The organism is Streptomyces sp. NPDC048417 (genome assembly GCF_040651615.1).
Taxonomy (GTDB): Bacteria; Actinomycetota; Actinomycetes; order Streptomycetales; family Streptomycetaceae; genus Streptomyces.
On sequence record NZ_JBEZKI010000008.1, the window covers coordinates 1 to 57,671 of the forward strand.

Consider the following 57,671-nt stretch of genomic DNA (forward strand, 5'->3'; position numbering starts at 1 on the left):
GGGCCAGCGTGCTGTGGGCGCTGCTGCGTGACGGACGGGTCTTCACCTCCGCCCCACCGGTCACGCAGGCGGCTTGACTTCGTCATTGAGACTCCTGAGCGAGGCGCGGAGGGAAGAGGCGGGGCGCGGACGACAGACGGCGGCCGATTCGGCGGGATGGCCGATAAAGTTAAGGAGCCTTACTAGATGCGTCAAGTATGCGTCAGGAATCGGTGAGAATGGTGTGATGGCCGCCAGCGACGTCGTAGAGCAGCAGGAACAGCCCTGGAGCCGGCAGCGACTGCGCAGCACCAACGAGCGGCTGCTGCTGGACCGGCTGCGCCGGCTCGGGTCCGCCTCCCGCGCCCAACTCGCCCGCGAGACCGGCCTGTCGAAGCCGACGGTGTCCAGCGCGCTCGCGGCGCTGGAGTCGGCGGGCCTGGCCCACGAGGTCGGCACCCACGCTCCGGAGCGCGGCCGCACCGCCGTGCTGTACGCGCCCGACCCGGCGGCCGGGTACGCGCTCGGCGTCGACGTGGGCCGCGGCTGGCTGCGGGTGGCGGTCGCCGACCTGGACGGCACCCTGGTCGCCCGCTCCGACGTGCGCAACCGGGCCCGCGGCTCGGGCGCGATGGCCGACCTGCTGGTCACCACCGCACGGCAGGTCGTCGCCAACTCCGGGGTCGATCCGGCCGAGGTGGTGCACGGGGTGGTGGGCACCCCCGGCGTGTACGACGAGCGGCAGCGGCGGGTGCGGTACGCGATGCATCTGCCGGGCTGGGGGCGCGCCGGGCTGTTCGACCGGATGCACAAGGAGTTGGGCGTCCCGCTGGAGGTGCACAACGACGCCAATCTCGCGGCGCTCGGCGAGTACACGTACGGCGTCGGGGCGGGCAGCCGGCTGTTCGCGTACATCATGATCGGCACCGGTCTGGGGATGGGCGTCGTCAGCGAGGGGCGGCTGTTCACGGGGGCGCACGGACTCGCCGGGGAGATCGGCTTCCTGCCCTGGCCCGGACAGCAGCGCAGGCCGGAGCGGCTGGAGGACGCGGTGTCCGGGGTGGCCGTGGTCGAGGCGGCGCGCCGGTTCGGGATGACCGGGCAGCTCACCGCGAAGTCCGTGTTCGACGCGGCCCGGCAGGGCGATCAGGCGGCTGTCGAGGCGGTACGTCTCGAGGGCGAGCGCATCGCCCACACGGTGGCGGCGGCCGCGGCCGTACTCGACCCGGACCTGGTGGTGCTGGGCGGCGGTGTCGGCCACAGCGTCGACCTGCTGCTGCGCCCGGTACGGGAGCACCTGCGCACGCTCACCCCGCTGCGCCCGAAGCTCGCGCCCAGCCGGCTCGGCGAGGACGCGGTGCTGCTCGGCGCGGTGGCCACGGCCCTCGACACCGCCCGTGACCTGGTCTTCGAGCGCAGGTCGGGCACCGCCTGAAGCCGCCGCCGCCACCTCGCCCGGGCGCCACGGTGATTGACACCGCCTTCTCGGGACCCTAGCTTGAGCCGGGTTAGTAAAGTTTCCTAACTTTACGAGCCTGGAGACCACCGTGTTCCCTCGCCGCGACCCCGGACACCGCCTCGCCACGGCCGCCGTGGCCCTGGGCCTGCTCTGTTCACTCAACACCAGCGCCTGGGCCGGGGCCCGCGACCGGGCCCACGGGCACGCCCGGATCACCCGTGTGCCGTCCACCGCCGGGTCCCTGACCCCGCTGACCGGCTACGCGATCCGGTCGACGGCCGACGTGAGCGAATCGGCGGCGGCGGTCTCCTCCCCCGGCTATCCGGCCAAGGACTGGTATCCGGCGAGCCCCCGCTCCACGGTGCTGGCCGCACTCCTCGCCGACGGCGTGTACGAGGACCCGTTCGTCTCCACCAACCTGCAGAAGATCCCCAAGTCGCCCTTCCAGGTGCCCTGGTGGTATCGCAGCGACTTCACCGTGGCGGACCCCTCCCAGCGCACCTATCTGGACTTCAGCGGGGTGATCTCGGCGGCCGACGTGTACGTCAACGGCCACCGGGTCGCGACGACCGCCGACGTCACCGGCGCCTACACGCACCACGAGCTGGACGTCACCTCGCTGGTCGGGGCCGGGACCAACACGGTCGCCTTCCGTATCCAGCCCAACGACCCGGACAAGAACCTCACCATGGGCTGGATCGACTGGCTCCAGCCGCCGCCCGACCAGAACATGGGCATCGTCCGTGACGTCCTGGTCCGGCGCGGCGGCCCGGTCGCGCTGCGGGACGCGCACGTGATGACGCAGCTCGCGGTGCCGTCCCTCGCGACGGCCGACCTGACGGTGAAGGCGCAGGCCCGCAACGACTCCGACACGCCGGTCACCGCCGAGGTCTCCGGCACGGTCGCCGGAGTGGCGGTCACCAGGTCGGTCGCCCTCGCCGCCCACCAGACCAAGACCGTCACCTTCACCCCCGCCGACGTCCCCGGCCTGCACCTCACCTCCCCGAAGGTGTGGTGGCCGGCCGGCATGGGCGGCCAGCCGCTCTACGACCTCGATCTCACCGCGTCGGTCGCCGGCACGGCGTCGGACACCGCGCACGAGAGCTTCGGCATCCGTGACGTCCGGGCACCGCTGAACTCCGACGGCGCCCGCCAGTACTCGATCAACGGCCGCAGGCTGCTGATCAAGGGCGGCGGCTGGTCACCGGACGAGTTCCTGCGCTGGGACCGGACCTATGTCGAGGACCGCCTGAAGTACGCGCTCGACCTCGGCCTCAACGCCATCCGCCTGGAAGGCCACATCGAGCCCGACGAGTTCTTCGACATCGCCGACCGGTACGGCATCCTCACCCTGCCCGGCTGGGAGTGCTGCGACAAGTGGGAGGGCCAGGTCAACGGCGACGGCGAGCGGGGCGAGAAGTGGACGGCCGCCGACTATCCGGTCGCCCAGGCCTCGATGGCCGCCGAGGCCGCCCGGCTGCGGGACCACCCGAGCGTCGTCTCCTTCCTGATCGGCAGCGACTTCGCACCCGACGCGAAGATCGAGAAGACCTACCTGGACGCCCTGAAGGCGGCCGACTGGGCCGCCCCGGTGGTCTCCGCCGCCTCCGACAACTCCACTCCCCAGCTGGGCAGTTCGGGCATGAAGATGACCGGCCCCTACGACTGGATCCCGCCGGGCTACTGGTACGCCAAGCGGGAGGGCGGCGCCACCGGCTTCAACTCCGAGACCAGCGCGGGCCCGGACATCCCCACCCTCGACACCCTGCGCCGCATGATGACCCCGGCCGAGCTGGACACGCTCTGGAAGAACCCGGACCTCAAGCAGTACCACCGCTCCCCGTCCCCGGTCTTCGGCACCCTCAAGATCTACGACGCGGCCCTCACCGGCCGCTACGGCGCCCCGAAGAGCCTCACCGACTACGTCCGCAAGGCGCAGCTCGCCCAGTACGAGAACGTCCGCGCCCAGTACGAGGCGTACGGGCGCAACCAGACCGACGCCTCCAAGCCGTCCACGGGGGTCGTCTACTGGATGTTCAACAGCGGCTGGACGTCCTTGCACTGGCAGCTGATGGACCGTTACCTCGACCAGGGCGGCGCCTACTTCGGCGCGAAGAAGGCCAACGAGCCGCTGCACGTCCAGTACTCGTACGACGACCGCTCGGTGACCGTGGTGAACAACCGGCACGCCGACGCGTCCCAGCTCACCGCGCGGGCGACGCTCTTCGACCCGGACGGCACGCAGAGGTACGACCGGACTGTCACGGGCCTCTCGGTCAAGGGCGACGGCGCGCACACCACCGCGCTCACCCTGCCGGCGTCGGTGAGCGGACTGCCGTCCACGTACCTGGTACGGCTGGTCCTGACCGACGCGGCCGGCCAGGAGGTGAGCCGCAACGTCTACTGGCTCTCCACCAAGGCGGACGCCCTCGACTGGGCGAAGACCGACTGGTGGCACACGCCGACGACGAGCTACGCGGATCTGAAGGGGCTCACGTCGATGACCCAGGTGCCGGTCACGGCCACGGCGTCGACCACGGCCGCGGACGGCATGTCGACCACCACGGTGACGGTCCGCAACGCGGGCACGGACAAGACTCCGGCCCTGCTGACGGACGTCCATCTCGTCGACGCGAACGGCAGGCCGGTACTGCCGGTGCGCTGGTCGGACAACGCGGTGAGCCTGTGGCCGGGCGAGTCGGCGACCCTCACGGCCACCTACCGGACCGCCGATCTGCACGGCTCGGAGCCCCGGGTGCGGGTCTCCGGCTGGAACGCGGCGGAGCGGACGGTTCCGGCTACCGCGCCGGAACCGTCCGCCCGGCTCAGCTCACGTTGAGCGCGGTGTCGTCGATGACGAAGGACGTCTGGAGGGTCGACCCCTCGACGCCGGTGAACTTGATGGTGGCCGTGGTGCCGGCCAGGGAGGAGACGTCGAAGCTCTTCAGCACGTACCCGGAGGCCGCGTTGAGGTTGGAGTACGTGGCCAGGGTGGTGGATCCGGCGGTCACCGTAAGCTTGTCGTAGGCGGTGCTGGTGGTGGTCTCCGCGGTGTCCACGTGCAGGTAGAAGCTGAGGGTCGCGGAGCAGCCGGACGGGATGGTCACCGACTGGGACAGCGTGTCGGTGTGGGCCGATCCGTAGCCGTCGAGCCAGGCCTTGTACGAGCCGGTGCGGGCGGCCTCGCTGCTGGAGGTGGTGATGATGCCGCTGCTGGCGGTCCAGGTGGTGTTGCCGGACTCGAAGCCGGGGTTGCCGAGCAGCTGGGCGGCGGTGCAGGTGCCGCCACCGCCACCACCGCCGCCGCCTCCGTCGCCGCTGCCGCCCCCGGCGAGCCAGGCGGTGGCGTTGAGGGCGAGGGCGGCGTTGGTGGCGCCGCTGTCGTTCCAGCCGTCGTACAGGGTGTTGCCGGACTGGCCGGTGCCGTCGTCGATCGGGGAGCTGTCGCCCCAGAAGGCGACCCGGCCGCTGCCGAAGGTGCTGGTGGCGAAGAAGGCGCCGGTGTTGCCGGAGTAGCCGCTGCGGTAGAGGAGGCCCTTGACGGCGGAGTTGTCCGACGGCTTCAGCGTCGCCGTCGTACCGTCGGCGATCAGGCTCTTGGTGACGGTCCCGAACGAGCCGTGCAGCACCGGGTCGGTGCTGTCGCTGATCGCGGCCGGGTAGCCGGAGCTGACGTCGAGGGTGTCGACGGAGAAGCCGAACGGGTCGGTCGAGTCGACACTGTTGTTCGTCATGAGGTCGTTGAAGATCTCGACGGCGTCCTCGCCGTCGTTGTTGCGGTCGGCGCCGGTGTGGTCGGAGACCATGAACAGGCCGCCGCCGTTCTTCACGAAGTTCATGATGGCCGTCTTCTCGGCGGTCGTGAACAGCGTGTTCGGCTCGGGCAGCACCAGCGCGTCGAAGTTCGACAGGTCGGTCGTCGACGAACCACCGTACGTCAGCGCGCTGGTGGCGGTCTTGAGGCTGTAGCTGCCGGTCTTCTGGAGGGCCACACCCCATGACGACAGCGCGCCGGTCCAGTCCGTCTCGGAGGACGGGGAGGAGTCCTGAGAGAGCGGGTCGGGCTTGCTGGTGGAGATGATCCAGTCCGCGTTGCCGGCCTCCTCGGCGTGGCCGTCGTCGAACAGGACGCGGTAGGTGGTGGCCGCGTGAGCGGGGGCGGCCGCGGTGCCGACCTGGAGGGCGGCTCCCGCGGCGAACAGGGCGAACCCGGCCAGGGCGGTGGTGATTCTGTGGCGGGATCTGCTGGATCCAAGCATCCGGCGAACCTCCATGAGGGGGTGGGGTAGAGGCGGTGGGGGCGCCAACTCTTCGCGCGTAGAACCTGGTTGAGATTTCTACACGCGTCGACTCATTGAAAGGTACATGGCATGTCGGATCGATGAACAGAAAACCGCTGTAACAACCGGAGGGGACTGCCCGCGAATTCAGCGGGCAGATTGGACTTCAGCGGAGTACAGACGAAGAGGGGCGGACATGGAGATCTCGGGCATCATCAGTGCCATCATCATCGGTATCATCATCGGTGTGCTGGGGCGCCTGGTCGTTCCCGGCCGCCAGCACATCGGCATTCTGCTGACCATCGTCGTCGGCATCGTGGCGGCGCTGCTGGGCTCGGCGATCGCGGCCGGCTTCGGCGTGGCGGACACGAAGGGGCCGGACTGGATCGAGTGGTTCATCCAGATCGCGCTGGCGGCACTGGGAGTGGCGGCACTCGACCGGACCAGGGCACGCCGGTAGCCGAAACGCGCCGATCACATCGCGTAGATGTACGGCGTGGTCGTGCTCAGCGCGTGGAAACCCAGTCGCTCGAGGATCGGGCGGCTCATGGGGGACGCGTCCACCTGCAGATAGCGATAGCCGTGAGCCGCGGCGGCACGGGCCCGATGGGCCACGAGGGCGCGATACACACCGCGTCCCCGCCACTCTTCCACCGTGCCGCCGCCCCACAAACCGGCGAATCGCGTTCCCGGCACCAGCTCCATACGGGCGGCACTCACCGGCTCGTCCCCGGCCAGGGCGACGACCGCGACCACGGTGTCGGGCTGCTGGGCGAGCCGCGTCAGCAACTGGTGCCGCAGCTGCGAACCGTCCGTGCCGAACGCCTTCTCATGGACGTCCACCACGAGATCGACGCCCGCCGCGTCCAGGGCGGGCACCACCCGGACGCCGTCGGGAAGTTCGGCGTCGACAGTCAGCCCGGCACCCTCGGCGATCATCAGCGTCTCCTCCGGCTCGGGCCGGAATCCGGCCTCGACAAGTCTCGCCCCGAGGTCCGACGGGAGGTCATGGCTGTAGAGCTTCCACTCGAAGTCGTGGCCCAGCTCCCGGAAGCGGTCGATCTGCTCGGCGATCGCACGATCCGCGGTCGTCTCGTTCAGGGCCGACCAGACAACGCCGTTCCATCCCTCGCTGTCCGCCACCTGACGCACCACGCCGCCGGCGCGCTCGATGCGCGCGCCGGGGCCGTCGGGCCGGGCGCCCTCGCGCATGTCACGGTCGTACAGAGCGAGCACCGCTTGATGATCCATCCGAGCAGTCCACCATCCGCCCGCCACCGCGGCAACGCAATTACCCGCTCCAGCGCTCCCGCACGGCCGCCAGGTACGCGGCGAGCCGGTCCCGGTTGCGGGCCAGGCAGTCGATGCGGGGCCTGGTGCGCTCGACGAGACCGCTGAGCGGCGCGGCCGTCTCCGGGTCGCGCACTCGCGCGGCGGATGGATCTGCTCGGGTCCGGAGAGATACGGCAGGATCGCGCGGATCAGCTCCGTGGTCAGCCCGGAGTCGAGCAGGCCACGGATCTGCTGGACGTCCTGGACGGCGGCCTCGCCGCAGGACCCATAGCCGTCGTCGGCGCGGTCGGGGCGGAGCAGGTCCTGTTCCTCGTAGTAGCGCTGCACCGGGTGGGCACGCCGGTGCGGCGGGAGAGTTCACCGATCCTCATCGCAGCCTCCGCGGCGCATGAACGACCGGTACGGCACGGGACGCGACCGCTCGTCCGGTCAGCCGAGTTCGAGCGTCGTCACCCCGAAGACCCGCTCCAGGGCGTGGTCGCGGACCGGGCCCGTGTACATCCGGGCGGTCTCGAACGAGGGGGTGAATCCGGCCTCTTCGGCGAGGGCGACGCCCGCCGTGCTGGGCCCGGGCACGTCGACGGCGACCTGGCGGCCGGCCGCCTCGGCCAGGAGAGCGGTGAACAGGGCGCGGGCGTCCTCAGCGGTGTCGGCGAACAGGGGGCCGATGCGCAGGCAGTCGTGGCCGGGCCGGATCACACCGTAGCCGGTGAGGCGGTCGCCGTCGTGGCGGACGAAGGCCCGGTGGCCGGCGCCGGTCAGCCAGGCGGCCACGAACCGCGGCCGGTCGGCCGGGCAGCAGGCGCTGTCGTACGCCGTGACGGCGGGCAGGTCGGCGGCGCGTGCCGGGCGGACGCCCGCGGGGATCCCGGCGGCCGGGGCGGAACCCACGAACCGGGCGGTGCGGTAGGCCAGTTCGAAGCCGGACTGGCGGTAGTTGTCCTGCTGGGCCACCACACCGTCGAGGCCGACCGTACGGGTGCCCGCGTGGGCCAGTGCGGTCTTCCAGGTGGCGAGGCCGTGGCCGTGGCCGCGCAGGTCGGGGCGGACCAGGTACCAGCCCAGGAAGGCGTAGTCGGCGCCGAAGTTGACGACGGAGACGGCCGACACCGGTGCCCCGTCGACCCGTCCGATGAAGAACCCTTCGGGGTCCTGGGCGAAGAAGGCGGGGACGTCCGACAGCCCGGGATTCCAGCCCTCGTCCACGGCCCAGCCGCGGACCACCGGCCAGTCGTCGGGCGTGGCCTGGGTGACGACGAGGTCCTGGGGGGCCGGAGAGGTCATCGATGCGCTCCATTCAGCGGCTGGTCAGGGCGGCCTGGGCCGCCCCACGGTGCGGTCGGACAGCGCGGCGGGCGGCGCCGCGTCCGCAGCATCCTTCCCGATCACCGGGCACCGCACCACGACGGGATCAAGCCGTCGGCATGCGCGACAGGCCGCTCCGGCGGGCTGGTCGACCGGGGCGGCTCGCCGGGACACGCGCACGGCACAGGCCCCACCGGTCGGGGTCCGGTGGGGCCTGCAGGGACGTTTCTCGGCGCGCCTCCTCGGCGGCGCGCCGGACGGTCAGCGCATACGGCCCGGCCGGAAGCGCCGGTGCAGGACGGTCCCGGCGAGCAGCAGCGCCGCACTGCCCGCGGCGGCGGTACCCGTGAGGTCCGTCCCGGTGTGGGCGAGCGTGGTCGTCGCGGCCGGCGGCGGGGCGGGGTGGACCGTCCTGGGACCGGGGTGGGTCTTGACCGGGGCCGGAGGCTCCGGGGACGGGGGCGGAGTCTCCGGCGTGCTCGGGTGGTCGCCGGAGGTGTTCACCGAGGTGTTGCCGGTGGCCGGATTGAGTGCCCCGACCACGTTCACACTGTTGCCGCTCACGTTCACCGGGAGGTCGACCGGCAACTGGATGCCGTTGCCGGAGATCACCCCGGGCGAGTCCTCCTCGGTGCCCTGGGCGGACGCGCCGCCGGTCGCCGGCGAGCCGCCGGACTTGCCGTCACCGGCTCCGCCGCCCTCGTTCACGCAGGTGTTGCCGGCCGCCGGATTCAGGAGCCCCACCACGTTGACGGTGTTCCCGCACACACTCACCGGGATGTGCACCGGCAGCTGAATGCCGTTGCCGGAGATCACGCCGGGCGAACCGGCCGCGACGCCGTCCGCGCCCGAGTCGGCCCAGGACGGGGCCGCCATGGCCATCGCACCGGAGGCGGCGGCGACGGCGATCACACCGTTTCGGGTAACCCGTTTCATAGGTTCCCTGCCTTCCAGACATAGTTGCGGGCGCTCGCCCGCACCGGTTAAACCGTGAACGAGCCATGTGAGTTATGGCTTATCCGCATTTCACCCCATCGAGTGACATCGATATCGAACCCGGGGCAAAACCGTGTATGGGGCCTGAAGCCGGTGATCGCGGCAGGGTACGGCACCCCGGTCCGGCCCGCTCGCCGGGAGGCGTGCCCACCGGGACCCGCTTATGGTGATCGAAAGCCCTGTTCTCGGTCCGCCACGGAGCGTCCCTGGAGGCCCTCGATGCCGGCCTTGCCCCGTAACCGGCCCGCCGTGCGTCGTTGTGCCGGCGCCGGAGCCGTCGCGCTGGCCCTGCTCGGCGCGGGGCTGCCCGTGGCCGCGGCGACGACGAGCACCAAGGAGCCGGACCTGAGCCGCTTCTACCGGCAGAAGGCCCACTGGACGGCGTGCAAGGACGTGGAGCTGCCCAAGGACATGCAGTGCGCCAAGGTGACCGTGCCGCTCGACTACGCGAAACCGGCCAAGGGCACCATCGACCTGGCGTTGTCCCGTTACCGGGCGACCGGGAAGTCGCGGGGCTCGGTGCTGCTGAACTTCGGCGGGCCCGGCGGCTCGGGCGTCAGCGGGCTCGGGCAGGCCGGCAAGGACTTCATGAGCCTGACCAACGGCTATGACGTGGTCGGCTTCGATCCGCGCGGGGTCGGCCGCTCCTCCCCCGTCAGCTGCGGCGACGCCCTCGACGAGCCCTCGGACGACGCGAGCATCGACAAGGTCCCCGATGTCGCCCATCCGCAGGCCCTGATGAAGATCCTGAAGCAGCTGACGGTCCGGTGCACCGAGCACTCCGGGCCCGTGCTGTCCCACATAGGCACCGTGAACGCCTCCCGGGACCTGGACGTCATCCGCCAGGCGCTCGGCGACAACAAGCTGAACTACCTGGGCTTCTCCTACGGCACCAAGCTCGGCGCGGTGTACGCGGCGCAGTTCCCGCACAAGGTGGGCCGAATGGCCCTGGACGGTGTGGACACGCTGACCGAGTCGCTGGCCGAGCAGGGGGTGGCAGGCGCCCAGGGGCAGCAGACGGCGCTGGACGACTTCCTCGACTGGTGCGTCACCGACCTGGGCTGTCCGTTCGGGCAGGACCGGCGCAAGGCGGGCGAAGCGGTCACGGAGCTGGTGCGCTCGCTGGACGAGAACCCGGTGCCGTCCGACTTCGGCGGCCCCTTCTCCGGTCAGGACCTGGTGGGCGCCATCGGGCAAGGGCTGTACAGCAGGGACCTGTGGCCCCTGCTGGAGCGGGGGCTGGCCTCCCTGATCGAGGACGGTGACACCCGGGGCGTGCAGAACATCGCGTCCGGCGGCTACGCCCTGCCCGTCGGGCAGCGGCGCGGCAGCGGACTGGTGGACAGCGCCGACATCCCCGTGGACAACCTGTCGGCCGCCCTGATGGCGATCAACTGCGCCGACGACCCCGACCGGCCGAGCGCCCAGCGGCTCACCCGGGACGTCGACCGGCTCGACAAGGAGTACCAGCAGGCGTCCCCCGTCTTCGGCCGGTTCCGGCTCACCCAGGTGCTGCTCTGCTACGGCCGGCCGCGCGGCACGGACTTCATCCGCGACGAGGTGAAGGACGTGCCGTCCGCCCCGATCCTGCTGGTGGGCACGCGCGGCGACCCGGCGACGCCGTACCGCTGGGCGATCGAGACGGCGAAGCGGCTCGGGTCGTCGGCCGTGGTGCTGGACAACCGGGGCGACGGCCACACCGGGTACACGTCCTCCAAGTGCGTGCACGGCAAGGTCGACGACTTCCTGCTGTACGGCACGCTGCCGGCCGACGGCAGCTCCTGCCCGGCCGACGCCGCCGATCGCGGCGCCGGTTCCGACTCGTCGGGCTGAGGCTCAGGCCAGGGTCAGCTCGGGGGTGTAGATGTCGAGCCAGTGCGCCAGGTCCAGGGCGCGTTCCAGGCCGCGCCGGGCGGCGTGGCTGCTCAGCCCGGTCCGGTGGGCCGCGCCGTCCAGCCTCTCGCGGTCGACGAGGTCGAAGACCCGGTGGTCGGGCCGGGCCAGCAGGTCCTTGACCTGGTCCTGGAGGGCCCGCCCGTACTCCGGGTCCTGGGTGGACGGGTAGGGGCTCTTGACCCGGTCGTACACGGACTGCGGGAGAACGTCCCGGGTGGCCTCCCGGAGCAGGGTCTTCTCGCGGCCGTCGAAGGACTTCAGGGCCCAGGGCGCGTTGTAGACGTACTCGACCAGCCGGTGGTCGCAGAACGGCACCCGGACCTCCAGGCCGACGGCCATGCTCATCCGGTCCTTGCGGTCGAGCAGCATGCGTACGAAGCGGGTGAGGTGCAGATAGCTCATCCGGCGCATCCGGAACTCGAAGTCGCTCTCCCCGTCGAGGCGCTGGACACCGGTGACGGCGGAGCGGTAACCGTCGGCGATGTACGACTCCAGGTCGAGGGACTTGGTGAGGTCGGTGCGCAGGACGTCGGTGTCGTCGCCGAAGTGCCGGCCGGCCAGGTACAGCCAGGGGAAGGTGTCGGCGGTGCGTGCGTCCTCGTCGAAGAACTGCAGGTACCCGCCGAACACCTCGTCGGCGGACTCCCCCGACAGCGCGACGGTGGACTGGTCACGGACGGCCCGGAAGAGCAGCAGGAGCGAGGCGTCCATGTCACCGAACGCGGCCGGCAGGTCGCGGGCCCGGATCACCCGCTCGCGGACGGCGGGGTCGGCGAGGCTGTTCACGTCCAGGACGATGTCCTGGTGGTCGGTGCGGGCGAGCCGGGCCACGTCGTGCACGAAGGGCGTGTCGGGGGTGGAGCGCAGTTCGTCGGCGACGAAGTTGTCCGTCTGGCCGACGAAGTCGACGGCGAAGCTGCGGACCTTCTCGCCCCGCACGGCGAGCTGCTGGGCGGCCAGCGCGGTCATGGCGGAGGAGTCGAGGCCGCCGGAGAGCAGGGTGCAGCGGGGTACGTCGGCGACCAGCTGGCGGCGCACGATGTCGTCGAGGAGCTCGCGGACGGTCGCCACGGTGGTGTCGCGGTCGTCGGCGTGCGGGCGGGTCTCCAGCCGCCAGTAGGTCCGGGTGCGCAGTCCGTGGCGGTCGACGGTGACGACGGTGCCGGGTTCGACCTCGTGCATGCCCTCCCACACGGCGTGCCCGGGGGTCTTGACCATGGTGAACAGCTCACGCAGCCCGTCCAGGCCGACCCGGGGCCGGACCAGCGGGTTCGCCAGGATCGCCTTCGGCTCGGAGCCGAACAGGACGCCGTCCGGGGTGGGGTACAGGTAGAACGGCTTGATGCCCATACGGTCGCGGATCATCACGAGCTTGTCGTGGCGGCCGTCCCAGACGGCGAAGGCGTACATGCCGTTCAGCCGCTCGGCGACCGTGTCGCCCCACTCCACATAGCCGCGGAGCACGACCTCGGTGTCGGAGTCGGTGATGAACTCGTGGCCGCGGTCGGCGAGTTCGCGGCGCAGCTCGGTGAAGTTGTAGGCCTCGCCGGAGTAGACCATCGCGACGGTGCCGTCCGGGGTGCGGACGGTCATGGGCTGGCGGCCGCCGGGCAGGTCGATGATCGCGAGCCGGCGGTGACCCAGGGCGGCGGGGCCCTCGATCCAGGTACCGCGGTCGTCGGGACCGCGGCAGGCCATGGTCTCCGTCATTGCATCCAATGCGCGCGTCTCGGTGGTGAGGTCACGGTCGAAGGAGACCCAGCCGGTGATGCCACACATGCGTTACCTCCTGCTGCCGGTCTGCCGGACAACACCCGCCACCTGCGGTTCCACGGCGGAGGCGATTGCCCGAGCGAACCACTTGTATTCAGCACCTATATAACGAGCGTGCGCCCGGGACCCGAGCCGGTCAACCTGGGCGTAACACGGACGGCCGCCCCGCCTCACTCTTTCGGCCGCGCTTTGCCCGCGCGAGGCCCGCGAACCCGGCCCGCACCGGGCTCCGCCCGCCCGGAACAGGCCAACCGCAAAAAGTTCCCCAAGCGGAACCGGCGCCGCGGTTTCACCGGACGCCGGTCACCTGACGCTGTCGCGTCCTCGCGCTACGCGTCCTCGCGTGCCGGCGCCGCCGTCACGAAACGGTCCAGCGCCGCCGTCAGCTCGGCCGGCCGCTCCACGGGCAGCTCATGGCCCGCGTCGATGATCCGCACCACGGCGTCCGGGTAGGCCTTGGCCATCCTCAGCATCTGCCCCACCGGCAGCTGGATGTCGTGGTAGCCGTGCACCATCAGGGTGGGCGCGGCGATCTCCCCGGCCCGGTCGAGGACATCGAAGGCCCGCATGGCCCCGTACAGCGTCATGACGACCTCGCGCGGGGTGCCCGCGGAGGCGCGGACGTACGCGCGTATCTCCTCACGGGGATGACCGGGGGCGAAGGCGCGCTGGACGTTGGCGGCGACGAACAGCCGGAACGGCACCAGCGTGGAGGCCGCCATCAGCAGGCCGCGGCCGCGGCTGTACGACATCTTGCCGATGGAGTTGACCAGCACCATCCTCGCGACCCGCTCGGGGTGGGTGAGCGCGAGGGTCTGGGAGACCATGCCGCCCATGGAGTGACCGACGGGGACGAAACGATCCACCTCGAGATGGTCGAGAAGGGCGACGACGTCCTGGGAGAGTTCGGCGATCGTCTTCACACCGGCCCCGGTGCTCTCGCCGTGACCGCGCAGGTCGAGGCGGATCACCCGGCGGCGCTCGGCGAAGTGCGCCATCTGGTGGTCCCAGCGGTGCCGGTCGGCGGTCCAGCCGTGGATGAACACCAGGGGCGCGGCGGCGCCGTCCCGGGGGCCCTCGTCGTCGTACGTCAGCGCCGCTCCGTCGACTTCGAGCTGCGGCATGGGGGCCTCCTGGGGCGCGATCCGGTTACTGCCGGGTACGGTAACCGGCCGCTCCGCCCACCGTCACCGGACACCCGGCCTCAACACGGTTACAGCGTGCGCCTGATGGCCGCTACGGCCGCCTCCGCGTCGTCCGCGGACACCGCGAGCCGGGCGAAGGGCGCGGACGGCTTCAGGTCGACCAGGACGACCGGGCCGTGTCCGTGGACGGCGACGAAGTCCCGCCCGCGCGGATGCTGCCAGGCGCCGACACAGAACCGGTCGGGCAGGAAGTGGCCGGGGTGCGGTTCCCCGCGCAGCACCCGCCACCAGTCGGGCTCCACCGAGGCCGCGCGCACCTGCGCGAGCGGCACCCTGACCCGGCGGTGGTGGGCGAGCAGCCGCTCCCGTCCGCCCAGGCGGACGACGACCTCGTCGCCGTCGACGGTCAGCCGGGCCATCGCGCCCGCCTCCGCCGCACACCGGGTGAATCCCGCCGCGTCAGTCCCATGGATCCCATGAAAGAGAATTACCCCAAATGCCCCAATCACGAATCGGCCCTATGGTGCTGATATGGAGCACGCACTCAGTCCTTCGACCCTCGCCGAGCTGCGCCGCCCGCGCCCCTACCCCGCCGTCTCCGTGCTGACACCGACGCACCGCCGCGAGCCCGACAACGCCCAGGATCCCGTCCGGCTGCGCAATGTCGTGGCCGAGGCGAAGAAGCAGCTGGAAACCGACCCCGGGGTCACCCGGGAGCGCCGCAGCGACGTCTTCGACCAACTCGACCGGGCCCTCGCCGAGATCGATCTGGCGCATGCCGAGGACGGTCTGGCGATCTTCGCCGCGCCGGGTGAGCACCAGGTGTGGTCGCTGGCCCGCAGCGTGCCCGAGCGCGTGGTGCTCTCGGACACCTTCCTCACCCGCAACCTGGTCTCGGCCCAGGCCTCCGAGCGGCCGTTCTGGGTACTGTCGATCTCGGCCGACCGCGTCACGCTGTGGAACGGCGGGGTCGACCGGGTCGCCGAGAGCCAGGCCGGCGGCTTCCCGATGACCCGCAGCCAGGAGAACTTCGACGCCGAGCGGCTCCAGCGCATCGGCGACATGCCCAGCACCTTCCGCGACGAGGACACCAAGCGCTTCCTGCGGGACGCGGACACCGTGATGGCCGCGCTGCTGCGCGAGGAGCCGCGGCGCCTCTACGTCACCGGCGAGCAGGCCGCTCTCTCCCTGTGGGAGGAGTTCGGCAACGTCGCCAGGAACAGCATCCCCGTACAGCACGGCGGCCTCACGCACGCCGGTCCGGAGGCCGTGTGGCAGGTGATCCGGCCGCTGCTGGAGGCGGACTCCCGCCGCAACACCGCGTCGGTGACCCGGGAGCTGGAATCCGCGCGCGGTCACAGGACGTTCGCGGCCGGTGTCGACGAGGTCTGGCAGAGCGCCCGCGAGGGCCGCGTCCGGCTCCTGGCCGTCGAGGAGAACTACCGCACCGCCGTCCGTGACGACGGCGACCACCTGGTCCCGGCCGCGAGCGGCGACCTCGACGCCCGCGACGACATCGTGGACGAGATCGTCGAGCAGTGCCTGGAGACCGGCGCCGACGTCCGCTTCGTCCCGGACGGCACGCTGGGCGACGCGAACGGCATCGCCGGGGTGCTGCGCTACTGACCAAACCGCTCGCCCGGCCGACGTCTAGGCTCTGGGACGTGATCGTCGGCTGAGAGGGAGTGTGGGCGTGGCTGAGCTGCTGGGCGTCGCGGTACTGGGTGCCGGACACATGGGTGCCGACCACATACGACGGCTCGACCAAGTGGTGAGCGGAGCGAGGGTGGCGGCTGTCGCCGACCCGGACCCGGACCGCGCCAAGGAGGCGGCGGCCGGCCTTGACGGGGTCACCGTCCACGCGGATCCGCTGGCCGCCCTGGACGCGCCCGGTGTCGAGGCCGTGCTGATCGCCTCCCCGGGCCCGGCGCACGAGGAGCCACTGCTCGCGGCCTTCACCCGCGGGCTGCCGGTGCTGTGCGAGAAGCCCATGGTGCCGGACTCCACAGGTGCGCTCCGGGTCGTGGAGGCCGAAGCCCGGCTCGGCCGCAGGCTGGCCCAGATCGGGTTCATGCGCCGCTACGACGCCGAGTACCGACGCCTGAAGTCCCTGCTGGACGGCGGTCGCCTGGGCCGGCCGCTGATGTTGCACTGCACCCACCGCAATGTGTCCTCGCCGCCCGGCTTCACCAGCGCCATGCTGATCAACAGCTCGGTGTCGCACGAGATCGACGCGGCCCGCTGGCTGCTCGGCCAGGAGCTGACCGCGGTGACCGTGCTGCGGCCACAGCCCTCCTCGGGTGCCCCTCAGGGGCTGCTCGATCCGCAGCTGGTGCTCTTCGAGACCGACGGCGGCGCCCTCGTGGACGTCGAGGTCTTCGTCAACTGCGGCTTCGGCTACCAGGTGCGCTGCGAGGCGGTCTGCGAGCGGGGCAGCGCCCGGATCGGCGAGGACCACACCATGCTGGTCACCTCGGCGGGCGCCGCCCGCGAGGAGGTGCCCCAGGACTATCTGGTGCGGTTCGCCGACGCCTACGACCGCGAGGTGCAGTCCTGGGTGGACGCCACCCGGCAGGGCCGGGTCACCGGACCGAGCGTCTGGGACGGATACGCGTCCTCCGTCGTCGCCGAGGCCGGGGTCCGGGCGCTGGAGTCCGGCGGCCGTACGACCGTCGAACTCGCCCCGCGCCCGGACCTGTACGCCTGGGACGTCAGCCACTGACGCTCGCGGAGCCCGTCTCCAGGTGGCCGGTGAACCGGCGCGACCAGGTCGCGTCGGAGTCCACCGTGATCGTGAAGTCGTACCAACCGCCCTGGTGGGCGACGGCGTTGAAGTAGTCCTCGACCGAGGTACCGGCGGCGGCCTGATAGGTCCAGGGGCCGTCGGTGCGGTAGTTGTTCGAAGTGATGGTGAACTTCACCGGCGCCGAGCCCGAGTTGGTCAACTTGAACCAGACGGCGAGCTTGCCGGTGCCGGGCTCCACGGTGTAAAGGGTGCTTACCTCCGCCGACTTGCCGGCCTGGGTGGCGTCGCCCTGGAAGCGGCGCAGGAAGCGGTTGGGGCCGACCATGCTCACGTCGTACTTGCCGCCGCCGTACCCCGTCCCGATGTTGAAGTAGTCGGAGGCGGTGCCGCCCGCGTCCACCGTGTACTGCCAGGGCGTGGTGTCCCGGTAGGCGTTCGGGTGGAGGGAGAAGTGCGCCGCCCGGGTCGCCGGGGTGCCCTGGTTGGCCATGGTGAACCAGGCGCGGATCGTGCCGGACGTCCCGAACTCCATGCGGTCCAGGTACCCGTTGGGCTGGTAGGGCAGCGCACGGGCCGGGCGGGTGCCGGACTCCTGGGCGGGCAGGGCGTTGGTGGTGGGCACCGGGTTGGGCAGCGGGCCGCAGGTGGAGAAGCCGATGACGCTGGTCGCGGGCAGGGAGACGGCACCGTGGACCGGGTTGGCGAAGTCGAAGACGCCGGTCAGGTCGCCGCTCACCGAGCGTCGCCAGGCGCTGATGTTGGGGCAGTCCGCGGGTTTGCCGAGGGCCGTGGTCCAGGTCTCCAGGAAGCGCAGCACCGAGGTGTGCTCGAAGACCTCGGAGGAGACCCAGCCGCCGCGTGTCCAGGGCGAGATGACGATCATCGGGACGCGGAACCCGAAGCCGTACGGCACGCCGTTCAGGAACTCGCCGGCCGTGCCGGCGGGCGGCGCCGGGGGCGGGACGTGGTCGAAGTAGCCGTCGTTCTCGTCATAGTTGAGGAACAGGACGGTGGAGTTGAGGACGTCCTCGTCGGCGGCGAGGGCCTGGTAGACCAGGTTGACGAAGTGGGCGCCGTCACCGGGCGGGGCGTAGGGGTGCTGCCCGCCGCCACGGAAGCGCCCAGTCCCACGAAGCCTCTTCGGCTGATCGGTGTCATTCGCCCCGTCCTCGTCACGGGTGTGCTCGTGTGGCACACCGCGCGCAAGGGTGCACGGGGCGTTCATCAGGGTCCGGACCGGAGCGGTGAGACGGAGTGAACAGAAGTCAAAGTACGCGTCGGGCGCCCCGGATCCCCCTCACACACCCCCGAACAACGTGCTCAGGCCCCGCTCCACGACCGCCTCGACGTCCTCCTCCCCCGGCGCCACCACCTCGTGGGTGCGCTGCAGGAAACGGACGAGTGCCTGGGTGTCGAACTGGAGCAGGGCGAGCCCGTGCGGCGAGTGGAACTCCACGGCCGTACGACCCCGGCCGCAGGGCCAGATGTGCACGTCCCCGCGTCCGGCGGGGACATCGAGCCCCTGGTCCAGCAGCGAGCGCGCGAACGTCCAGGTGACCTCCTCCCCGCCGAGGGTGACCTCGGCGGGGAAGTCGACGAACACGGCCAGCGGATCACCGGAGGTGTACCGGAGCGTGGCGGGCACCGGGACCTCCTGGTCCTCGGCGGTGATCAGCCGGGCGCGGGCAGGCTGCTCGAAAGTGATGTCCATGCCTGTAGGACTCCATAGGCGGCCCTCGCATGACGCGAAATCCGGACAGAGTTGCCGCCCTTGGCCGAGACCGCGACACTGCGAACACAGACACGTCGAACAGTCGCCCGAGCGCGACACGAGCGCTCCTGAAAATAGGTCAAGTCGCGTAGTCCGCCTACGACTTGCCCCACTAGGCCGCGTACGTCTTTCATAGCGGTCCACCAGCCCGTGAAGACTCTGGCATATGCCAGAAGCACCACCGTATCGTGTGTTGCCAAATCCCTTACGGGGCGTCGCAGGCTGTGCAACAGTCGTAACCGGTCCCCCGCCCGTCCTGGCCGTACCGTCCCCGCATCGGAGTGCGTCATGCCGTCCCATGTCTCCGCGGACCGCCCCGCCGCCCAGCCGCCCGGGCGCGGCTCGGTCGAGGCGTTGATATCGCAGACGCGGCGGCTCAAGGGCGATGTGGACGCCGTACGACGGGACACCCGGAGCGACGGTTCCGACCCCCGGGACCGCTGGCAGCGCGCGCTGTACGACCTGGCACTGCATCAGCTCAACGATCTGGACGAGCACTTGGCGCAGCTGCGGGACGGCCCCGCGCCGCTGCCGCCCGGCCCGGACGCCGAGCAGGCGCGTCCCTCGGCACCGGCCGACATCCCGCCCGGTTCGCTGCTCAGCCGGGTAGGCAGCGCAGAGTGGAACCTCCTGACGGACGAGGCCAGTTGGTCCGGCGAGCTCTACCAGATCCTCGGCCGCGACCCGGCCGCGCCCGCGCTCACCCTCGACGAACTGCCCGCCCTCGTCCTGGAGGAGGACCGGCCCGGACTGACCACGATGGTCACCGACTGCCTGGTCGACGCCAAGCCGATCGACGGCGAGTTCCGCGTCCTGCGGCCCGACGGGAACGTGCGGACCGTACACATGATGGGCGAGCCCGTACTCGGCGGCGACGGCAGCACCGCCTCGATGTGGGCCGTGCTGCGGGACGTCAGCGAACTGCGGCGCAGCCAGCGTACGGTGCGCGAGACCCGCGACTCGATGCGGTACCGGCACCGGCGGGACCAGACCGAGCGGCGGCTCGCGGCCGAACTGCAGGAAGCCGCGGTGCCGCCGGGGCGCGGCGCGCTGCGGCTGCCACGTCGCGGCCCGGGCACCCTTGATGCCGCCGCCCACTACCTGCCGTCCGGGGCCAGCGCCCTGCTCGGCGGCGACTGGTACGACGCGCTGGAGCTGCCCGACGGCGACACCCTGCTCAGCGTCGGCGACCTCACCGGGCACGGAGTCGCCGTCACCTCGGGCATGGCGATGCTGCTCGGCGCCGTACGCGGCATGGCGATGGCCGGCGCCCAGCCGGGGCAACTCATGTCCCTGCTGAACCAGTTGCTCGACGCGACCGTGCAGCCCGCGCTGGGTAGCGCCGTCTGCTGCCGCTACCGCCCCGCGACCCGCACCCTGACCTGGGCGCAGGCAGGGCACCCCGCCCCGCTGCTGTTCCGCGACGGGACGGGGTGCGTGCTGAGCGCGCCGGACGGCGTCCTGCTCGGCGCCACCTCGGGAGCCGGTTACGGGCAGGCCGAAGTGACCCTGGAACCGGGTGACCTGCTCCTGCTGCACACCGACGGGCTGTTGCCCGGGCACAGCGCGGCGGACTCCCTGGACCGGCTCCTTGGCCTGTCCCCACGGTTCGGGGCGGCACGCACAGCCCAGGCCTGTGTCAGGGCCGTGATCGAGGAGTTCGGCGAGACCGAGCGCGAGGACGAGGCCTGCGTGCTCATCGCCAAGGTGAGTGAATAAGGGCGGCTGCCGCCACCCGGATCAACCGGTGCGCTGGGATGCGCACAGGCTCTCTATGCCTGTGCGCTGTTGTTCGTCCCCCTGCTCCTGGCCTTGGGCAGGGCGAGCTTGATCTCGTCCCGCAGTTCCTGGATCCTCGGGTAGCCGGCGTACTCGGCGGTGAGCCGGTACATCTGGCGCAGCCGGTCCCAGGTGCGGTGGGAGGAGTTCGATCCCATCGACACCAGGGCCAACCGCGCGTAGTGACCCGCCTGTTCGGGGTCGTCCGCGATGAAGCAGGCGGAGGCCATGGAGAGGAAGTCGAAGATCTTCGACCGCTCCTGCTTGCCGTCGGCCCTGAGCGTCAGGGCCTTCTCCGCATAGTGCCGGGCATGCACGGCCGCGCTCGGGTCATGGTCGGCCAGCGTGCGGTAGGCCAGGGCCTGCATGCCGTACAGATCCGCCTCGTTGAACATCTGCATCCAGCTCGGCGGCGGCACATCGCTGCGGTCCGAGACGAAGAGGCTCTCCGCCTGACCGAGGGTACGGCGCATCGCCTGGCCCTTGCCCATCGACGCCTGCGCCCACGCCTCGATGGTGTGGAACATCGCCTGGGTGCGGGGCAGCACCTCGTGGCCCGAGCCGGACTGGGCGAGCTTCATCAGGTCGAGTGCCTCGTCGGGCCGGCCGATGTGCACCATCTGGCGAGCCGCTCTGGAGAGCGCCTCCCCGGCACGCGGCCGGTCACCGCCCTCACGGGCCGCGTGGGCGGCGATGACGAAGTACTTCTGGGCCGTGGGCTCCAGGCCGATGTCGTGCGACATCCAGCCCGCGAGCACGGCGAGGTTGGCGGCGACGCCCCACAGGCGCCGCTGCAGATGGTCGGGGTGACGGTAGGCGAGCATGCCGCCCACCTCGTTGAGCTGTCCCACCACGGCCTTGCGCTGCAGCCCGCCGCCGCGGGCCGCGTCCCAGGCGCGGAACACCTCGACGGAGCGCTCCAGTTCCTCGATCTCCTCGGACCCGATGGGGGCGGCCTCGTAGCGGTCGAACCCGGCGGGGTCGGCGTGCAGAGGGTCGTCGAGGACGGGGGCGTCGGCCTTCAGGGTGGGGTCGGTGTGCAGCCAGTCGTACATGGCGCTGCTGAGTACGGATCCCGCGGTGAGCGCGGCACCCGCGCCCACCAAGCCGCGTCGGTTGAGCATGAGGTCCATTCCCGTGAATTCGGTGAGGACCGCGGCGGTTCGTTCGGGCGCCCACGGCATGCCGTCGGGATGTTCCACGTTCCCGTCGTCCGGCCGTTTTCCCGTACGCCCGTGCCGTACCAGACCGAGGTCCTCGATGGTCACGACACGGCCGAGACGCTCGGTGAACAGGGCCGCCAGCACCCGCGGCACCGGATCGCGCGGGATCTCTCCCGTGTCGATCCACCGCCGCACCCGGGAGGTGTCGGTCGCCAGCTGGGGGTGGCCCATGGCCGCCGCCTGCCGGTTGACCAGCCTCGCGAGTTCGCCCTTGGACCAGCCGGCCAGGCCGAACAGGTCCGAGAGGCGGGTGTTGGATTGTCCGCTCACGTCAAGCCCCCAGGTTCTCGGCTGAGTTGACAGTAGCCCCGTGACGATTGCCGGGCGACTATTCGCCACGGTTCGCCAGGGTGCGCCAGATGGTGTGCCACTGGGCAACGGGTGTCAGGTAGGAACGCGCCACCCCGACCCGGTCGCCACTCGACGGGCACACTCCCCAGGGTGTGTCCGGGCGGCCGGGACGGGTTGGGCGCGAGAACCCCTCACAGGACTTCTCAGGCAGGCACCGCAGGTACACGAAGGGATCTGTATCGCCCATGTACGCAGCATCGTCCTCCGTGTCCGCTCCGCCCCGGTCACTGCGCCCCCGCCCGGCGGGCAGCGGACCCTATCTCGACCCCGCACGTACCGGGGCCGCCGTACCGGTCGTGGGCCGGCCACGGCGCGCCGCGGGCCCGGGCGCCCAACCGCTCAGCGGGAGACTCGACTTGTCCGGCCCCCAGGGCGCACAGCTGCGCACCGCGATCGCGTCGGTGCACCGGATCTGCCCGGAGTTCGCTCCGGTGCAGGTGCTGCGGCGCTCCGGGCGGTCCGTGATCCTCGTCGGGACGACGGGGCGCAGCACAGCCGTGGCCAAGTGTCTACTGGACCACTCCCCCGCCTGGGCGGAGCGGATCCGCCACGAAATAGCGGCATACCGCTCGTTCGTCCGGCACCGGCCGCCGATCCGGGTGCCGAGGCTGATCGCAGCGGACCCGGACAACTGCACGCTGGTGATCGAGCGGATGCCCGGCCGGGTGGCGGCGGTACAGCGCCACCCGGCGGAGGCTCCGCCCCGGGCGGACATCCGGGCCGCCCTGGGCGCGATCTGCCGGCTGAACGCCTGGCGGCCCCCGGCGGGCACCTTCGACGCGCCGGTGGACTATGCGGCCCGTATCTCCCGGTACCACGAGCTGGGTCTGCTCACCGACCGGGACATGGGTGACCTGCAGAAGCTGCTGCACGGCATCGCGGTCGCGGCGGGCCGGCAAGGGATGGGCCAGTTCTGCCACGGCGACGCCCTGCTCTCGAACATCCTGCTGTCCCCGGCCGGTCCAGTGCTGGTGGACTGGGAGCACGCGGGCTGGTACCTGCCGGGATACGACCTGGCGACGCTCTGGTCGGTTCTCGCGGACGCCCCGGTGGCGCGTCGTCAGATCAGCCAGATCGCCCAGTCGGCGGGACCCGCGTCCCGGGACGCCTTCCTGGTGAACCTGATGCTGGTCCTCACCCGGGAGATCCGGACCTACGAGACCGCCGTGCAGCGTTCGATGCACGACGCGGCCCCGGCGGCACAGCTCACAGCCCACCCCGGTGCCGCGCCGACCGGCGAGGAACAGCGGCTGCTGCTCCGGCGGATGCACGACGACTGCCAGCTGGCCCGCCGGGCCGTGCGCGCGGCGGTCGGCACTCGCTGACGGGGACGAGAAATCCGCGGTGCGCTCGGGCAACCGAGCACCGCGGATTTCCCGGGTGGCCGTACCGCTCACTGGTGTACGCCACTGACGCCGCGCAGGCCGGGAGCCTCCGCCGCGAAACTCCCACGATCATCGTATGACATGGGAATTCTCCCTCCTCTGGGCATGATTGACGGATCGTCGGCAAGCCGGTACCACTGAGCCACGCTCAGCCCCGCACGCCCCGCCGCGCTCGATCGCCCCAGGAGGCCGCATTGCGAGGATCCGTCACCGAGCCAGCGCCCACTCGCGGCGGCAGACATATGCGGAGGGCGACGGCCGCCGCCGTCGGCTCCGCGGCACTGCTCTTGCCGTTGCTGGGCGCCGCCCCGCCGCCCGGCGGGACCGCGTCGTCCGCCGGACTGCTCCAGCGTGCGTTCGCGTCCGCCGCGACCGAGTACCACGTGCCGCAGAGCGTTCTGCTGGCCGTCTCCTATCTCCAGTCCCGCTGGGACACCCATGACGGCGCGCCGAGCGTGACGGGCGGCTACGGCCCGATGCACCTCACCGACGCGCACACCGCGCTGGCCACCGCCACCGAGCACTTCGCCGACGGCACCGAGGACGCCCGTGGCGACAGTGCCCGCCCGGTCCTGCACCCCGGCGTCAAGGTGCCGGCGGACTCCGCGCTCCCGGCCCGTCTCAAGACCCTCCCCCGGGCGGCCCGGCTGACCGGTATCCCGGCGAAGGAGCTGCGCACCGATCCGGCGTCGAACGTGGCCGGCGGCGCCGCCCTGCTCGCGGCCGCCCAGCGGTCCCTGCACCAGCCACTCAGCGCCGACCCGGCCGACTGGTACGGCGCGGTCGCCCGCTTCTCCGGCGCCGACGACTCGGCGACCGCGGCGGCGTACGCGAACGACGTGTTCGACGTCCTCCACACGGGCCAGGAGCGCACCACGGACGAGGGAGAGCTCGTCGCCCTCGCCGCCCAGCCCGATCTGAAGGCCGACACCGCGCAGCTGAAGCTGACCGGGCTGCGCACGGTGGCGGCGGACGAGACGGAATGCCCGACAACGGTGTCGTGCGAATGGATCCCGGCGCCCTACGAGGAGTTCGGGGACAACGACTACGGCAACCACGACGTCGGCGACCGGCCGGCCTCGCAGAGCATCAAGTACATCGTCATCCATGACACGGAGGGCGCCTGGGACGGGACCATCAACCTGGTCCAGGACCCGACCTATGTGTCCTGGAACTACACCATCCGTTCCACCGACGGTCTGATCGCCCAGCACGTCAAGGCGAAGGACGTGGCCTGGCACGCGGGCAACTGGTACATCAACGCCAAGTCGATCGGCATCGAGCACGAGGGTTTCCTCGCCGCGCCGGACGCCTGGTACACGGAGGCGATGTACCGGTCGTCGGCCCGGCTGGTGAAGTACCTGACCACCAAGTACGGCATCCCGCTGGACCGGCAGCACATCCTCGGCCACGACACCGTGCCGGGGCCGACCACCTCGACGATCCCCGGGATGCACACCGACCCCGGCCCGTACTGGGACTGGCGGCACTACTTCGAGCTGCTGGAGCACCCCTTCAAGCGCACGGCGGGCAAGAAGGGCGGTCTGGTGACGATCCTGCCGGACTACGCCACGAACCAGCCGACGTACACCGGCTGCGTCACCAGCGGCCAGCCGTGCGCCGCACACGGTTCCAGCGAGGTACGGCTGTACTCCGACCACGACGAGAGTTCGGCCCTGATCAAGGACATCGGCCTCGGCAGGGCGCCGACGGCCGACGTGAACGATCTCTCCTCGCGGGTCTCCACCGGCCAGCAGTACGCGGTGGCGGACACCTGGGGAGACTGGACGGCGATCTGGTACCTGGGGCAGAAGGCCTGGTTCAGGAATCCGGCGAAGGCGCCGACGGCGGTGACCGCCGCGGGGCTGGTGGTGACGCCGAAGGCGGGCCTGACCAGCATCCCGGTGTACGGCCGTGCCTATCCGGAGGCGGCCGCGTACCCCTCCGGGGTACCCGCGCAGGCGGTGTCGGCGCTGCCGTACACCATCCCCGCGGGCCAGGAGTACGTGGTCGGTGACGTGGTGCCGGGCGAGTACTACTACGCGGTCACCTTCGACACCGCCTCGCACCGGGTCGTGGTCGGCAAGGACCTGTACTTCGAGATCCAGTACGGCCACCGGGTCGAGTTCGTCCGCGCGGCCGACGTGACGGTGGCGCCGGCCAGCCGGTGGACGCGGCGGTAGCCGTCGTCAGCCCTGCTGGAACAACTCCGCCGGGAGCGGTTTCAGCAGGGCGTACAGGTCGTCCGTGATCGGGCGGTCCCAGGCGGCGATGGTCACGAGGACGCCGTCGCTGCGGTCGAACTGGACGCAGGAGATCCGGCTCTCGGAGAGCTTGAGGCGGCGCACGATCAGCAGGTTGTCGCCCTGCAGGACCGGCATGTCCTCGGTGCCTACGACGGTGACGTCCTCGTCGTTCTCCAGCGCGAGCAGGAGCTGGCCGACCTCGAAGGGGACCTCGTCCTCCGCGACCTCGCGGGCGGGGGAGCCCTCGGGGAGGTTGCCGATGATCATCGCGGGGCCGCGGCCGCCGAAGAGGTCGTAGCGCAGGAAGACGCCCTGGCAGGTGCCGTCGGGGGCGGGCAGCAGCCCGGCGCCGAGGTTGCCGGGCCAGTCGCCCGGGTCCATGGCCAGTACGTCGAAGTCGGGGCCGGCGGGAGTGGCGCTGCGGCGACGGAGGAACGACATGCGGTCCATGGTACGGGTCGGCGGCGCCGGGCCGGGCCGAAGGCGCCGGGCAGGTGGCGGTGGTGCGGTGGGGGCGGCGCCGGGGCAGGTGGCGGTGGTGGGGCGGTGCGGCGCCGTTGTGGCTGTTCGCGCCGTTCCCCGCACCCCTTGGCATGCCGGCCCGGCGTCTGCTACAAAGCCGCCGCCTCCGTTGCCACCAGCTTGGCCCGCGCCTCGTCCGCCAAGCCGTCCGCCCCGCACCGCTCGGCCGTCTCCAGGCCCCTGCGGAGGTGGCTGGGGTCGTGCAGCTCTGTGCCCAGGGCCACCAGCGCGCATGCCAGTTCGTAGGCTGCCGGGGAACGCTCCAGGTGGGTCACCGCCTCCTTCAGGTAGGTCATGCGGGCCGGGCCCGTCGTGACCTCCGCCGCCGTGCGCAGGGCCTGGCCGATCGCCGACGGGGCGCCGAACTGGCGGGCGCGGCCGACCGCTTCCAGGGCCGTGGCCAGGGCACGGTCGGGTGTGTCGTGGCTCTCGGCGCGGGCCAGGTGGAGCTGCCAGGGGCACCACGCGGGGTTGCGGATACCGCGTGGTTCCAGGCGGCGGCCCGCGGCCGCGAGCTCGGCCGCCGCGTCCTGGGTGAGGCCGCGGGCGAGGAGCAGTTCGCCGTAGACGGTCTGGGCGTCGGGGAAGACCACGGCCGCCGGGAAGGGCTCGTGGAAGGAGTGGTCCTCGGCGACCTGGGTGGCCTCGTCGGTGCGGCCGCGGGCGAGCAGGGTCTGGACGAGGGTGCCGACCGCGTACCAGTGGGCGGGGGTGCCGGGGCCGACCCGTTCGGCGAGGCGCAGTCCGGAGCGGACCAGGTCCTCGGCCTCGGCGAGGTGTCCGCGCCGGTAGCGGACGTAACCGTGGAGGGTGTACGCGAAGGAGAGGTGCGCGCCGCGCCAGCCCTGGCGTTCGAAGTCGGCGGTGCCGGTGGCGAAGAGTTCCTCGGTGCGGTCGGGCCGGTCGGCGTACATGAAGGCGAGGGCGACCAGGACGGGCACCTCGAAACCGCGGTCCGACTCGGCCCAGCCGAGGCCGCCGGCGAGGGCGCGTTCGGCGTGGTCGAGCGCGACCTGGGCGGGTTCGCCGCGCTGGACCGCGTCCCAGGTGCGCAGGCCGATGATGTACCGCTCGGTGAGGTCGCGGCCCTGGAGCCGGTCGGCGAGCCGGGCCAGCCGGCGGGAGCGGGAGGGGTGGTCGGGTTCGTCGGCGCGGAAGGCGTCCCACATGAACTGTTCGGAGAGCATCCGCAGCCGGACCCGGGCGTCGCCGGTCACCCGGATCTCCCGGGCGAGGGTCTCGGAGGCCTCGGCGAGCCGGTCGCTGTGGGCGAGCACCTGGGAGAGGCGGTAGACGATGTTCTGGCGCAGCTCGGGCTCGGCGATGGGTTCCGCGAGGGCCGCGCGCAGGTGGTTGACGGTGGTGGCGGGTTCGGTGAGCAGGGAGGCGCTGCCGAGTTCGTAGAGGACGGCGGCGCGGTCCTTGGCCGGTGGCGGCTCGCGCAGGGCCCGGGCGAGGTAGCGGCAGGCGGCGTCGGGGGCGCCGGCCCGCAGGGTCTCGCCGGCGGCGGCGCGCAGCCGCCGGACGACCCAGGGGTCGCCCTCGGGGTGGGTCTCCAGGAGGTGGCGGGCGGCGGTGGCGGCGGCCTGGCCGTCATCGGTGACGCACCAGGCGGCCTGGCCGTGCAGGGCGACCCGGACGCCGGGCGGGATGGCCCGGTAGACGGCGGTGGCGATCAGCGGGTGGACGAACTCCAGGGTCTCGGCGCCGGTGAGGACGCGGACGCCGCGCAGGGCGTCGGCGGCGTCGGCGGCCTCCTCGTGGCCGAGGCCGGCGACGGCGGCGGCGAGCGCGGGATGGATCTCGGTGCCGAGGACGGCACAGGCCCAGGCGAACCGGACGGTGGAGGGGCCGAGGCGTTCCAGCCGGGCGATCAGCCCGCTGCCCTTGACGGCGGCGGCGAGGTCGCGCAGCAGGGGTGCGCCGGCCTCGGTGGGGTCGAGGCCCCGGTCGTGGACCTTGGCGGTCAGTTCGACGGTCTCGAAGGGGTTGCCGGCGGTGACGGCCCAGCACTCGTGGCAGAACGTGTCGTCGGCGTGCGCGCCGAGGCTCTCACGGACCAGGCCGGCGACGGCGTCGGCGCTGAGCGGTTCCAGGTCGTGCGGGCGGCCGCCGGCCCGGCCGGGCAGTCCGCGCAACGCCTCGGCGTGGTCCGGGAGTTCGTCGGGCCGGTAGGCGACGACGACGAGCAGCGGGAGTTGCTCGGCGCGGGGTGCGAACGCGGCGAGCCAGCCCAGGGATTCGGGGTCGGCCCAGTGCGCGTCGTCGAGGACGAGGACCATCGGCGCCTGGCGCACCACGAGGTGGGTGAGCACCCAGTCGAGGCCGTCGCGCAGGCCCTGCTGGTCGGGCGGGGCGCCCTCGGTGGGGGCGCACAGGCCCAGGGCGGGGCCGACGATGTCGTACCAACTGCCCAGTGAGGCGCGGAGTTCGGCCTCCGGTGCGCCGGCGAGGCGGGGTTGCAGGAGCTGGCGGGCGACGTGGAAGGCTACGCGCTGTTCCTGGTCGCCGCCGCGGGCGGAGAGCACCGTGCAGCCCTGGGCGGCGGCGCGTCGGCGGACCTCGGCGAGGAGCGTGGTCTTGCCGATGCCGGCGCGGCCGGCGAACGTGAGCAGCGCGCCGAGCGGCCGGTCGGCCGGTGCCGCGCCGTCCGCGCTCAGGCCCGTGAGTTCGGCCAACGCCTCGTCGACGGCGGCGAGTTCACTCTCACGTTCGTAGAGCGTCCGTCGGTTCCGCAGGACCCGCTGTCCCATGACCACCCCCTGCCACGGTGATGCGCGAGCGCGGGGAGCGGGCGCGCACCGTGGCTTGCAGGCAGCTCAGAGTACGCCCGATGAGCGTGATCCGCTCCCTACTGACGGTTACCGAGCCGGGGGGCTTGACAGGACACTTCAGGACTCTTCGGACGGTGACGGCGGGATCACCGCGATCGGGCTCGCCGCGTGCAGCAGGACGGCCTGGGTGACCGAGCCCATCATGCGGGCCGGGGCGAGCAGGCGCCGTCGATGCCGCCCGACGACGACCAGTTCGGCGTCCTTGGAGGCGGCGACCAGGGCGCCGGCCGCGTCTCCGGGCAGCGCGAGGGCCTCGGCGGGCACGTTCGGGTGCTCCTTGAGGTGCGGGGCGAGGAAGCCCTCGGCGAGGGTGCGGGTCTCCTGCTCGACCTCGTCCTGGTCGACGGTCGGCGGGGCGAGCTCTCCGGCCGTGGCCCAGAACTGGACCGGCCACGGGTAGGCGGCGATCACCTGGAGTCGGGCGCCGCGCCGGGCGGCCTCCGCGAAGGCGAACGCGAGGGTGGCGTCGTCGGGGCTGTCCACGTCCACGCCGACGACGACCCGGGGCCCGGGCCGCGTGGGGAACTCGTCGGGGACCTGCCGCCCCGGCCTGGGTACGACGACCACCGGGCACTGGGCGTCGCGGGCGGCGGCCATGCCGTTGGAGCCCAGGATCAGGCTGGCGAAGCCGCCGCGACCCCGGGAGCCGAGCACCAACAGCTGGGCGTCGGTGCCGAGTTCGGGCAGCAGTGCGGAGGGGGCGCCCTCCATGGCGACGTACTCCACGTCCGGTCCCCCGGCGCCGGCGGACAGCCGGTCGCGGACCTCGTCGAGGACGGGGTCGCCGGCCGTGTCGGGTTCTCCGGCGACCATGACGTCCGGCTGTCCCCAGGCGGCGTACTGGCGCACATGCACCACCCGCAGCGGCGCGTCCCGTCCCCGGGCCGCGTCGAGGGCCCAGTCCAGGGCGCGCAGGCTGTCGTCCGAACCGTCCACCGCGGCGATGACCGGCGCAGTGCTCATCGTTGCTCACCTCCGGAGTACGACCTTCCCTGTCCGGGGCCAGCCTGTCTCAGGCGGCGGCCCCGGAAGGGCGCTGCTGGTCACGTGTCCGGAAATCCTTGCGGAACACCCCCGGGTTCACCTCTCTGCCGCGCCACCGGGGGAGGCGCTCAGGTCAGGTCGAACTCGCCCTCCCGGGCCCCCGACACGAAGGCGCCCCATTCGGCGGGGGTGAAGATGAGGGAAGGGCTCTCCGGGCGGCCGCTGTTGCGCATCGCGATGAATCCCTCGACAAAGGCGATCTGGACATCCCCCCGGCCACGGCTGCTGGACTGCCACTCGGCCTCGCTGAGGTCCAGCTCCGGCTTGTCCCAGCCCAGTACCGACTGCTGCTGGATGGTGCTCTCGGCCACGTCCGTGCTCCTCCCGAATTCGTCGTCCGCGGCCAGCCTAGCTTTCGGTTCCGGCACTCAACAGGCCACGTGACAGGGTCCTTTCAGGAGTCGGGGGCCGCGGCACCGACCAGCCACATCGAGAAGAACTGGGAGCCGCCGCCGTAGGCGTGCCCGAGCACCTTGCGGGCGCCGTCCACCTGGTGTTCTCCGGCCTGGCCGCGGACCTGGAGGGCGGCCTCGGCGAAACGGATCATGCCGGAGGCGCCGATCGGATTGGTGGAGAGCACTCCGCCCGACATGTTGACGGGGAGGTCCCCGTCGAGCTCGGTGACGCCCGATTCGGTGAGTTTCCAGCCTTCGCCCTCCGCGGCGAAGCCGAGGTTCTCCAGCCACATGGGCTCGTACCACGAGAACGGTACGTACATTTCGACGGCGTCGATGTCCCGGCGCGGGTCGGCTATCTGGGCCTGCCGGTAGACGTCGGCCGCGCAGTCCTTGCCGGCCTGCGGCGAGACGGCGTCCTTGCCGGCGAACAGGGTGGGTTCGCTGCGCATGGCGCCGCCCAGCATCCAGGCGGGCGGTTTCGGGGAGCGCGCGGCTCCGGCCCGGTCGGTGAGGACCATGGCGCAGGCGCCGTCGGAGGAGGGGCAGGTCTCCGAGTAGCGGATGGGGTCCCACAACATGGGGGACGCCTGGACCTTCTCCAGGGTGATGCCGTGCTCGTGGAGGTGGGCGTAGGGGTTCTTGAGCGCGTTGCGGCGGTCCTTGTAGGCGACCAGCGAGCCGACGGTGTCGGGCGCGCCGCTGCGCCGCATGTAGGCCCGCACATGGGGGGCGAAGAAGCCGCCCGCGCCGGCCAGCAGCGGCTGCTGGAAGGGGATCGGCAGGGACAGTCCCCACATGGCGTTGGACTCGGACTGTTTTTCGAAGGCGAGGGTCAGCACGGTGGAGTGGACGCGGGCGGCGACGAGGTTGGCCGCGACGAGCGCCGTGGAGCCGCCGACGGAGCCCGCCGTGTGGACCCGCAACATGGGTTTGCCGACCGCTCCCAGCGCGTCCGCCAGATAGAGCTCGGGCATCATCACGCCCTCGAAGAAGTCGGGCGCCTTGCCGATGACGACGGCGTCGATGTCGGCCCAGTCCAACTCGGCGTCGTCGAGGGCGCGTCGCGCGGCCTCCCGGACCAGCCCGGCGATCGAGACGTCCCGCCGGGCGGCCACGTGCTTGGTCTGGCCGATCCCTACGACGGCCACGGGCTCCTTGCTCATCGCGGATCCCCTTCCTGAGAGGGGCTCTCCAACGGATCCCCTTCGAGTACGGCGACCAGGTTCTGCTGCAGACAGGGCCCGGAGGTGGCGTGGGCGAGGGCGCGGTCACAGTCGCCGCGGTGGATGCGGGCGGCGGCCTCGCCGATGCGGATCAGCCCGGCGGCCATGATCGGGTTGGCGGCCAGAGCCCCGCCGGACGGGTTCACCCGTACGTCGTCGCCGAGCCGCAGCGCCCTGCGGAGCACGACCTCCTGCGAGCTGAACGGCGCGTGCAGCTCGGCGGTGTCGACGGGCCGCTCGAAGACGCCGGCCCGCTCGGCGGCGAGCCGGGCGGACGGTGCGTCGGTCAGGTCGCGGACGCCGAGGCCGTGCGCCTCCATACGGTGGTCGATGCCCCGGATCCAGGCGGGCCGGGAGCACAGCTCGCGGGCCCGCTCCCCGGCCGCGAGGATCACCGCGGCGGCCCCGTCCCCGATGGGCGGGCAGTCGCCGGTGCGCAGCGGCCGTACCTGGTAGTCGCCCTGCGGCACCGAACCCCGCAGCTGAGCATGGGGGTTGGCACCGGCGTCCGCGCGGCTGCGGGCACCGACCGCGGCCAGCGCGGGCTCGTCGGTGTGGCCCGCGTCGATGAGGGCCTGCGCCTGGAGCGCGGCGAGGGCGACGGAGTCCGGCCAGAGGGGGGCCAGGTAGTAGGGGTCGAGCTGGCGGGTGAGCACGTCCCGGACGGAGCCGGGTGAGGACTTGCCGTACGAGTAGACGAGGGCGGTGTCGGCGTCCCCGGTGAGCAGTTTGGTCCACGCCTCGTACAGCGCCCAGGCGCCGTCCATCTCGACGTGCGACTCGGAGATCGGCGGCCAGGCGCCGACGCCGTCGAGGGCGAGGGTGAAGGAGAAGGCGCGGCCGGCCAGGTAGTCGCTGGAGCCGGAGCAGGTGAAGCCGATGTCGGCGGTGCGCAGCCCGGTCTGTTCGAGGACGTCGTGCAGCACCGGCATGAGCATCTCGACCTCGGAGAGCTCCTCGCTGGTGCGCCGGTGGCCGGTCTGCGCGAAGGCGACGACCGCGATGTCCCGCGTCGGTGCGGTCACAGCAGCTCCTTGTACGTCTCGTAGTCCGCGTCGGGTTCGCCGGTCGGCCGGTAGTGGTCGGGGAAGCGGGCCCCCTCGGTCCACACCGGCTCGACCCGGAGGCCCATCCGCACCTGGTCGTAGGGGATGCCCCCGATCCGGCCGTGCAGGGCGAGGCCGGCGCCGTCGAGGGCGATGTGCCCGTAGACGTACGGCACCTCGATGTCGAGGTTCTTCGCCTTGACGTTGACGATGCAGAAGGTGGTGACCGTGCCCCGGGGACCCACTTCGACCTGTTCCTCTGTGGCCACCCCGCAGGTGGGACAGGCGCCCCGGGGCGGGACGTACACCTTCCGGCAGGAAGGGCAGCGCTCGCCGTAGGTCCGCCGGGTGGACAGGGCGTTGATGTAGGCGGACTGGGCGCGGCCGGGTGAGTAGGTGTAGTCGAGGCGGGCGTGGGCGACGATGCCGTGCACGGCGTCCTCGAACTCGCCGCTGTGGCCGGCCGGTTCGGCCGCTTCGCCGTCGTACGGTTCGAAGCAGGCGATGTCGGTGATGGCGCCCGACCGTTCCTCGGCCCAGCGGACACGGACCCGCATGCCGGTGCGGACGGCCTCGGGGCCGGGGGCGTCGAGGGCGTGCAGCAGGGCGGTGTCGGCGCCGTCGAGACGGACCAGGACCCAGGCGAAGGGGGTGCCGAGGGGCTGACCGCGGCGGGGTTCGTGGTTCCAGGCCCAGGTGGTGACGGTGCCGGTGGGGGCGACCTCGACCAGGTCGCGGATCTCCTCGGCGGTGACCGGGTCGTACTCGACGGGCGGGACGAGGGTGCGGCCGTCGCCGGTCTTCACACCGAGGACGACGCGTTCGCGCAGTCCGGTGAGGAAGGCGCTCTGGACCGGGCCGAGGGAGCGGGTGAAGGGAAACTCGACGACGAGCGGGGCTTTGAGGACTTCGGGCATGCCCGGTCTCCTTCAGTGACGCTGGTAGAGGGGCGGTCGCTTCTCCGCGAAGGCGCGGGCGCCTTCCTTCGCGTCGGCGGTGTCGAAGACCGGCCAGCCGCGCTTGAGTTCGGCGGCGAGTCCGTCGGTCTCGGTCAGTTCGGCGGTCTCGTACACCGACGCCTTGACCGCCTCCACCGCCAGCGGCCCGCACGCGTTGATCTGTTCGGCGATCTCCAGGGCCTTGTCGAGGGCGCCGCCGTCCGGGACGACGTGGCCGACGAGCCCGATGCCGGCGGCCTCGCGGGCGGTGTACGGCCGTCCGGTGAGCAGCATCTCCAGGGCGTGGGTGCGCGGGATCTGGCGTTGCAGCCGGACCGTGGAGCCGCCGATCGGGAAGAGCCCGCGTCTCACCTCGAACAGGCCGAAGGTCGCGGACTCGCCGGCAACCCGGATGTCGGTGCCTTGCAGGATCTCGGTGCCGCCCGCGACGCAGTAGCCCTCGACGGCGGCGATCACGGGTTTGCGCGGGCGATGGTGGCGCAGCATCGCCTTCCAGTGCAGGTCCGGGTCGGCTTTCAGCCGGTCGCGGAGCTGCTCGCCCGCCATGCCCTGTCCGGCCAGCGCCTTGAGGTCCATCCCGGCGCAGAAGGCGCCGCCGGCTCCGGTGAGCACGATCGAGCGGACCGCGTCGTCCTCGTCGGCCTCGATCCAGCCGTCGTACAGGCCGACGAGCATGGAGATCGAGAGCGCGTTCTTCGCCTCGGGCCTGTTGAGCGTGAGCACCAGTGTGGCGCCCTCGCGCCGTACGGTGAGGTGTTCCGTCCCACCCATGGACCTCTCCCCTCTGCCGGAACGAGAACAGGTTGCAGTAGGGCGGGAGGCACTTCAAGGGTTTTCTGACAGACAGTCAGATTTCTTCGCGCGAACCCTTCCCACTTGCCGCGCCCTTTGCTCTGATGACCGGCGAACCGACAGGTGCGCCTTTCTTCGCCATGGTTGCCGGGGTCAGGAGGAGCGGTGGAGTACAACCTTGCCGATCTGTTCGAGTCGGTCGTCGACGTGGCCGCGGACCGCGAGGCGCTCGTCTATCTCGACCACCCCGGCACCGGCGCGGAACGCCGGCTGACCTACGCGGAGCTGGACGCGGCCGCCGACCGTATCGGCCACCATCTGGCCGACAGCGGGATCCGCCCCGGCGAGCATCTCGGGCTGCACCTCTACAACGGGGTCGAGTACCTCCAGACGGTACTCGGCTGCCTGAAGGCGCGGGTCGTGCCGGTCAACGTCAACTACCGCTATGTCGAAGAGGAGTTGGCATACCTCTACCAGGACGCCGACCTGGTCGCGCTGGTCTTCGACGCGGAGTTCGGCGACCGGGTGGCGGCGGCGCTGCCGCGGGCGCCGAAGCTGCGGCACCTGGTGCGGGTGGGTGAGCCGGAGTCCGGCCCGAAGTCCGTGCCCTTCGCGGAGGCCGAGGCCGCGGGGTCGCCCGAACGGGGCTTCGCGGCACGCTCGGCGGACGACCAGTTCATCATCTACACCGGCGGCACCACCGGGATGCCCAAGGGTGTGATGTGGCGTCAGGAAGATCTGTTCTTCGCGGGGCTGGGCGGTGGCGCGCCGACCGGTGAGCCGGTGAAGCGGCCGGAGGAGCTGGCGGAGCGGGTCGCGGCGGGCGGCACGGGCATCACCTTCTTCCCCACTCCCCCGCTGATGCACGGCACGTCGACCCTCACGACGTTCATCGGCTTCAACTTCGGGCAACGGGTGGTGATCCACCGCAGGTTCGTGCCCGAGGAGGTGCTGCGGACCGTCGAGAAGGAGAAGGTCACCAGCATGTCGCTGGTCGGCGACGCGATGCTGCGCCCGCTGATCGACGCCCTGAAGGGGCCGATGAAGGGCACCGACTGCTCCTCCATGTTCAGCGTCTCCTCCTCCGGTGCGATCCTCTCCGAGACCGTGCGCCGGCAGTTCAGCGAACTCGTCCCGAATTGCGTGCTGCTGAACAACTTCGGGTCCTCCGAGTCCGGCTTCAACGGCACCGCGACGAACGACTCGGGGGCCGGCATCCAGTTCCGCGTCCGCGTGAACTCCCGTACCCGGGTGGTCGATCCGGCCACCCACGAGCCGGTCGCGGTGGGCGAGATCGGCCGGGTCGCGCAGAGCGGCCATGTCCCGCTCGGCTACTACAACGACCCGCGGAAAACGGCCGAGACCTTCTTCGAGAAGGACGGCCGGCGCTGGGTGCTTCTCGGCGACATGGGCACGGTCGACGAGGACGGGGTCGTCACGGTGCTCGGCCGGGGCTCGCAGTGCATCAACACCGGGGGCGAGAAGGTGTACCCGGAGGAGGTCGAGCAGGCGCTGAAGTCCCATCCGGACGTGTACGACGCGCTGGTGGCCGGGGTGCCGGACGCCAGGTGGGGCAGCCATGTGGCGGCCGTGGTGCAACTGCGCGAGGGCGCCGGCCGGCCCTCTCTCACGGACATCCAGACCCACTGCCGTACCCAGCTGGCCGGATACAAGATCCCCCGGCAGCTGGTGATCGCCGAGTCCATCCAGCGGTCGCCGAGCGGCAAGGCGGACTACCGGTGGGCACGGGAGGTGGCGGTGGCCGCCGACCGGTAGGACGCGGGTGTGCCGCCGCGGCCGGGCGGCCCGGGGGGCCGTACTCTGTGCGCACGATTCGACGTGGATCATGCGCGCAGTGTCACGACGGCCGCTCGGAAGGACCTCCGGTGTCGCACCTCACGCCTCCTCAGCCGCCGGACACCGAAGCCCCGTCGAAGGCCCCGCCCGCACAGGCCGGGCCCGGCGGTGACGTCGGCCGGCGGCGGAGCCATCCGCCTCTCGCCCGGGGGGTCACGGTGGGGACGACGGTCCTGGCTGCCGCTCTGCTGCTGGGCGCGCTGGCGCTGCCGAACCGGCTCGACCTGCTCACGCCGCCGGCGTTCCTGCGGATTCCGGTCGAGGGGATCGTGCTCGCGGCCGTACTGCTGGTGCTGCCCGGGCGACCGCGGCGGGTCACGGCGGTGCTGGCGGGCGTAATGCTCGGTGTGCTGACGCTCCTCAAGTGCCTGGACATGGGGTTCTACTCGGTGCTGCAACGCCCCTTCGACCTGGTGCTCGACTGGATCCTGGTGGACGACGCGGCGGACTATGTGCGCGAGTCGTTCGGCCGGACCAGTGAGGTGCTCGCGATCGCCGGGGCGCTGCTGCTCGTCGTGGCCGTGCCGGCCCTGACCGTCCTCGCCACGGTGCGGCTCGCCGACCGGATGGCGCGCAGGCGCCCGCCCGCGGGCCGTACCACCCTCGCCCTGGCCGTCGCCTGGGTCACCTGCACGATCTTCGGTCTCCAGGTGGGCGGTGCCCCCGTCGCCTCGACGCTGGGCGCGCAACTGGTGGCGGAGCGGGTGCGGGCGGTCCGCGCCGGGCTCGCGGACGCGCGGGTCTTCGAGGCGGAGGCCGCCGTCGACGCCTTCGCCAGGACGCCACCGGACCGGCTGCTCACCGGCCTGCGCGGCAAGGACGTGCTGTTCACGTTCGTCGAGAGTTACGGCCGCACGGCGATCGAGGACCCGGCGATGGCGCGGCAGGTCGGCGCGGTCCTCACGGAGGGCACCGCGTCCCTGAAGGCGGCCGGTTTCGACGCGCGCAGCGGCTGGCTGCGGTCGCCGGTGATCGGGGCGGGCAGCTGGATGTGCCACGCCACGCTGCTGTCCGGACTGTGGATCAACAACCAGCAGCGCTACCGCCACCTCGTCTCCGGCGACCGGATGACCCTCAACAAGTACTTCCGCAAGACCGGTGCGTGGCGCACGGTCGGCGTCGTCCCGGGCGTCCGCCGGGCCTGGCCGGAGGCCGGGTTCTTCGGCCTCGACCGCTCCTACGACTCCACCCATCTGGGCTACCGCGGCCCGTACTTCAGCTGGAGCCCGGTCCCCGACCAGTTCACGCTGGAGGCCTTCGAGCGCCTGGAGTTGGGCAGGAGGAACCGGCGCCCGATGATGGCGGAGATCGTCCTCGCCTCCAGCCACCAGCCCTGGGCGCCCCTGCCCCGCATGATCGGCTGGCAGGACCTGGGCGACGGCTCGGTCTTCGGGCCGATCCGGCGGGCGGGCAAGGACCCGGCGGAGGTCTGGAAGGACACGGAGAGCGTGCGCACCGAGTACCGGGTCTCCGTCGAGTACTCGCTGCGGAGTCTGATCGGGTTCATGGGGCGCTACGCCGACGCGAACACGGTCCTGGTGTTCCTCGGCGACCACCAGCCCCGCCCGGAGGTCGTCGCGGGCAGCCCACGCCGGGACGTCCCGATCACGATCGTCGCCCATGACCCGAAGGTCCTGGACCGGGTGGCCGGCTGGGGCTGGACACCGGGTCTGAAGCCGGCCGGGGACGCCCCGATCTGGGCGATGAACCAGTTCCGCGACCGCTTCCTGAAGGCGTTCGGGCCACGGTACTGAGCCCGGCTGGGGAGTCCAGGAGACGAAACCCCACCCGTGCGGGCGGCGGGCTCAGGCGTTCGCGACCGGCTTGGTCACCCGGAACGCGAACTGGCCGCAGAACGTGAGCTTGCGCAGGTTCACCAGGGCCGTGTGCCGCCCGCTCTTGCGTGCCCAGGTGTCGATCTCCGTGTTGAGCGGGGACTCCGTCTGCCAGAACCGGCCGTACTCCTTCTTCCGCGAGGAGTGGTAGGTGCGCATGATCAGGGTCACGCCGTCCAGCGAGGGCCGGATCTCCTCCAGGGCCAGCCCGGCCTCCTCCACCAGCACCCGGAACCCGTACGGCGTGTAGTTCCACAGGCTGAAGGAGTGGTAGGGCTCGAACTGGGAGGTGCTGCCGATGAACACTCCGCCCGGCCGCAACACCCGGCCCACCTCGGCGAGCAGTTCCCTGGGCCGGGCGACGTGTTCGAAGACCTGGTGCGAGTAGATCAGCGGCACGGCGTCGGAGCGGAACGGCATGTTGACGCCGTCGAAGTACACCACCGGGTCGCCGCCCGGCGAGCGCTGCGCGGCCTCCGGGGAGTCACTGATGTCGAGCCCCACCCACCGCACGTCCGGGGCGTGCCGGCGGAAGAGCCCGGCCGAGGTGCCGCGCCCGCATCCGAGGTCGACCACCCGGTCCGGTGCCCGCGGCGAGCTCATGGCCTCGTCGAGGTAGTAGCGGGAGGTGACCTGGCGGGCGTGGTCGTCAGGGATGCAGTCGTGCATGAGTTCCCACAGGGTCGACATGCGTCCACGCTACGGAGGCGCCGTGCCTCAGGCCACATCCAGGCGGGGGTTCGGGTCGGCCGTCATCCCTTGGGGCGAACGGGGCGGTGCGGACGGCTGTGCCGGGCGGCCGATGCCGGAGAGGTCGTGGACGGCCACGCTGTTGCGGTCGGCGACCGTACGGCCGAGCGCGTGGTACGGCCACAGTCCCCCGGCCTGGCGCCGGCTGCGCTCGTTCCACTCCAGGGCCTCGGCGTGGCGGGCCCGGAAGAAGTTGAGGGCGTAGCCGCCGGAGTGGATGCGCAGCAGGAAGAACCCGCCGGGGTACTCCTTGGCGGCGCCGACCTCCTGCAGGGTCACCTGGGGGGCGAGGGGCACTTGGGTGCGCTTGTTGCGGTGGGTGTGTCCGGCGTGGTGCAGGAACACACCCGGAGCGGCGGCATAGGCCCGCAGGATCGCGCGGGCCTGGCGGCGGCCGAGGCGCTGTCCGGGGCTCACCGGGAAGAGGGCGTCCCGGACGGTGAGCGGATGGTGTCCGAAGACCACGGTGGGTTGTTCCCGGTGGGCCCGCAACCGGCGGCGGAACCAGGACAGTTGCTCGGGGCCGAGACCGCCCGCGTCACCGCCGTTGCCGCGCTTGTCGTAGGTGTCGAGCCCGATGATCCGCAGCCCGCCCACGTCGTGCTCGAAGCAGCCGGGACCGTCCGGCGTACCGAAGGCGCGGCGGAAGGCGTCGCCCTCCCGCGCGTCGCGATCGTGGTTGCCACGGACCACGAAGTAGTCCCGCCGATGGGTGCCGAAGCCGTCCAGGATCCTTCTGGCCTCCGCCAGGTCGCGCGGGCCGCCGCCGGCGGTGATGTCACCGGCGGCCAGCAGCAGCTCGGCCCCGCGGCTGCGGGCCTCGTCGACGACGGCGCGGCTCATCAGCTCCGGGTAGGCGGTGTGCCCGGCCCGCTGGGCCACCCCGCGCAGGAAGGGCACGCCGGCCACCAGACCGGCGACGGTCTCACCGATGTGCAGGTCGTTGCAGAGGGCCAGGGAGAACAGGTGGCGGCCGGGCGGGGGCTGGGGGGTGGTGAAGGAGTAGGGGCCGCCGGGCGAGCCGAGGCCGTGCCGGGAGGTGCCGGCCGCGTTGCCGCGCAGCAGGTGCAGCGCGGTGGGGGTGGCGGGCACGCCCCGGGAGCGGGCCTGGTAGTAGTACGTCTGGCCGGGCTCCAGGCCGGTGAGTTCGACATGGTGGTGGGCGGTGGGCCGGTCCTCGCCCGCGGTGCGGTTCAGACGACCCGGATGGGTGCCGTAGACGACCTCGCCGTCCGTGACGGCGGGCAGCATACGGCCGGTGCCGTCGTCGGTGCCGGGCTGGGCGGTGTGCCAGGTGACGACGGCGCGGTCCTCGGTGAGGGTGACCAGTTCCAGGTGGACGGCGGCGAGGGAGCGGGGGTGGCGGGGAGTCGGGGCGGTGGCGGACCTGAGCAGGGCGGGTGCGAGCAGGAAACCGGAGCGCAGCATCTCGCAGGGGCCGGGGATGCCCGCGAGTGCGCCGAGGGGGACGGGGAGACAGCAGCGCATGTCTGCTATGTGCACACCCCCCGTGAACGGCGGACGTGGTACCGGAAGCCGCGCCAGGTATGGAACCAGACTTCTTGGGTCCTCACGAGGCATCCCCGAACCGCTCCCGCAGCTCCCGCTTCAGGATCTTCCCGCTGGCGTTGCGGGGCAGCGCGTCCACGAACAGCACCCGCTTGGGCGCCTTGAAGGCGGGGATCTTCTCCTTCACGTGGGCGATCAGCTCGGCCTCGCCGACCTCGCCGCGCGCCACGACGACCGCCGTGACCGCCTCGACCCACCGCTCGTCGGGCAGGCCGATCACGGCGGCCTCGGCGACGGCCTCATGGGTGTAGAGCGCGTCCTCGAACTGTCGGGAAGCGACCAGCACGCCACCGGAGTTGATGACGTCCTTCACCCGGTCGACGATGGTGAAGTAGCCGTGGGCGTCGCGCACCGCGAGGTCGCCGGAGTGGAACCAGCCGTCCCGGAAGGCCTCCTGGGTCTCCTCGGGCTTCTCCCAGTACCCCTCGCACAACTGCGGTGAACGGTAGACGATTTCACCGGGCGTGCCGTCGGGCACGTCCTCGCCGTCCTCGTCGACCACCCGCGCCTCCACGAACAGCACCGTACGGCCGCACGAGTCCAGCCGCCCCTTGTGCTCCTCGGGCGCCAGTACGGTGGCCAGCGGCCCGATCTCGCTCTGCCCGAAGCAGTTGAACAGGGCCAGTTTCGGCAGCCGTGCACGCAGCCGTTCCAGGACGGGCACCGGCATGACCGACGCCCCGTAGTAGGCCTTGCGCAGTCCGCCCAGGTCGCGTGAGGCGAAGTCGGGCCGGTTGGACAGCCCGATCCACACGGTGGGCGGCGCGAAGAGGCTGTCCACGCGCCCGGCCTCGATCAGGTCGAAGAGGGTGTCGCCGTCCGGACCGTCCAGGACGATGTTGGTGGCGCCGACCGCCAGGTAGGGCAGCAGGAAGACATGCATCTGTGCGGAGTGGTAGAGCGGCAGCGCGTGCGCGGGCCGGTCCCCGGCGCTCAGGTCGAGGGCGGCGATCGCGCTCAGGTACTCGTGCACCAGCGCCCGGTGGGTCATCATCGCGCCCTTGGGCAGTGCCGTGGTCCCCGAGGTGTACAGCAGCTGCACCAGGTCCTCGGTACGCGGTTCGGGGCCGTCGTACGGCGGCGCGTCCGCGAGCCGGGCGAGGAGCGAGCCGTCGGAATCCCGCAGCGGGAGCGCCCTCACCCCGTCCGGGAGCCGGCCGGCGAGGTCCGGGTCGGCGAGCACCAGGGAGCTGCCCGACTGGCCGACGATGTAGGCGAGGTCGTCGCCGGTCAGGTTCTGGTTGACCGGCACGTGCACCAGGCCGGCCCGGGCGCAGGCGAGGAACGTGATCAGGTAGGCGTCCGAGTTGTGCCCGTAGGTGCCGACCCGGTCGCCGCGGGCGAGGCCATGGTCGAGCAGGACGCTCGCCGCCCGGGAGACGGCGTCGTCGAGTTCCCCGTACGTCCACCGGCGCTTCCCGTACTCCAGCGCCACCCGCGCGGGAGTGCGCCGGGCGCTGCGCCGCAGCACCCCGTCAACCGTGCTGCCCTGTCCCTGCGTCATGACTCATGATCCTCGGCCCGTCGCCGGGAGAGGTCAAGCACCACGGAACCGCGCCCGCGCCCACTCGCGCTCAACCGCTTTGTCCCGCGACGACGTTGGGAACCACAGATGCGCACCACCCGCGCGAGACGGCTGCTCGTCGCAGCCGTCGCCCTGCTCACCGCATCGGCCGCGTTACCGGCCGCGGCGGCCGAGCGGCCCGCTCGTCAGGACCGTCCCTCGCACGGCGGTCTGTCCGCCGTCATCCGCTACACCGAGTACGGCATTGCGCACATCCTCGCCGAGGACTACGCCGGCCTCGGCTTCGGCACCGGCTGGGCCCAGGCGGCCGACCAGGTCTGCACCCTCGACACCGGCAGCCGGGGCGCCCTGCTCTTCGACCGATTCTGGCGGAAGCTGACGGCCGCGATGCCTGCGGCCCAGCGGTGGCGGGTGCCGTTCTCGGCGGCCGACCCGGTGCACACCCCGAACACGCTGAACACGGCCGCACCGGGCTTCGCCACGGCCCTCGCCGACGCCGTGGCCGAACTGCGCACGGCGGGCATCCCGCTGGCCTCGCGGCTCGGCGAGCACCAGTTCGTCGTGCGCGACGGGCAGCGGATCCCGGTCCCGGGCGGCACCGAGGCGCTGGGCGTCTGGAACAAGATCGAGCCGGTCTGGGACGCCGGCCAGGACGGCTACACGGACGTCGCGTTCGGCTCCAGTCACATCCAGGCGGTGGGCTGGGACGCCGGTCACTGCCCGGTGGCCCGCACCCTCCTGACGTACTCCCAGTCCTCGAACCCGAACTCGCCGCACCACAGCGACCAGACCCGGCTGTTCTCGGCCGGGAAATGGGTGACGGCGCGGTTCTGCGAGAAGGACATCCTTGTGTCCCCGGCGTTGAAATCCGTCCGAGTGCACGAAGGCTGAGTGCGTGCGGTCCCGTTCCTCATGGGGCGGGGCTCCACGTGAGTGACACAGGGAATCCCGGTCGATGTGTGTTGCATCAACAGTCGTTCAGACGATGGGGATTCTGCTTCAGCGTGCTCCCGTGCGCCCCTTTGGAGAAAGGTTTCGGGAAACCGAGGAACGTGAAGCCTGGGCAGGACTTGTCTCGGACGTTCAACCCGAGGCAGGTTCACTCATTTCGCGTGTAGCACCGGGCAGGAGGTTTCCATGAACCGCGCTGTGCCTGAACAAAAACGAACATGGACGACAGGTACTGCTCCCGGCATATTCCCTCTCCTCGGCCACGGTATCGCCTTCTACCGTCGGCCGCTCGCGTTTCTGAATTCTTTGCCCGCACACGGAGATCTGGTCGAGATACGACTGGGCCCCCAGCGTGCCTGGATGGTGTGCCACCCGGAGCTGACCCACGAGGTGCTCATGGATCCGCACACCTTCGACAAGGGGGGCCCGCTCTACGACAGGCTCGGCAGTCTGATGGGCGACGGCCTCGTCACCTGCCGCCAGCCGGCCCACCGCGACAAACGCAGACTGCTGCAATCCGCCTTCCGCCCCTCCCACGTAGCCGCCTACACGGACCTCGTCACGGAGGAGGCCGAGTCGGTGTGCGAGGCCTGGCAGGCGGGCGGGACCGTACCCGTCACCGAGGCGATGATGACCCTCACGACCCGCGTGATCAGCCGGGTCCTGTTCTCCGACTCGCTGGACGACACGACGACCGCCGAAGTGCGGAACAGTCTCGCGGACGTCGTCCGCGGCCTGTTCCTCCGCACGGTCGTCCCGGTCGACGTCCTCTTCCGCGTCCCGACCCCCGCCAACCGCCGCTATCGGCACGCCCTGACCCGCCTGCACGCGATCATCGACACGGCGATCGCCAGGCGACGGCTCGGTGCCGACCGCGACGACGTGCTCGGCGCTCTGCTGGCGGCCGCGCGCGGCGCCGACGGAACGGCGGCGATCACCGACCAGGAGATCCACGACCACCTGATCACGCTGCTGCTCACCGGCGCCGAGACCTCGGCACTGGCGCTGGCCGCGGCCTTCAGCCTGCTGGCCCGCAACCCGGAGGCGGAGCGCCGGCTGCACGCCGAGCTCGACGCCGTCCTCCCCGACGGCCGCCGGCCCGGCCCCGACGACCTGCCGCACCTCGTCCAGACCCGGTGCGTCGTCTCCGAGACGCTGCGCCACTCCTCGCCCGGCTGGCTCTTCACCCGCGTCACCACTAGGGCGACGGAACTCGCCGGGTGCCGGCTGCCCGCGGGCGCCACCGTGCTCTACAGCCCCTACCTCCTGCACCACGATCCGTCGTGGTTTCCCGACCCCGAGCGTTTCGACCCCGACCGCTGGCTGCCGGGGCGGCCCACCGCCGCACAGCGCCGCGCGACGATGCCGTTCTCCGCGGGCAACCGCAAGTGCCTCGGCGACGAGTTCGCCATGGTGGAGGTCACCCTGGCGCTCGCGACCATCGCCGGCCGCCGGCGCCTGCGCCATCTGCCGGGCTCTACCGAACAGCCGCCGCGGCCCGCGATCACGCTGGGCCCGCGTTCCCTGCTCATGACCTGCGAGGCCCGTTCCCGCACGCCCTCAGGCGCGACGCCCCGCGCCGACTCCCCCGCGCCCCGAGCCGCAGCCACCCCGAGCGTCTCGGACTCCCGAACGGCAGGTGATCACGTTGTCGGCAACACATGAGGACATCACGGTCGGTGTACTGGACGAAACCCCGGTCGCCAACCTCCGCGACCTGATCGACACCCACCTCCACATGCCCTTTCCCTTCCGGCGCAACCCCCATGAGGCCGAGGTCGCCGCCGGCGTCGACGCCTGGCTGAGCAGGTGGGGTCTGACCGGCGAACCGGGTGTGGCGGCGATGATCGCGCGCACCCGACCGGCCGAGCTCGCGTCCTACACCAGCCCGGCGGTGGATTGCGAACTCCTCCAGATCGTGGCCAATCAGATCGCCTACCAGTTCGTTTTCGACGACCTGGCGGAGGACGTCGGTCGGTGCTCTCCGGGCAGGCTGCTGCCCATGCTGTGCGAGAGCGTGGCGATCCTGCGGGACGGCCGGCCGTCCAGCACTCCCCTCGGAGCGGCTCTGTCCGATCTCCACCTACAGGTCCGGGAACGATGCACACCGGCACAGGCCGCGCGGTGGGCCTGGAAGAGCCGCGAATACGTCCACGGGCTGCTGTACGAAGCGGTGGCGCAGGCCCAGCCCTACCTCGTACGGGCCGGGGACTGCACCTCGATACGGTCGCTGACCGCGGGCGTCGAGCCGTTCTACCCGCTGTACGAGGCCGCCCAGCCGCTCGAAGTGCCCCTTGCCGAACTTCACCACCCCGGTGTAGAGCGACTCAGCCGACTGTCGGCCGATGCGGCCGTGTGGACGGCCGACCTGTTCTCCGCTGTGAAGGAGCAGCGTTCGGGCGGAATGATCAACTTGGCCCTGTCGCACCAGCGCGAACACCGATGCTCCCTGCAGACCGCCGTATTTCTGGCCGTTCAGCAGATCAACGGCACGGTCCAGGAGTTCCAGGAACTCCACCGGGCCGTCGAACCGGAGTTGAGCGCCGCCGGTACGGGCTATGTGGAGGGCATGATCGGCTGGATCCGCGGGTGCTACCACTGGTCCCGTACCGTGCCACGGTACTCGGATGTGGCCTCGGTCCCCGCCGTGCCCTAGAGTTCCTGGCGCGCTTCGGCGACAGCGCAATCGGAGATGCCCATTCAGCCGCCCGTACCCACTGGGCGGGCATTCTCCCCTCAACGGTTCATGATTCACTCTATAGTGCCCAATCCGGCCTACCGCACCTCGGCGAGGCGTACGCTCGGCTGTCCCGCAGGCCGAACGACAGAAAGCGGTACGGCACATGGCAACGGAGCCGCGGCAACCGATCACGGACCAGCAGACGTTGATCGAGCGCCGACGGGAACTTCAGGCCCTCGACGCCGCATTCCGAGAACTGCGCCGCACAAAGGATGGCGGGCCACGATCGGGTCGCAAGGGACGGCTCGCCTTCACCGGGTCGGCCGGATTGGGCAAAACCGCACTCATCACCGAAGCTCGTGCCCGGGCCTCGGCACACGGATTCACCGTGCTGTCGGGCCAGGGCGGCGAGACGGAACAGGGTTCGGCGTTCCGTGTGGTGCGCCAGTTGATGCAGCCCTCACTGGCGAGGATGGACGAGGCCGAACTCCACGCCTTCCTGGGAAGTTGGTACGACACCGTCGCCGCCGTGCTCGGTCTCGAAGCGAAGGGGCCCGCCCCCGCGCCGGACCCGACCGGCGTCCGCGAAGGTCTTGACTGGGTCATGACGCGCCTCGCGGTGAAGAAGGCGCCGATCGTTCTGCTCCTGGACGACCTGCACTGGGCGGACCTCGAGTCACTGAGCTGGCTCGCCTCCTTCGCGCCACGGGTCGACGACCTCCCCCTGTTGATCGTGGTGGCCTACCGGCCCGACGAGCTGCCGTCCGAGGCGGGCGAACTGCGCACGCTCGTGGGAGATCACGGCGATCGCCCCCACAGCCTGGCACTGCTCAGCCCCGAGGGCGTGGCGAAGATCGTCAGGAACGAGATCGGGGAGGCGGCCGAGGACCAGTTCTGCAAGGAGTGCTGGGCGGCCACCAGCGGGAGTCCCTTCGAGGCGGTGGAGCTCGCCATCGGACTCGCCGAGCGGAGACTGGTCGGCACCGAGGGCGACCTACCGGCGATGCGGGAGCTGGCCGCGACGATCAAGGGTCCTGGACTGATCGAGCGTCTGGAGCAGCTCGGCACGGCGACCGTCCGCTTCGCGCACACCGCGGCCGTGCTGGGGTCGCCCTTCTCACCACAGCTCGCCGCGACCATCGCGGTACTCGGCGACGAGGCGGTCGCCGAGGCGACCGAGAAGCTGCGCGCGGCCCGGATCCTGGCCGACGGCCACGGTCCCGAAGGCGAACTCGCGTTCGTGCATCCCCTGATCACCACGACGATCTACCGATCCATCCGCACGGGCTTCCGGACCGGTCTGCACAACACCGCCGCGCAGGCCGTCATGGCCGCGGGATACGGCCCCACCAAAGCCGCCCGGCATCTCCTGGAAGTTCCCTGCGACGACCGTCCCGAGACGGTCGCCTGTCTGCGCGAGGCCGCTCGCGAATACCTTCGCGCCGGGGCCACCGAGGCGGCCCGGCGCCTGCTGACCCGCGCGCTGCAGGAGCCACCCCTGCCCGAGGACCGTGCCGCGGTACTTCACGAACTCGCGTGCGCCACGTTCCTGATCGAGCCCACGGCCACGGTGAGGCACCTGCGCCAGGCGCTGGCGCAGCCCCACGTCGACCCCGATCTGCGTGCCTCCATCGTCTACCGGCTGACGACAGCCATGGCCCACACCGATCAGCTGGCCGAGGCCGTGACCGTGGCCGCCGAAGAGGCACGGCAGGCCACGAATCCGCGCATCAGACTGCGTATGCAGGCCGATCAGTTCGTGTGGAGCATGGTGCGTCCCGACGACGGCGACTCGCCCGCCCGCTCCCGGACACTGGCACGTCTGGCCGAGAAGTTGCCCGGTCGCAGCCTGGAGGAACGCTACATCCTGGGACTGCGCGCCTGGGATGCGGCCATGCGCGGCGAACCGAGGCAGACGTCCCTCGCGTACGCCGAGAAGGCCTTGTCCGGCGGCATGAGCTGGACCGACGAGAACCGGGGGTTCGAGGTACCCCTGTCTGTCGCCCTGGTGTTCATGTACGGCGACCGGCCGCAACGGGCCGAGGAGTTGTTCGGCAAGGGGATCGCCGAATGCGTGGCCAAGGGCTGGCACGGCTCCCATCTGGCCTTCGGCCAGACCATCGCCGGCTACATCCGCTACCGCCGTGGCTGCCTCACCGAAGCCGAGGACCTCGTACGGGAGGGTCTACGCATCGCCGACAAGGTGGACGGGGTGGTGGCCGCCCAGTGGTTCGGCGTGAGCATTCTCATCAAGACCCTGCTGGCCCGGGGGCGTGTCGCCGAAGCGCGTGCGTTCGCCGACGAGCACAACTTCGGTGAGGCACCTGTCAACGCCGTCATCTATCCCGACCCCCGCACCGTCTACGCGGAACTGCTCCTGGCGGAGGGACGGCACGCCGAAGCGGTCCGGCTGCTGTCCTCGGTCGGGCAATGGCTGGACGCTCGGGGCTGGCGCAACCCCTCCTGGTGCCCCTGGCAGCTGCTTCTGGCCTCCGCGCTCGTCCCCACGGCCCCCCAGGAGGCGATCGGTCACGCCCAGGACGCCGTGCGGCGCGCCCGGGAGTTCGGGGCCGCTTCCACCATCGGCCAGGCCCTGCACACCCTCGCCGAGGTGACCGGCGGGCCCGCGGCCGTCGATCTGTACGCGGAGGCCGTCGGCCACCTGGAACAGTCGCCCGCCGCCTACGAACTCGCCCGCGCCCAGGTCGGCCACGGTGCCGCGCTGTCCCGCAACGGGCGGCTCCAGGAGGCCGCCGACCGGCTGTACCAGGGGCTGGAAGGAGCCGTCCACTGCGGGGCCGAGGCGCTCGCCGCCCGGGCCAGGGGGGAGCTGTCGGCGGCCGGGATGCGCCCGCTGCCGTTGCGCTATGTGCAGGCGGACGCGCTGACCGCCCAGGAACTCCGGACCGCCGAACTGACCGTCAAGGGACACCCGGTGGCCGTGGTCGCCAAGGAGCTGCGCCTCACCGAGCAGGGCGTGCGGCAGCTGCTGTCCCGTGTCTACCGCAAGATCGGCACCGACGCCGCCGGCCTCGCCGGGTTCCTGGAGGACCGTCCGCGCCGGCTCCACTGAGGCCGTCGGCAGGGTGCTCACACCGGGCGGGTGCGGCCCTCCCAGTACGGGTCGCGCAGCCGCCGCTTGTACAGCTTGCCGTTGGGGTCGCGGGGCATCTCGGTGATGAAGTCGACGGTCCTGGGCCGCTTGTAGCCGGCGAGCTGTTCCGCACAGTGGGCGAGGAGGGCGGCGGCGAGGTCGGGGCCCGGTTCGTGTCCCGGCGCGGGCTCGACGACGGCCTTGACCTCCTCGCCCCAGTCGTCGTGCGGGATGCCGAAGGCGGCGGCGTCGGCGACGGCGGGATGGGAGAGGAGCGCGGACTCGATCTCGGCGGGGTAGATGTTGACCCCGCCCGAGATGATCATGTCGATCTTGCGGTCGCGGAGGAAGAGATAGCCGTCCTCGTCGAGGTAGCCGAGGTCGCCGACGGTGAAGAAGTCGCCGATGCGGTTCTTCTCCGTCTTGGCCTCGTCCTTGTGGTAGGAGAAGCCGCCGGTGTTCATCTTCATGTAGACGGTGCCGAGTTCACCGGGCGGCAGCCGGTTGCCGTCGTCGTCGAAGACCGCGAGTTCGCTGATCGGCCAGGCCTTGCCGACCGTACCGGGCTTCTTCAGCCAGTCCTCGGCGGTCGCGAAGGCGCCGCCGCCTTCGCTCGCCGCGTAGTACTCCTCGACGCTGGGCCCCCACCAGTCGAGCATCGCCCGCTTGACGTGGTCCGGGCAGGGGGCGGCGCCGTGGATGGCGTGCCGCATGGAGCTGACGTCGTAGCGTGCGCGCACCTGCTCGGGGAGGGCGAGCAGGCGGTGGAACTGGGTGGGGACCATATGGGTGTGGCTGCAGTGGTGTGCGTCGATCAGGCGGAGCATCTCCTCGGGGCTCCACTTGTCCATCAGGACCAGGCGGTGGCCTATGTGGAGTGACGCGCCCGCGAACTGCAGTACGGCCGTGTGGTAGAGCGGCGAGCAGACCAGGTGGACGTTGTCGCCGAAGGGCTGGATGCCGAAGATGCCGAGGAAGCCGCCGAGGTAGGCCGCCTCGGGGAGCCTGCCGGGCAGCGGGCGGCGGATGCCGCGGGGGCGGCCGGTGGTGCCCGAGGTGTAGTTCATGACCCAGCCGAGCTCACGGTCCGCGGGCGCCGACTCGGGCTGTCCGTCGAGGAGTTCGGCGTACGGCCGGAAGCCCTCGACCTCGCCGACGGCGTACCGGTGGGTGGCCGGGAGGCCGGACTCGTCGGCGGCGTGGCGGGCGGGGCCGGCGAAGCGTTCGTGGGCGAGCAGCACCTTGGCACCGGAGTCGGAGACGATCCAGGCGATCTCGGGGCCCACGAAGTGATGGTTGACGGGGACGAGGTAGAGGCCGGCCTGGGTGGCGGCCAGGTACGCGGTGAAGAACTCGGGTCCGTTGGGCAGCACGACCGCGAAGGCGTCGCCGCGCTCCAGACCCGCGGCGCGCAGTCCGTGGACGAGTCTGTTGGCGGCGGCGTGCAGGCGGCCGGCGGTCCATTCCTCGCCGTCGGGTGCGACGAGCACCGTGCGGTCGGGTTCGCTGGTGGCCTGGGCCCAGAAACCGGCGGGGGGCGTGCTGGTCACTTGGCGCTCCTTCCGGCGATGCGGTTGATGCGGTCGACGGCCTGCTCGAAGCCGCGGGTGAGGTCGTCGAAGATGGCCTGGACGCTGCGTTCGCTGGTCATGCGGCCGACGATCTGGCCGACGGGGGTGCCGAGCAGGGGCTCGACCTCGTATTTCTGGATGCGGGAGACGGCCTCGGCGACCAGCAGGCCCTGGAGCGGCATGGGGAGGGTGCCGGGGCCGTGCGGGTCGTCCCAGGCGTCGGTCCACTCGGTGCGCAGCTGACGTGCCGGTTTCCCGGTCAGGGCGCGGGAGCGGACGGTGTCGCCGGAGCCGGCCGCGAGCAGCTTGCGCGTCACGGCGGGCGAGGAGAGGTCGGCCTCTGTGGCGGTCAGCCATATGGAGCCCAGCCACACACCCTGGGCGCCGAGACTGAGTGCAGCCGCCACCTGCCGGCCGCTGCCGATGCCGCCCGCGGCCAGCACGGGCAGTGGGGCGACAGCGTCGACGACCTCCGGGGTGAGCACCATGGTGGCGATGTCGCCGGTGTGGCCGCCGGCCTCGTAGCCCTGCGCCACGACGACGTCGATGCCCGCCTCCCGGTGCTTGACGGCATGCCGGGCGCTGCCCGCGAGCGCGGCGACCAGGACGTCCTGGTCGTGGGCGCGGTCGATGACGTCGGCGGGCGGGGAGCCGAGGGCGTTGGCGAGCAGCCGGATCGGGTAGTCGAAGGCGACGTCGAGCTGGTTGCGGGCGACCTGCTCCATCCAGCCGGTGATCCGCCACCCGGACGCCTCGCCCTCGGCCAGCTCGGGCACCCCGTACTTGGCGAGGGTGTCCCGCACGAACTGCCGGTGGCCGTCCGGGATCATCGCCTCGACGTCGGCCTCATTGACGCCCTCCACCTTCTTGGCGGGCATCACGACGTCGAGCCCGTACGGCTTCCCGTCGACATGCTCCTCGATCCAGTCGAGGTCGCGTTTGAGGTCGTCGGGGGCGGTGTAGCGGACCGCGCCGAGCACCCCGAACCCACCGGCCCGGCTGATGGCCGCGGCGACGGCGGGGAACGGCGTGAAGCCGAAGACGGCGTGCTCGACTCCCAGGGTCTTGCTCAGCTCCGTCTGCATGGGCGCAGGATGCCGCAGTCGACCTGCCGACGGAAGAGGTTTTCTGATGCTCCGTCAGATTCCCGCGCTGTCGGATTCCTGCTTCGTCAGATGTTCCGGCGGTCTCCGGACCGGGGCGAGGTGCCCGTCACTCCTCCTCCAGCACCGCCATCGCCGCGTTGTGCCCGGGTACCCCGCTCACCCCTCCCCCGCGCACCGCGCCCGCCCCGCACAGCAGGACGTTGGCGTGCCGGGTCTCGACGCCCCAGCGGCCGGTGCCGTCCTGGGCGTAGGGCCAGGACAGGTCGCGGTGGAAGATGTTGCCGCCGGGCAGGCGCAGGTCGCGTTCGAGGTCCAGGGGGGTCTTCGCCTCGATGCAGGGGCGGCCGTCCGCGTCGAGGGCGAGACAGTCGACGAGGGACTCGGCGAGATGGGCGTCGAGCTGGGCGACGGTGGACTTGAGGAGTTCGGCCCGGACGGCGTCGTTGTCGGCGGCGAAGAGCCGGGCGGGGGTGTGCAGGCCGAAGAGGGTGAGCGTCTGGTAGCCGCGTTCGACCAGGTCACGGCCGAGGATCGTGGAGTCGGTCAGGGAGTGGCAGTAGATCTCCGAGGGCGGGGCGGCGGGGAGCCGGCCGGCCGCCGCCTGGGCGTGGGCGGTGGCCAGCTGTTCGTAGCCCTCGGCGATGTGGAAGGTGCCGGAGAACGCCTCGCGCGGGTCGACGGCGGTGTCCCGCAGCCGGGGCAGCCGCTTCAGCAGCATGTTCACCTTGAGCTGGGCGCCTTCGGCAGGCTCCGGGGCCGGGTCGCCGGTGAGGGCGGCGAGTTCCTGCGGGGCGGCGTTGACCAGGACGTGCCGGGCGGCGACGACGCCCTCGCCGTCGGCGGTGCGATAGGCGACCTCGGCGGTCCGGCCGTCCGTCTCGATCCGTACCGCCTCGTGTCCGGTGGCGAGCACCGCGCCCGCCGAGCGTGCGGCGGCGGCCAGTGCGTCGGTGAGGGCGCCCATGCCGCCGACCGGTACGTCCCAGGCGCCCGTGCCGCCGCCGATGACGTGGTACAGGAAGCAGCGGTTCTGCCGCAGCGAGGGGTCGTGGGCGTCGGCGAACGTGCCGATCAGGGCGTCCGTGAGGACGACCCCGCGCACCAGGTCGTCCGTGAAGTTCTCCTCGATGGCGACCCCGATGGGCTCCTCGAACAGGGTCCGCCAGGCCTCCTCGTCGTCGATCCGGCTGCGCAGCTCCTCGCGCGAGGGCAGCGGCCCGGTGAGCGTCGGGAAGACGCGCTCGGCGACCCGGCCGGTCATGGCGTAGAACCGCTGCCAGGCCTGGTACTCCTCCTTGCCTCCGGTCAGCCGTTCGAAGGCCTCGCGGATGCGCCGTTCGCCGCCGCCGACCAGCAGTCCGGTGGGCCGGCCGGCGCGCTCCACGGGCGTGTACGACGAGATGGTGCGGCCGCGGACGCGGAAGTTCAGGCCCAGGTCGCGGACGATCTTCCTGGGCAGCAGGCTGACCAGGTAGGAGTAGCGCGACAGCCGCGCGTCGACGCCGGTGAAGGGGCGGGTCGAGACGGCGGCGCCACCGGTGCGGCCCAGCCGTTCCAGCACCAGTACGGTGCGCCCGGCCCGGGCCAGATAGGCCGCCGCGACCAGGCCGTTGTGGCCGCCGCCGACGATGATGGCGTCGTAGGTCCTGGATGGTTCGGTGGCAGGGGGCATGGTTCTTCGTAACACACGATGATCTAGGTGGGTAAGAGGCGTGCCGGTTCGCACCGCGGGGAGGGCCGTTCGGACAGTGCCGGTTGTGGGTGGCTGGTCCCGCCCACGCGGCCGAGCCGCATGGTGTCATTGGCCCCGCGCCCCTGACGGGGTGCTCGTTCTACAGGCGTCCACCCGACGCCTGCTGTTGGCGTAGTACCGCCACCCGTCGGTACAGCTCCACCGCCTCGGCCCCTCGGCCCAATTGCTCCAGACAGTGCGCCTCGTCGTTCCTGCTGGCCAGCGTGTCCGGATGGTCCGGGCCAAGGACCCGCTCCCGTGCACCGGCGACGCGCCGGTACTCCGTCAGCGCGTCCGCCCAGCGGCCCAGCCAGCCCAGGCTGACCGCGACCTCGCGACGGCTGACCAGGGTGTCGGGGTGGTCGGGGCCGAGGACCCGTTCGCGGATGGCGCATACGTCCCGTGATTCCGCGAGGGACTCCTCCCAGCGCGCGAGGCGGCCGAGGTTGACGCCGAGGCCGTGGCGGGCGCGCAGGGTCTCGGGGTGGGCGGGGCCCTGGACGCGCGCACGGTCGTCGATCAGGGCGCGGTAGAGGGTGAGCGCGTCGGCGCTGCGGCCGAGACGGCCGAGACTGATGCCTTCTTCGTAGCGGGCGGCGAGGGTGTCGGGGTGGTCGGGGCCGAGGGCGCGGGAGCGTGCCTCGGCGACCTCGCGGTAGGTCGCCAGGGCCTCTTCCCAGCGCCCCAACTGGCCCAGCGCGTAGGCGACTTCGTAGCGGGTGACCAGGGTGTCCGGGTGCTGCGGGCCGAGGACGCGGGTGCGGGCGACGGCCACGTCCTGGGCCATGCGGTACGAGTCCTCCAGGCGGCCCAGCCTGCTGAGGTTGAAGGCGAGGTTGTGGCGGCAGCGCAGGGTGTCGGGATGGTCCAGGCCCATCAGCCGCTGCCGGGCGGCGAGTACGGCCGTGTACGCCTGGTGGGCTTCGAAGTGGCGGCCCAACTGGCCCAGCACGTAGCCCGTTTCCTGACGGACGGCGAGCGTGTCGGGGTGGTCGGCGCCCAGCAGACGCTCTCGGTCACGGGCGAGGTCGGCGTACTCGCGCAGGGCGTCGGCGGCGCGGCCGGTGCGGCTCAGGGCGAAGGCGATCTCGTAGCGGCTGGCGAGGGTGTCCGGGTGGTCGGGGCCGAGGAGGCGGGCGCGCTCGGCGGCGACCGCGCGGTGCACCTCGCCGGCCTCGGTCCAGCGCCCGAGCCGCCCGAGGCTGAGCCCGGCGTTGTGCCGGCCGGCGAGCGCGGCGACGGGGGCGGGGGCCGCGGGAAGGGGCTCGGGGGTGCCGGCGGCGGGGCGGGCGATCCACTCCCCGGTGAGCCCGGCCGCGGGGTCGGGCGGGGTGGTGCGCAAGCCGGCGCCGATCGCCTTGTGGCCGGTGGTCATGGAGCGGGTCCAGGACGGCAGCCGGGGCTCGCGGAACGCCGTCTCCGGGGGCCGGAGTGGGGGCTGCGCGGTGATGACGGTGGGGACGTACGTGGGCGTCGTACGCCCGGAGGTGATCCGGCGGCCCAACTCCATGGCATCGTAGGGCCGTTGCTCGGGCCGTTTGGCCAGCAGGTCCAGGACGACCTTCTCGAACCAGCCCGGGAGTTCGGCGCGGTGGTCGCGGGGCGGAGCGGGTGGGGTGTCGCGGTGGCCGATGAGGATCGCCCAGGCGTCGGCGAGATCGAACGGCGGTGCCCCGGTGGCGATCTCGTAGAGCACGCAGCCCAGCGAGTACAGGTCGCTGCGCTGGTCGACCTCCGTGCCGCCGATCTGCTCCGGTGACATGTAGTGCGGGGTGCCCATGGCGATGCCGGTGCCGGTCAGCCGGGAGGTGAGGCCGATGTCGTGGCCGAGGCGGGCGATGCCGAAGTCGCAGAGCTTCACCGTGCCGTCGGTGAGCCGCATGATGTTGGCGGGTTTCAGGTCCCGGTGCACGATGCCCTGCCGGTGGGTGTAGGCGAGGGCGGCGGCGACCTGCTCGGCGACGTCGACGACGTCGACGACGGGCAGCGGATGGTGCTTGTTGTCCTCCATGAGCTGGCTGAGGTTGCGGCCGTCCAGCAGCTCCATCACGAGGTAGAGGACGCCGTCGTGCTCGCCGAAGTCGTGGACGACGGTCACCCCGCGGTGGGAGAGGGCGGCGGCCACTCTCGCCTCACGGCGGAACCGTTCGCGCAGGACGCGGGTGAACGCCTGGTCGTGGTGCGGGCCCAGCGGTTTGAGGCACTTGACGGCGACCTGGCGGCCGAGGGACTCGTCGCGGGCCCGCCACACCTCGCCCATCCCGCCCCGTCCGATCAGGTCGAGCAGCCGGTACCGCCCCTGGACCAGCCTGGTGTCAGCCATCGCGCGCCGTCGCCCCCCGTCGCTACAGCCCCGCCCTCCCCAGGGGGTCGCGGTCAAGGTGCGGCCGCGCCGAACCGGCCCGTTCCATGACACACCCCCCTGTCGCCCAGTATGGCGGTCTAATGCCCGACTTTGTACGGTGCCGGGCGCGCGTCGGGGCCGAGCCTCGCCATGGCGCGCAGGATGTGTTTGGGCGGGAGTTGCCAGCGCAGACGTGCGGGAACACTGCGCAGCAGGGTGCCGGTGGCGCGCAGTCGCCGGGTCACGACGGCGGGTTCGGGGGCCGGTCTGCCGTACAGCTCGTGGGCGTACGGCGGCAGAGAGGCGTACGCCAGGTGGGCCACGCGCCGCCACAGCACCTCGCGCGCCGGCATCAGGAGCGGGTGCGTCGGAGGGCGGAGCAGGAAGTCGTCCACCGCGCGTGCGTCGGCCCCGGCGGCGAGCAGGGGCCGTACCTTGCGGAAGTAGGCGGCCATGTCCGCCCGGTCGGCCGGTACGGCTGCGGGGTCGAGGCCCACCAGGCGGGCGCTGACCCGGTGCTCGGCGAGGTAGCGGTCGGCCTGGGCGTCGGTGAGGGGGAAGCCGGAGCGGCGCAGGACGTGCAGATACGAGTCGATCTCGGCGCAGTGCACCCACAGCAGCAGCTCGGGGTCGTCCACGCCGTACCGCTCGCCGGTGTCCGGGTCGGTCGCGGCCAGCATGCCGTGGATCTTCCGTACCCGGGCCCCGGCCCGTTCGGCGGCCTCCGTCGTGCCGTAGGTCGTCGTGCCGACGAAGTCCGCGGTCCGCATCAGCCGGCCCCAGGCGTCCCGGCGGAAGTCGGAGTTCGCCATCACGCCACGCACCGCGCGGGGGAGCAGGGCCTGGAGGTAGAGCGCGCGGATGCCGGCGACCCACATCATCGGGTCGCCGTGCACCTGCCAGGTCACGGAGGCCGGGGTGAACAGCCCGGGGTCGCCGCCCATGACCGCAGACTAACGCCGGACACGCGGCATCCCCAGTCCGATCCACGAGATGATCTCCCGCTGGATCTCGTTGTTGCCGCCGCCGAAGGTGAAGATGACCGCCGAGCGGTAGCCGCGTTCCAGGTCGCCGTGGAGGACCGCGCCGGCCGAGCCCTCCTTCAGCGGTCCCGCCGCACCGGCGATCTCCATCAGCCAGGCGTAGGCGTCGCGGCGGGCCTCGGAGCCGTAGACCTTGACGGCGGAGGCGTCCTGCGGGGTGAGGGTGCCCTCCTGGACGGCGGTCACCATCTGCCAGTTCAGCAGCTTCATGGCGTCGAGGCGGGTGTGGGTGCGGGCGAGGTTGCGGCGCACCCAGGGCAGGTCGACGACGCGGCGGCCGTCGGCGAGCTTGGTCTCCATGGCCCAGCGCTGGACGTCGTGCAGGGCGCGGATCGCCATGGTGCCGTGGGCGGCGAGGGTGACCCGCTCGTGGTTGAGCTGGTTGGTGATCAGCCGCCAGCCCTGGTTCTCCTCGCCGACCCGGCGGGAGACGGGGACCCGGATGTTCTCGTAGTAGCTGGCGGTGGTGTCGTGCGAGGCGAGGGTGTTGATCACGGTGCAGGAGTAGCCGGGGTCGGAGGTCGGCACCAGGAGCATGGTGATGCCCTTGTGCGGCGGGGCCTCGGGGTCGGTGCGGGTGGCCAGCCAGACCCAGTCGGCGGTGTCGCCGTTGGTGGTCCAGATCTTCTGGCCGTTGACCACGTACTCTCCCCCGCTCTCGGCTTCGCTCGAGCGCGAGGTGCCCGCGTCGTCCCGTACGGCCCGGGTCTTCAGGGCGGCCAGGTCGGTGCCGGCGTCGGGCTCGCTGTAGCCGATGGCGAAGTCGATCTCGCCGGAGAGGATGCGGGGCAGGAAGTACGACTTCTGCTCGTCCGTGCCGTACCGCATGATCGTCGGGCCGACCGTGTTCAGCGCCATCAGCGGGAGCGGTACGCCCGCCTGGGCGGCCTCGTCGAAGAAGATGAACTGTTCCATCGCGGTCAGGCCACGGCCGCCGTACTCCTTCGGCCAGCCGACGCCGAGCCAGCCGTCCGTGCCCAGCCGGCGGATCGTCTCCCGGTAGAAGCGTTTCTGCGCGGCCGGGTCGGCGTAGCGTGCGTAGGCGTTGTCCGGCACCAGGCCGGCGAAGTAGGCGCGCAGTTCGGTGCGCAGCCGCTGCTGCTCGGGCGTGTGGTCGAGGTGCACGGCGCCTCCAGGCTCCCCACGGGCGGTCCTGACGGCGCACACCG

The 57,671-nt window shown here is 71.7% G+C and carries 41 protein-coding genes and 3 pseudogenes; 15 read left to right on the plus strand and 29 right to left on the minus strand.

Translation table 11 applies throughout. The features are described from left to right. Positions 1–226 precede the first annotated feature (226 nt). On the plus strand, positions 227–1,414 hold the full coding sequence (locus tag AB0D59_RS14275; protein WP_362564679.1) for an ROK family transcriptional regulator: 1,188 nt from the start codon (positions 227–229) through the stop codon (positions 1,412–1,414). A 112-nt stretch (positions 1,415–1,526) separates the two neighbouring features. After that, the gene (locus AB0D59_RS14280; protein WP_362564681.1) at positions 1,527–4,277 is read left to right on the plus strand and encodes an exo-beta-D-glucosaminidase; all 2,751 of its coding nucleotides are present in this window, start codon (positions 1,527–1,529) and stop codon (positions 4,275–4,277) included. Here AB0D59_RS14280 and AB0D59_RS14285 read toward each other — a convergent pair. Further along, positions 4,264–5,697, minus strand: coding sequence for a hydrolase (locus tag AB0D59_RS14285; RefSeq protein WP_362564682.1), 1,434 nt, complete (start codon positions 5,695–5,697; stop codon positions 4,264–4,266). The genes AB0D59_RS14280 and AB0D59_RS14285 overlap by 14 nt on opposite strands. A gap of 217 nt (positions 5,698–5,914) precedes the next feature. Here AB0D59_RS14285 and AB0D59_RS14290 point away from each other — a divergent pair, with 217 nt between their 5' ends. After that, on the plus strand, positions 5,915–6,178 hold the full coding sequence (locus AB0D59_RS14290; protein ID WP_360486309.1) for a GlsB/YeaQ/YmgE family stress response membrane protein: 264 nt from the start codon (positions 5,915–5,917) through the stop codon (positions 6,176–6,178). 14 nt (positions 6,179–6,192) lie between these two features. Here the strand turns inward: AB0D59_RS14290 and AB0D59_RS14295 are convergent, their stop codons facing one another. From AB0D59_RS14295 to AB0D59_RS14315, 5 genes and pseudogenes are all read right to left on the minus strand, one after another. After that, the gene (locus tag AB0D59_RS14295) at positions 6,193–6,969 is read right to left on the minus strand and encodes a GNAT family N-acetyltransferase (RefSeq protein WP_362565071.1); all 777 of its coding nucleotides are present in this window, start codon (positions 6,967–6,969) and stop codon (positions 6,193–6,195) included. Positions 6,970–7,009: 40 nt separating this feature from the next. Continuing rightward, on the minus strand, positions 7,010–7,144 hold the full coding sequence (locus tag AB0D59_RS14300; protein ID WP_362565088.1) for a hypothetical protein: 135 nt from the start codon (positions 7,142–7,144) through the stop codon (positions 7,010–7,012). Positions 7,145–7,242: 98 nt separating this feature from the next. Further along, positions 7,243–7,338, minus strand: a pseudogene (locus tag AB0D59_RS14305) (MerR family transcriptional regulator); the annotation flags it as partial. Between the two features lie 102 nt (positions 7,339–7,440). Continuing rightward, on the minus strand, positions 7,441–8,295 hold the full coding sequence (locus AB0D59_RS14310; protein WP_362564684.1) for a GNAT family N-acetyltransferase: 855 nt from the start codon (positions 8,293–8,295) through the stop codon (positions 7,441–7,443). 282 nt (positions 8,296–8,577) lie between these two features. After that, positions 8,578–9,252 carry a chaplin gene (locus AB0D59_RS14315; protein ID WP_362564686.1) on the minus strand — a complete coding sequence of 225 codons (675 nt, stop codon included), beginning with the start codon at positions 9,250–9,252 and terminating at the stop codon, positions 8,578–8,580. Positions 9,253–9,531: 279 nt separating this feature from the next. Between AB0D59_RS14315 and AB0D59_RS14320 the strand changes: the two genes are divergently transcribed. Next, positions 9,532–11,145, plus strand: a complete 1,614-nt coding sequence (locus AB0D59_RS14320) for an alpha/beta hydrolase (RefSeq protein WP_362564688.1) — start codon at positions 9,532–9,534, stop codon at positions 11,143–11,145. A gap of 3 nt (positions 11,146–11,148) precedes the next feature. Here the strand turns inward: AB0D59_RS14320 and asnB are convergent, their stop codons facing one another. The 3 genes from asnB to AB0D59_RS14335 all read right to left on the minus strand — a co-directional run bounded on the left by asnB (position 11,149) and on the right by AB0D59_RS14335 (position 14,545). Continuing rightward, entirely contained in the window at positions 11,149–12,987 is a 1,839-nt protein-coding gene (gene asnB / locus AB0D59_RS14325; protein ID WP_362564690.1) for an asparagine synthase (glutamine-hydrolyzing), read from the minus strand. Positions 12,988–13,310: 323 nt separating this feature from the next. Beyond that, a complete protein-coding gene (locus AB0D59_RS14330) occupies positions 13,311–14,105 on the minus strand; it encodes an alpha/beta fold hydrolase (protein WP_362564691.1) in 795 nt (264 codons plus the stop codon). An 89-nt stretch (positions 14,106–14,194) separates the two neighbouring features. Next, positions 14,195–14,545, minus strand: a complete 351-nt coding sequence (locus AB0D59_RS14335; RefSeq protein ID WP_362564693.1) for a hypothetical protein — start codon at positions 14,543–14,545, stop codon at positions 14,195–14,197. Positions 14,546–14,657: 112 nt separating this feature from the next. On the opposite strand from AB0D59_RS14335, the gene AB0D59_RS14340 reads away from it, so the two are divergent. Both AB0D59_RS14340 and AB0D59_RS14345 read left to right on the plus strand, forming a co-directional pair. Beyond that, positions 14,658–15,752: a chemotaxis protein gene (locus tag AB0D59_RS14340; RefSeq protein ID WP_362564695.1), complete on the plus strand. Its 1,095-nt coding sequence runs from the start codon at positions 14,658–14,660 to the stop codon at positions 15,750–15,752. Positions 15,753–15,819: 67 nt separating this feature from the next. Next, positions 15,820–16,848 (plus strand): Gfo/Idh/MocA family oxidoreductase, encoded by a 1,029-nt coding sequence (locus tag AB0D59_RS14345; RefSeq protein WP_362564697.1) that lies wholly within the window; start codon positions 15,820–15,822, stop codon positions 16,846–16,848. Here the strand turns inward: AB0D59_RS14345 and AB0D59_RS14350 are convergent. Further along, positions 16,838–17,974 (minus strand): annotated as a pseudogene (locus tag AB0D59_RS14350) (phospholipase domain-containing protein); the annotation flags it as partial. The gene AB0D59_RS14345 and the pseudogene AB0D59_RS14350 sit on opposite strands and share 11 nt — an antisense overlap. A gap of 195 nt (positions 17,975–18,169) precedes the next feature. Continuing rightward, a complete protein-coding gene (locus AB0D59_RS14355; protein WP_351707504.1) occupies positions 18,170–18,583 on the minus strand; it encodes an SsgA family sporulation/cell division regulator in 414 nt (137 codons plus the stop codon). Positions 18,584–18,931: 348 nt separating this feature from the next. On the opposite strand from AB0D59_RS14355, the gene AB0D59_RS14360 reads away from it, so the two are divergent. Beyond that, positions 18,932–20,362 (plus strand): SpoIIE family protein phosphatase, encoded by a 1,431-nt coding sequence (locus tag AB0D59_RS14360; RefSeq protein WP_362564698.1) that lies wholly within the window; start codon positions 18,932–18,934, stop codon positions 20,360–20,362. Between the two features lie 53 nt (positions 20,363–20,415). On the opposite strand, the gene AB0D59_RS14365 is transcribed toward AB0D59_RS14360, so the two are convergent. Continuing rightward, on the minus strand, positions 20,416–21,915 hold the full coding sequence (locus tag AB0D59_RS14365; protein ID WP_362564700.1) for a hypothetical protein: 1,500 nt from the start codon (positions 21,913–21,915) through the stop codon (positions 20,416–20,418). A 266-nt stretch (positions 21,916–22,181) separates the two neighbouring features. On the opposite strand from AB0D59_RS14365, the gene AB0D59_RS14370 reads away from it, so the two are divergent. Further along, positions 22,182–23,321, plus strand: a complete 1,140-nt coding sequence (locus AB0D59_RS14370; RefSeq protein WP_362564702.1) for an aminoglycoside phosphotransferase family protein — start codon at positions 22,182–22,184, stop codon at positions 23,319–23,321. 302 nt (positions 23,322–23,623) lie between these two features. After that, positions 23,624–25,564: a peptidoglycan recognition family protein gene (locus tag AB0D59_RS14375; protein WP_362564703.1), complete on the plus strand. Its 1,941-nt coding sequence runs from the start codon at positions 23,624–23,626 to the stop codon at positions 25,562–25,564. Between the two features lie 6 nt (positions 25,565–25,570). On the opposite strand, the gene AB0D59_RS14380 is transcribed toward AB0D59_RS14375, so the two are convergent. From AB0D59_RS14380 to AB0D59_RS14415, 8 genes are all read right to left on the minus strand, one after another. Next, the gene (locus tag AB0D59_RS14380; protein WP_046731250.1) at positions 25,571–26,068 is read right to left on the minus strand and encodes a hypothetical protein; all 498 of its coding nucleotides are present in this window, start codon (positions 26,066–26,068) and stop codon (positions 25,571–25,573) included. A gap of 170 nt (positions 26,069–26,238) precedes the next feature. Beyond that, on the minus strand, positions 26,239–28,902 hold the full coding sequence (locus AB0D59_RS14385) for an AAA family ATPase (RefSeq protein WP_362564705.1): 2,664 nt from the start codon (positions 28,900–28,902) through the stop codon (positions 26,239–26,241). A gap of 138 nt (positions 28,903–29,040) precedes the next feature. Continuing rightward, positions 29,041–29,946, minus strand: coding sequence for a universal stress protein (locus AB0D59_RS14390; RefSeq protein WP_362564706.1), 906 nt, complete (start codon positions 29,944–29,946; stop codon positions 29,041–29,043). A gap of 149 nt (positions 29,947–30,095) precedes the next feature. Continuing rightward, positions 30,096–30,338, minus strand: a complete 243-nt coding sequence (locus AB0D59_RS14395) for a DUF397 domain-containing protein (protein ID WP_351707479.1) — start codon at positions 30,336–30,338, stop codon at positions 30,096–30,098. An 83-nt stretch (positions 30,339–30,421) separates the two neighbouring features. Next, positions 30,422–31,588: a thiolase domain-containing protein gene (locus tag AB0D59_RS14400; RefSeq protein ID WP_362564708.1), complete on the minus strand. Its 1,167-nt coding sequence runs from the start codon at positions 31,586–31,588 to the stop codon at positions 30,422–30,424. After that, complete coding sequence (locus AB0D59_RS14405) at positions 31,585–32,673, minus strand: thiolase domain-containing protein (RefSeq protein WP_362564710.1); 1,089 nt, start codon at positions 32,671–32,673, stop codon at positions 31,585–31,587. Before AB0D59_RS14405 ends, AB0D59_RS14400 begins: the two co-directional genes overlap by 4 nt. Further along, positions 32,670–33,611 (minus strand): OB-fold domain-containing protein, encoded by a 942-nt coding sequence (locus AB0D59_RS14410; protein ID WP_362564712.1) that lies wholly within the window; start codon positions 33,609–33,611, stop codon positions 32,670–32,672. The genes AB0D59_RS14405 and AB0D59_RS14410 overlap by 4 nt, the downstream gene beginning before the upstream one ends. Before the next feature lie 12 nt (positions 33,612–33,623). Beyond that, positions 33,624–34,424 (minus strand): crotonase/enoyl-CoA hydratase family protein, encoded by an 801-nt coding sequence (locus AB0D59_RS14415; protein WP_362564714.1) that lies wholly within the window; start codon positions 34,422–34,424, stop codon positions 33,624–33,626. Between the two features lie 186 nt (positions 34,425–34,610). Between AB0D59_RS14415 and AB0D59_RS14420 the strand changes: the two genes are divergently transcribed. Further along, positions 34,611–36,221, plus strand: a complete 1,611-nt coding sequence (locus AB0D59_RS14420) for an acyl-CoA synthetase (RefSeq protein ID WP_362564716.1) — start codon at positions 34,611–34,613, stop codon at positions 36,219–36,221. 110 nt (positions 36,222–36,331) lie between these two features. Continuing rightward, positions 36,332–38,056 (plus strand): sulfatase, encoded by a 1,725-nt coding sequence (locus tag AB0D59_RS14425; RefSeq protein ID WP_362564718.1) that lies wholly within the window; start codon positions 36,332–36,334, stop codon positions 38,054–38,056. A 51-nt stretch (positions 38,057–38,107) separates the two neighbouring features. Here AB0D59_RS14425 and AB0D59_RS14430 read toward each other — a convergent pair whose 3' ends face one another. From AB0D59_RS14430 to AB0D59_RS14440, 3 genes are all read right to left on the minus strand, one after another. Then, entirely contained in the window at positions 38,108–38,827 is a 720-nt protein-coding gene (locus AB0D59_RS14430; RefSeq protein WP_362564720.1) for a class I SAM-dependent methyltransferase, read from the minus strand. Between the two features lie 27 nt (positions 38,828–38,854). Next, positions 38,855–40,375, minus strand: coding sequence for a metallophosphoesterase family protein (locus tag AB0D59_RS14435; RefSeq protein ID WP_362564721.1), 1,521 nt, complete (start codon positions 40,373–40,375; stop codon positions 38,855–38,857). Positions 40,376–40,457: 82 nt separating this feature from the next. Then, a complete protein-coding gene (locus AB0D59_RS14440; protein ID WP_362564723.1) occupies positions 40,458–41,960 on the minus strand; it encodes a fatty acyl-CoA synthetase in 1,503 nt (500 codons plus the stop codon). Positions 41,961–42,095: 135 nt separating this feature from the next. Here AB0D59_RS14440 and AB0D59_RS14445 point away from each other — a divergent pair. From AB0D59_RS14445 to AB0D59_RS14460, 4 genes and pseudogenes are all read left to right on the plus strand, one after another. Further along, a pseudogene (locus AB0D59_RS14445) lies at positions 42,096–42,872 on the plus strand (penicillin acylase family protein); the annotation flags it as partial. Positions 42,873–43,118: 246 nt separating this feature from the next. Continuing rightward, the gene (locus AB0D59_RS14450; protein ID WP_362564725.1) at positions 43,119–44,597 is read left to right on the plus strand and encodes a cytochrome P450; all 1,479 of its coding nucleotides are present in this window, start codon (positions 43,119–43,121) and stop codon (positions 44,595–44,597) included. After that, positions 44,572–45,588, plus strand: coding sequence for a (-)-alpha-amorphene synthase (locus AB0D59_RS14455; RefSeq protein WP_362564727.1), 1,017 nt, complete (start codon positions 44,572–44,574; stop codon positions 45,586–45,588). Before AB0D59_RS14450 ends, AB0D59_RS14455 begins: the two co-directional genes overlap by 26 nt. Before the next feature lie 187 nt (positions 45,589–45,775). After that, positions 45,776–48,685: an AAA family ATPase gene (locus AB0D59_RS14460; RefSeq protein WP_362564729.1), complete on the plus strand. Its 2,910-nt coding sequence runs from the start codon at positions 45,776–45,778 to the stop codon at positions 48,683–48,685. 17 nt (positions 48,686–48,702) lie between these two features. Here AB0D59_RS14460 and AB0D59_RS14465 read toward each other — a convergent pair whose 3' ends face one another. From AB0D59_RS14465 to AB0D59_RS14490, 6 genes are all read right to left on the minus strand, one after another. Then, on the minus strand, positions 48,703–50,256 hold the full coding sequence (locus tag AB0D59_RS14465; protein WP_362564730.1) for an acyl-CoA synthetase: 1,554 nt from the start codon (positions 50,254–50,256) through the stop codon (positions 48,703–48,705). After that, entirely contained in the window at positions 50,253–51,362 is a 1,110-nt protein-coding gene (locus AB0D59_RS14470) for a nitronate monooxygenase family protein (RefSeq protein ID WP_362564732.1), read from the minus strand. The genes AB0D59_RS14465 and AB0D59_RS14470 overlap by 4 nt, the downstream gene beginning before the upstream one ends. Positions 51,363–51,489: 127 nt before the next feature. Beyond that, a complete protein-coding gene (locus AB0D59_RS14475) occupies positions 51,490–53,055 on the minus strand; it encodes an NAD(P)/FAD-dependent oxidoreductase (RefSeq protein ID WP_362564733.1) in 1,566 nt (521 codons plus the stop codon). A gap of 160 nt (positions 53,056–53,215) precedes the next feature. Further along, on the minus strand, positions 53,216–55,438 hold the full coding sequence (locus tag AB0D59_RS14480; RefSeq protein ID WP_362564735.1) for a serine/threonine-protein kinase: 2,223 nt from the start codon (positions 55,436–55,438) through the stop codon (positions 53,216–53,218). 119 nt (positions 55,439–55,557) lie between these two features. Further along, positions 55,558–56,403 (minus strand): oxygenase MpaB family protein, encoded by an 846-nt coding sequence (locus AB0D59_RS14485; RefSeq protein ID WP_362564737.1) that lies wholly within the window; start codon positions 56,401–56,403, stop codon positions 55,558–55,560. A 9-nt stretch (positions 56,404–56,412) separates the two neighbouring features. After that, positions 56,413–57,627: an acyl-CoA dehydrogenase family protein gene (locus AB0D59_RS14490; RefSeq protein ID WP_362564739.1), complete on the minus strand. Its 1,215-nt coding sequence runs from the start codon at positions 57,625–57,627 to the stop codon at positions 56,413–56,415. Positions 57,628–57,671 lie beyond the last annotated feature (44 nt).

Coding starts and splice junctions, on each gene's coding strand:
- AB0D59_RS14285 (WP_362564682.1), bottom strand. CDS start 5,697: ATGCTTGGATCCAGCAGATCCCGCCACAGAATCACCACCGCCCTGGCC.
- AB0D59_RS14440 (WP_362564723.1), bottom strand. CDS start 41,960: ATGACGCAGGGACAGGGCAGCACGGTTGACGGGGTGCTGCGGCGCAGC.
- AB0D59_RS14390 (WP_362564706.1), bottom strand. CDS start 29,946: ATGAGCACTGCGCCGGTCATCGCCGCGGTGGACGGTTCGGACGACAGC.
- AB0D59_RS14470 (WP_362564732.1), bottom strand. CDS start 51,362: ATGCAGACGGAGCTGAGCAAGACCCTGGGAGTCGAGCACGCCGTCTTC.
- AB0D59_RS14320 (WP_362564688.1), top strand. CDS start 9,532: ATGCCGGCCTTGCCCCGTAACCGGCCCGCCGTGCGTCGTTGTGCCGGC.
- AB0D59_RS14370 (WP_362564702.1), top strand. CDS start 22,182: ATGTACGCAGCATCGTCCTCCGTGTCCGCTCCGCCCCGGTCACTGCGC.
- AB0D59_RS14295 (WP_362565071.1), bottom strand. CDS start 6,969: ATGGATCATCAAGCGGTGCTCGCTCTGTACGACCGTGACATGCGCGAG.
- AB0D59_RS14330 (WP_362564691.1), bottom strand. CDS start 14,105: ATGCCGCAGCTCGAAGTCGACGGAGCGGCGCTGACGTACGACGACGAG.
- AB0D59_RS14380 (WP_046731250.1), bottom strand. CDS start 26,068: ATGTCGTTCCTCCGTCGCCGCAGCGCCACTCCCGCCGGCCCCGACTTC.
- AB0D59_RS14410 (WP_362564712.1), bottom strand. CDS start 33,611: ATGCCCGAAGTCCTCAAAGCCCCGCTCGTCGTCGAGTTTCCCTTCACC.
- AB0D59_RS14435 (WP_362564721.1), bottom strand. CDS start 40,375: ATGCGCTGCTGTCTCCCCGTCCCCCTCGGCGCACTCGCGGGCATCCCC.
- asnB (WP_362564690.1), bottom strand. CDS start 12,987: ATGTGTGGCATCACCGGCTGGGTCTCCTTCGACCGTGACCTCACCACC.
- AB0D59_RS14480 (WP_362564735.1), bottom strand. CDS start 55,438: ATGGCTGACACCAGGCTGGTCCAGGGGCGGTACCGGCTGCTCGACCTG.
- AB0D59_RS14375 (WP_362564703.1), top strand. CDS start 23,624: ATGCGGAGGGCGACGGCCGCCGCCGTCGGCTCCGCGGCACTGCTCTTG.
- AB0D59_RS14400 (WP_362564708.1), bottom strand. CDS start 31,588: ATGAGCAAGGAGCCCGTGGCCGTCGTAGGGATCGGCCAGACCAAGCAC.
- AB0D59_RS14415 (WP_362564714.1), bottom strand. CDS start 34,424: ATGGGTGGGACGGAACACCTCACCGTACGGCGCGAGGGCGCCACACTG.
- AB0D59_RS14275 (WP_362564679.1), top strand. CDS start 227: ATGGCCGCCAGCGACGTCGTAGAGCAGCAGGAACAGCCCTGGAGCCGG.
- AB0D59_RS14315 (WP_362564686.1), bottom strand. CDS start 9,252: ATGAAACGGGTTACCCGAAACGGTGTGATCGCCGTCGCCGCCGCCTCC.
- AB0D59_RS14475 (WP_362564733.1), bottom strand. CDS start 53,055: ATGCCCCCTGCCACCGAACCATCCAGGACCTACGACGCCATCATCGTC.
- AB0D59_RS14430 (WP_362564720.1), bottom strand. CDS start 38,827: ATGTCGACCCTGTGGGAACTCATGCACGACTGCATCCCTGACGACCAC.
- AB0D59_RS14310 (WP_362564684.1), bottom strand. CDS start 8,295: ATGACCTCTCCGGCCCCCCAGGACCTCGTCGTCACCCAGGCCACGCCC.
- AB0D59_RS14485 (WP_362564737.1), bottom strand. CDS start 56,403: ATGGGCGGCGACCCCGGGCTGTTCACCCCGGCCTCCGTGACCTGGCAG.
- AB0D59_RS14290 (WP_360486309.1), top strand. CDS start 5,915: ATGGAGATCTCGGGCATCATCAGTGCCATCATCATCGGTATCATCATC.
- AB0D59_RS14385 (WP_362564705.1), bottom strand. CDS start 28,902: ATGGGACAGCGGGTCCTGCGGAACCGACGGACGCTCTACGAACGTGAG.
- AB0D59_RS14340 (WP_362564695.1), top strand. CDS start 14,658: ATGGAGCACGCACTCAGTCCTTCGACCCTCGCCGAGCTGCGCCGCCCG.
- AB0D59_RS14335 (WP_362564693.1), bottom strand. CDS start 14,545: ATGGCCCGGCTGACCGTCGACGGCGACGAGGTCGTCGTCCGCCTGGGC.
- AB0D59_RS14460 (WP_362564729.1), top strand. CDS start 45,776: ATGGCAACGGAGCCGCGGCAACCGATCACGGACCAGCAGACGTTGATC.
- AB0D59_RS14450 (WP_362564725.1), top strand. CDS start 43,119: ATGAACCGCGCTGTGCCTGAACAAAAACGAACATGGACGACAGGTACT.
- AB0D59_RS14360 (WP_362564698.1), top strand. CDS start 18,932: ATGCCGTCCCATGTCTCCGCGGACCGCCCCGCCGCCCAGCCGCCCGGG.
- AB0D59_RS14355 (WP_351707504.1), bottom strand. CDS start 18,583: ATGGACATCACTTTCGAGCAGCCTGCCCGCGCCCGGCTGATCACCGCC.